Consider the following 57,671-nt stretch of genomic DNA (forward strand, 5'->3'; position numbering starts at 1 on the left):
CCTTGTCGAACACCAGCTTGATCGCCTCCTGGACACGCCGATCCGGGTCTTTCTCATAACGGTCGCCGGCCTTCACGAAGCCGACGGGCGCTGTCACAACCAACTCGCCCCGGCGCGCCTTCTCGTAGCGGGCCGAGAGCGAGCGCTGGCGCAACAGATCCAGCTCGTACTCGTTGAGGCTGCCCTTGAGCCCGAGCAGCAGGCGGTCGTTGCCGTGCCTTGGCGCATAGATGGTCTCTTGATCGACCAGAACGGTATCGACCACGCGGCACATCTCGATGAGTTGCTGCCAATCCCGGCTGTTGCGGGCGAAGCGCGAGACCTCGCGGGCGCAAACCGCACCAACCCTGCCGAGGCAAACCTCCGCCACCATTCGCTCGAATCCGGCGCGTTGTATGCCGCCGGCGGCTGAACGACCATCTAACGACGGACAATCACGGACAAGCTCCGTTCGTACGGCGCTGCGAGGGCGAAGATGGGCTTTCACGTCGAACATCGCCAGCACAAAGCTCTCAACAATTGGGCCGAGAATTCTCATCAGCCGACGCGGCGGCGCGAGCGGATCATGGAGCGTTTCAAATCGTCCCGTCAGGCTCAACGGTTTCTGTCAGTTCACGATCAGGTCGCGAACCTTTTCCACATCCCCTATTCTGGAGCCGTCACTGCCGACTTCCGTCGTGCTTCGCGCGGGCGAGCCTTTGCGACTTGGCGCGAGATCTCCGCGACAAGCGCTATCGCCGAATCTCGAACCTTTGAGAAGCGCCTCCTTCGGCTCGCGGTCGATTAAGTTGACGATGCCCCGCTGCCTCCAGCAGCACGCCAGGCGCGATGGAATTGCACCCCACGGTGATCCGGGTTTTCCTGTGAATCGGGGAGAAGCGCCCTACGTCAGCTACTCGTCAGCCAGCCAGTCTATGCAGACTGGCTGCGCACTCTCGACTTTATCGGAGGTGGAATATGACAGGCATTGGCCGAGCTGGTAAATCGCACGTTGGGCCCGCAGGAGCCGACAGCGCATGGGGATCGAGTAGTTCGAGCCCGGAGCTCGGTCCCGCCCCCGGGGAGGGCGGGCAATCTTTCGACTCTGTCGTGGAGCGGATGCGCTCCGGGCCTCGAGATGGAACGGCTCCGCTCGTGAGCCTGCCACCAGCTTCGGCGGTGGCAGTCCAGATTTCCTCAAGTGGCGACGGAATCAAGGCAGCGAAGCAAAAAATGCGCAGCCTGCTTGCGGGGCTTGATGCTTCTAAAAATGCAGCCACACGAGCCCGGAACCCGAACCCGTCGGAGGCGCAAGAGCTGATCGATCAAGTCGTCAAGGCAGGCTCGGAAGTTCTGGGCTATTACGCGAGCCTCCCCCCGGACATGGCGCGGGGGCTTCTTTCCGACGGTCGGGCTCGCCGACTCCGCGAGGAAACTATCGCTGCGGGAAACGAATGCGACATCGTGGCCACCTGGATTATCGGCGACCTGGAGAAGAGCAGGAAGAAAGCAACAGCCTTGCTCAAGAATATGCGAGTTGCCAACGCTCAGCCTGACCAGCTGAGCCGAGCGGTATCCAGCGTGGCGAAGCACTACGAGGCCTGCATGGAGGGGTGGGGAAAGAAGGCATTGCGCATGGAACGGATGCAGTCCGTCTGCGCGGCCACCGCCAACTTGCCGAGCACCACGCCCGAGATGCGGCAGGCCGAAGAGGCCGCACTACGCCTGCAGACCGGCTGGGCACTTTATACGAAGTGCGTGTATCTGCAATCGCAGGTTGCTCTTGCTCAGCTTCTAATTGAGTCGCGGGCGAGCACGTTCGAACCAGCTGTAAGCGACGCCCTCATGGGTGAGGATGGGCGGGTGCGTCTGCTCGGGACCTTTATCGAGGATGTTTTTCCGGCATTTAACTCGGCGTCCGAAGCCGTTCTGAGCAGCAACGGAGCGGCACTCGACGCAGACCACTGCACCGTTCTGGAAGGAGTCATGGAGCGGCTTTCGGAATTTGCCTCAGGGGTGCACGGAATCGTTACCAGGCTAAGGGACGCCGGAACGGATGCCGACCTTCCATTAAAACTGTTGGGCCAGATCGCGGATGGTGCATGGGTCACCGCGGACGACGTCACGCGTCTTTTGGACGTGCAGCCAAAGACGCCCGCCGTGATTGAGCCGACGGCCCGGACTGCCGTAGTGGTTGAGGGGGGCGCGGCCCGCAGGGAGGGGAAGGGCAAGCGCGCACCGGCCGCAGGCGAGCGAAGTTCGGCGGCCGGGCCGCGCGAGCCGCAGCTCGCCACGCCCGACGCTGCCACGGCCCCGACAGTCAAGGTGATCGTACTCTCGGATCTGGGTACGAAGAAACTCGCGAGCGCGGAGGAGGCGGCACTCGCGAGGGCGTCATCGTCGGCGACCGGGCACCTGGAGATATTGCAGGCTCCGCCCTCCAGGAACGCACTGACCGGATTACTCAAGCGATTGGACGAACTTTTGCAGTTCGATCTGCCGGCTCAGCAAAGCGCGGTCTCGCAAGCGCGCCACGGGAAGCCCGAGGACGCCGATCACGCCGTGGATCTCGTCGTTAAGCGCCTGCAGACACAGGCCTCCGAGATTGAGGCCAGTGTAGCCGCGCTGGAGGAGCCTCGCCGACGTGTCCTACTCACGCCTGCGCAAGTGCCGGAAGTGCACGACAAAATAGCCCGGCTCAAGGCGATGTTGTCCGAGGTGCAGGGACAGGCAAACTCTTTCACGGCGCAAAAGGCGGTGATCACGATCGATTGCATGAAGACCTACGCGTTTCCGTCCCAGAAGTATCTTGAACAGTTGCGAGCGGCCGGGGAGTTGGCGGCTGTGAATTCACCGCGCGCCTTGAAGGATGATCCGGGGACACTGTTCGAGATCAAGCTGCAGCCCAAGGCCCTGCGCAATGGCGCGACGCCAAGCCCGATGTGGGTGCACATCCATACCAAGCGGCCGGTACATGCCAGGCAGTTGGCAACGCTGAGCGATGCCGGGTTCGCCGCTTGCCACGTGAAGTCAAATGACCAGCGCGGCTACAATCAGGACTGGCAGAGCGCTCGAGCTGCGACGGGGCGCGAGAACGTCGTGATCCACCGCGGCAAGCTCACGCCGGCGTTCTGTAGGTCCTTGTTGCGCACCGCAGCTGGCGGCCAGCCGTGGCATCCCCTTCCCGAGGCGGAGCACGCGTCGATGCAGTTCGCGCGCCTCGGGATGTAGTTACCTGGGTGTCCCGCGCCAGAGCGTCGCTGTGGTGACACGATCAAGTGGACCGTTTCTCACCGAGAGGAAATCCTCGATGAGCTCGAAGCCGGCGCGGGCTTCCTCGAACAGATCGACAACAGGGTCCGATTGAAATTCGATCGGGAGCGTCGTGACCCCAACTTCCTTTCGCTTGGCAGCTGAACCGTCAAATGCCGGCGATGTGTCGTCTCAAGTCCAGGCGCATGCGATCAGCGCTCCAGGCTCTTCATCTTCGAAAGTGAGTACACATGAAATTCGTCTCAATGAATCGGGGGGGGGCAACAAACGGATAGCGTGGACGCGCAAGATGCCTCTCCAGCCGACTCGTCGGCAGAGGCGGCGGCCTTTCAGCGGCAGCTGAGCGAGGTCGCTGTCCTGTCCGCTCCCGTGCTCATGCAGGTCCGCGCCTATCAAGCGGATGCATCGCGATCTGAGGCGCGACCCATCGTGCGGGCGAGCGGGCAACCATATACGCCGGCTCCGCACGGTGAAGGCGGTGGAACGACGCTGAATGCGTCGGCGCTGCCGCTCGGCCATGCAAATTTGGTTTTCGCAGGAAGCGGCATGGATCCTGTTTATTCCGACGATGCGTCTCTTATTGAGGGGCTCGGGCCGGCACTCTTCAAGGCTGGGGCCTCCGAGCGCACCGTCAGGCGCAATGTACGTTGTCTTCTCGGATTGGGGCATTGGCTCGTAAAGAACGGAAAGCCGGGCATTGCTGCCCGGCTTTCCGAAGAGTCGCTGGTCGAGGATGCCCTGGAGTTCGGCAAGCAGGAGGGGCAGGCCATCGCTACGCCACTGGTTCATCTTCGAGCCTCCCAATCGCCGGGCGGCATCGCGCCGATTGCAAGCCGGGTTGAGCTGAATCCCTATTCCCAAGATGCGGATCTCATCAAAGGGTACAAGGAAGATGCAGCGTCAGGCACCGCCAACACCGTCAGGAAGTATGCAACTCTTCTTATCGATTTCAGTGATTACCTCCGTGAGAACGATAAGCCCGGCATTGCTGCTCGACTTGGCGACGGCTCGCTGGATAATGATGTCAGCCAGTATAAGGAGGCGGACCCCCGTGGCCGCAGAAAAGCCGGGGCCGCACTGGCTCATCTCCTGAGGTCGCCGGCGGGTGCTAGAGCGATCGAGCTCCGGCCTCATATTCGCCCCGTTCCTGATTTCGAAGGCGCGGTTCGCGCTGAGCCGAGCCGGACCCGGGCCGCGACTGCACAGCACAGCTCGAGCGGAGCTATCAGCTGGCCGGAGACTCTGCCTGCGAACCAGCAGGATCTGCTTTTGGAGACGATGGACGGACCCAGCTCCTCGCCGCCTATCGAGACAATTGCGCACCATCAACAAGCAGCGGATGCAGGAGGGTCTTTTCGTGACTTGAACTTGCCCCGCGCCGACCATGGGGTTTCACCGCCGCATGGCCTGGCATTGGATGCTGCAGGGTCCCTGAACTGGCGCCACCATGACGACGAACTGACGGATAAACGTCACAGGAACCCGCTCGGGCCAGGCGAGCAGGTTCTCGTCATCAATGAGCATGATATAGGGGAGTTGAGATCAGCGAAGAGGCAGAAGACGCTAAGCAATCCGCAGGGCGTCGCCGTTGAGCGGCAGCTGATGCAGACGCCATCCCATCAACTGGCGGCGTCCCCATCGCAGATGCAGGCTCCGATGCTGTCGCAAAACGAGCTGATCGGCGAGCCGCTCTCGGGGGAAGACGCGGAGCTCTTGGCGAGGTTTCGTGTAGACGCCAAGCGGCGCAAGCTCACCCCAGGCGCCATCAATAACAGTGTTTCCGGGCTTGGGAGATTTGTTCGCTGGGTCAACGCAGAGCATGGGGGGTCCGTAGCTTCTCGGCTACGAAAAGGTACACCGCTGGATGAGGAAATTGCGGCGTACCGGAGATTGGGCCGTGACCCCCAGCACCGCATTACATCGGCCCTGGATGTTCTCCGGCGGCTCTTGCGTGGGGGTGAAGAAGCCGAAGCTCCCGAACCCCGCGTCCTCGGTGCCCCACGTCGCCTGGTTCCTCATCCAGAAGATGCGCCCCTCATCGAGGGCGCGCTGAGCCAAGCTCTGAAACATGTTAAAACTGCGAAGGATAAGGGGTCTGCGCAAAAGCGGGCGACACGTCTTCGCGCGCTGAGTGCGTGGCTTAAAGGGAATCGCAAAGGGAGCATCATCGGGCGACTTAACGGCTCTAGCAAGGAGCAGTTAACGCTGGACAACGATGTGCTGGCGTTCCAACGGACCGGAGGCGCAAGATACCGTCCCGATTTGTCGCATCTTCGCAGCTACTTAAAACTCATCGAGGCGAACCGAGAGCTGGGGCTGCCAGGCCCTGAGCAGCCGAGCTCGCCGGCCGCGTGGGGCGATCGGCATCCCGGCTCGGCGCAGGATCTTCCCTCAACGCCGGCAAGCCCAAGCGCGGGAGCTTGGGTTTGGTTGGGTGAACAGCTGCACGAACCAGCATCACCATCCAGGCCCCCGTCACATGCTAAGGGCAGGCTTGAGCCATCTGTTGATCTGAATGCGCCGACGCCGTCCGAGTTGCGCGACGATGCTCATTTTGCGCCAGCGCATCCTGCCAGGGCCCGTTCAGACACCTACGCTGGTCTTGAGCCATTTGTTGATCTGAATGCGCCGACGCCGTCCGAGTTGCGCGACGATGCTCACTTTGCGCCGGCGCATCCTGCCAGGGCTCGTTCAGACACCTACGCTGGTCTTGAGCCATTTGTTGATTTGAATGCGCCGACGCCGTCCGAGTTGCGCGACGATGCTCACTTTGCGCCGGCGCATCCTGCCGGGGCTCGTTCAGACACCTACGCTGGTCTTGAGCCATTTGTTGATCTGAATGCGCCGACGCCGTCCGAGTTGCGCGACGATGCTCACTTTGCGCCGGCGCATCCTGCCAGGGCTCGTTCAGACACCTACGCTGGTCTTGAGCCATTTGTTGATCTGAATGCGCCGACGCCGTCCGAGTTGCGCGACGATGCTCACTTTGCGCCGGCGCATCCTGCCAGGGCTCGTTCAGACACCTACGCTGGTCTTGAGCCATTTGTTGATCTGAATGCGCCGACGCCGTCCGAGTTGCGCGACGATGCTCACTTTGCGCCGGCGCATCCTGCCAGGGCTCGTTCAGACACCTACGCTGGTCTTGAGCCATTTGTTGATCTGAATGCGCCGACGCCGTCCGAGTTGCGCGACGATGCTCATTTTGCGCCAGCGCATCCTGCCAGGGCTCGTTCAGACACCTACGCTGGTCTTGAGCCATTTGTTGATCTGAATGCGCCGACGCCGTCCGAGTTGCGCGACGATGCTCATTTTGCGCCAGCGCATCCTGCCAGGGCCCGTTCAGACACCTACGCTGGTCTTGAGCCATTTGTTGATCTGAATGCGCCGACGCCGTCCGAGTTGCGCGACGATGCTCATTTTGCGCCAGCGCATCCTGCCAGGGCTCGCTCAGACACCTACGCCGGTCTTGAGGCAGCGGTTAATCCGAATCCGCGCACACCATTCGAGTTGCGTGACAATGCTTGGGCCCCGGCGCCTGACTTTCGGCCGCTGTTTGCCGGGCCAGTACCGGGGCATCACCAGGGCGCTCGACAGCCCGGCTCGCCGCAGGGGCTTTCTCCGGCGCCAGCCTTCTCGGATGATGAAGCTTTGGCGTGGTTGCGCGAGGAGCTGGCGCGACGGCAGATGCAAGAACCGGCCTCACCATCAACCGGCAGGGCTCCCTCAGACATCTACGGCGGCCTTGAGTCATTGGTGCATCTGGATGCGCCCACGCCGTGGGAATTGCGCGACGATGCTCACTTTGCGCCGGCGCCCGCTGCCAGGGCGCGCTCGGACACCTACCGCGGTTTTCCATTGGTTGATCTGACTGCGCCCACGCCGTCCGAATCACGCGACGATGCTAATTCTGTACGGCCGTTTCCGATCACCTCCGCCAACGCTCAGATCGGGGCTTTAGATCCGACAGTCTCGTCTCACGGCCACGGGCTGGTGCTCGAGGACACGGAATGGCTGGGCGACGAGCATATCGACAGGGATTACCGGCTCCAGGAGCAGGATTTGCAGAGGAACGATCCGGATCTCGCCGCCCGGACGCGGTTCGTGAATCCCCTCATCGTCCTAAATTATCTGGGCTCTAACGACGATGGCGTCGTGCAAACCGAGTTCCAGCGCATCGTCCATGATGATGAATTTAATGATACAGCCGACTTCCTGTTCCTGCCCGTGATTAATGCCAACCCTGAAGATCCTAATAACCTCGGCAACCATTGGTCGCTGCTGTTCGTTGATCGCAGTGACCGGGGGCAGCCGGTCGCCTACCACTACGATTCCTACAGGGGACTCAACAAAAAGCATGCAGAGCATCTCGCAAGTAGGCTGCACCTCCGCCTGGAGCCAGCCGGCATGGCCCAGCAGCAGAACACTTATGATTGCGGCGTCTTTGTCGTGGACGGGACGCGGGCGCTGGTTAGGCAATTGGAGCAAGGAGGGCAGACAGTCCACCTGGACCAGCTCGTCGTCGATCGGCAGGCACTGCAAAAACCGACTCAGGGGCTGATGTCGCCGTGGGCGAGATAGAGTTGGCTGTGAATCGACGCTGAACATTGACCCCCGTACGCGCGAAGTCAATCAAGTACTTGGGACGCCGATCGGCGTCCGGACCCCACACGATGACATAATTGCGGTCGGCGCCCGCGGGACGAAAGGTCCGCTATCTTCAAGCCTGCACGCAATCACACGAATCGGAGGGGCTATGAAGCAATATGTTGGGCTTGACGTCTCACAAAAGGAGAGAATCAGGAACAGCAGAAGCCCGTTCCCGAAGATCATACGTCCGTCAGCAAGGACGAGGAATCGGGCGCACGAGGGTTGCAGCGCGATTTGCAGGATCGGTTGCAGCCGGCGCACGACGAGCCGGTGAGCGAGCCCGTCAGCGATAGTGCTTCCCATCCCGAAGTACCTGCAGGCTCGCGCCGGTTCGCCGCCTGCTCAAGGTCGGCATTGGCCTTGCGATTGTGGCCGTCTTCGGATGGTTGCCGCTGAAGGCCGTGCTGCAGACCTCGAGCGTTGCGGCCGTGGTCAATGCCAGGATCGTGACGTTGCGCTCGCCGATTGACGGCACCGTGAGCGCGAAGCCGCCGCAAGGCTCGACGCAACTCAGCGTGGTCCATGAGGGCGACGCGATCCTTCATGTCGTCAACGCGCGTGGCGATCGCGTGCGGCTCGACGATCTTCGGCGGCAGATGTCCCGGATGGAAAATGAGCGCCCGAGTTTCGCCGCCAAGCTTGCGGCCGCCGAGACGGCGCAACAGGACCTCGCCCGCCAGGCGGCCCAGTTCCGCGACGGTCGCATCCTCCAGCTCCAGGCGCGCATTGCCGAAATCCAGTCGGCGATCGAGGCCGCGGCCGCGCGACGGGAGAAGGCAGTGGCCGCCGTCGAGCGGGCCTCGTCACTGATCAAATCGGGCAGCGTCTCGACGGTCGAAATGGCCCGCCTGACGCGCGAGCAGGCGATCGCCCAGCAGACTGCGGATTTCACGGATCGTGAGCATCGATTTCGCGCGATCGTGAGCACTGAATTCAGACGATCGTGAGCAGCCCGCTACGGCCGATGGGAGATAGAGTCAGTGTTCTGGTTGGCCGTCAAGGGTGATGGTTTTGGCGCTGCGTTTTCGCATGCTTTCTCCGGTGAGCTGGAGGCGGTGGGCGTTGTGGACGAGGCGATCGAGAATGGCGTCGGCGACCGTGGGGTCCCCAATGGCTCCATGCCAGGTGTCCACGGGAGCTGACTTGTGACGATGGTGGATGCGCGGCCATGTCGGTCCTCGAGGATTTCGAGCAGATCGCGGCGTTCCGCGGCGGTGAGCACCGATAGTCCCCAATCATCCAAAATCAGAAGCTGAGCGCGGCCGAGGCTTTTGAGGAGCCGGGCGTAGCGTCCGTCTCCGCGCGCGAGCGCGAGCGCCTCGAACAGCCTTGGAACGCGATGATAGAGGACTGATCGGTTGTCGCGGCAGGCCTTGTGGCCGAGCGCGCAGGCTAACCAACTTTTGCCCAGGCCGGTTGCCCCGGTGACGAGCAAATTCTCGTGGCGATCGATCCAGCGACCTTCGACGAGTTTGGCGAAAACGGCGCGGTCGATGCCCCGCGGGGTGCGCAGATCGACGTCCTCGACGCAAGCAGTCTGGCGCAGTGCGGCGATCTTGAGGCGCGTGGTGAGCCGCCTGGTGTCGCGTTCGGCGGCTTCGCGGTCGACCAACAGGCCGATGCGATCTTCGAACGGCAGGGCTTCGAGATCGGGCGATCGGCGCTGCTCCTCGAAGGCCTTGGCCATTCCGGTCAGTCGGCGCCGTAGCTTTTGACGAGCGCCAGAATGCCAAGGCAGGTTCGAAAGCCTTGTTCTGGATGGGGCCGGGCGTCGATCGCGGCCTGGAAAAACGCTGCTGTCGAAGGACCGATCCGCTCGCCGGCGGCGATCACCGCGGCGGGGGTCCATTTGCCGTAGCGGCGATGGGCGCTGGGCATGTGGTCGGCGATGGTGGTGTGTCCGCGTCGGTTGGGCGCGCGGGCATGGCTGGCGATCCGCTGGCCCTTGTGGAAGATCTCGACCGTCCGATCGTCGATACGGGCATCGACCAGCTCGCCAATCAGACGATACGGCGCGGAGTACCAATGGCCGTCGACCTCGACATGATAATCGGGAGCGAGGCGGCAGCGCTTCCAGCGTGCGAAGGCATAAGGCTGATCTGGCAGCGGGGTTAGCTTGGGTTTGTCGAGTTCGGCAAACAGTTCGGCGCGGCTTGAGCCGAAGCCACGCATTTGACGAGCATTGAGTTCGTCGACGAGTGTCTTGATGGCGGCGTTGAGCTCGGCCCGGGAAAAGAAGCGCTGATTGCGCAGCCGGGCCAGAATCCAGCGCTGGGCGATTTGCACCGCGACCTCGACCTTCGCCTTGTCTTTTGGGCGCCGCGGCCGTGCGGCGAGAATGGCGGTGCCGTAATGGCTCGCCATCTCGGCATAAGTGCGATTGAGGCCGGGATCGTAGCGGTCGGGGTTGCTGACGGCGGCTTTGAGGTTGTCGCAGACCACGAACGTCGGCGTTCCGCTCAAAAACGTGAACAAGTTGACGTGGGCCCGGATCCAGTCGGCCAAGCTCTCGCTGGGGCAGGCCTCGGCGTAGGTGTAGTTCGAAGCGCCCATCGCCGCGACGAACAGCTTCATCGGCTGCACTTCCCCGGTCAGGGGATCGACGATGTCGATGGTGTCGCCGGCGAAATCCACGAACACCTTCTCGCCGCCCAGATGAATCTGCCGCATCGAAGGTCGGACCCGCCCCTTCCAGGCCTCGTAGGTAGTGCAGAACCACGTGTACCCGAAACCGTCGGGATTAACGGCGCGATACTCCTCCCAGAGCAGGCGACGGGTTACGTTGCGCCGGCGGAGCTCTTTATCGATGTAGCTCCAGTCGGGCACCGGCCGCTGCGGGCTCTGAGACGCTGGTCGTGGGGCCGGGAAAAGCAAAAGCTCCAGGTCTTCATCGGTCATTCCCTCCGGAAGCGGCCAGCTCAACCCAGCAGAGCGGGCGCGGCTCAGGTAGCTGTGCACAACGCCGTTGCTGACGCCCACGCTCCGCGCGATGGCCCGCTCTGGCAGGCCTTGAAAATGTTTTAACCGAAGGACTTCCTTGATCCGGCGCATCGACAATCTCTGGGTAGGCATTGGACTTCCTCGTTAACCACGAGGTCATCCCTAAGCCGGTTGAGTTGTCGGCCGAAGCGCTGCAAGGCTCCGAAAGCCTTGCTCACGATCCCGCGAAACGCGCAGTCCTCGGCCGAAACTGGCCGAGGTTCATAGTAGACCGTGCTGCGAGCCAGCTTCAGGACCTTCGCCTGGCGCACGATAGAAAGATCATGACCGCGGTCGATCATCGCTTTGCGCTCAGCAGGCCCGCCTTGGTGAGCGCGCCGGACAAAAAATCGTTTTCCAACGCCAGCTCGCCGATCTTGGCATGTAACGCCTTCAAATCGACCGGCGTCTCGGCCGATGTCTTGTCATGCCCAAACACGCCGGCGGCGCCTTCCAGGAGCTGGTTTTTCCAGATCGTGATCTGGTTCGGATGAACATCAAACAGTTGCGCCAGCTCCGCCAGTGTCTTGTCTCCTTTGACCGCAGCCAAAGCAACCTTCGCCTTGAATGCCGGAGAATGCGTCCGGCGGCTCTTATTCGTCATCTTCGCTCCTGATTCGCAGCAAGAATCCTCGCCGCTGTCAGGCAGAAAATCCACTCAAGCTACTGTCCGAATTTGCGGGGCCAGCTCTATAGTTTCCATTCATTCGCGCAGACCCCCGAGCCACAGCTGTAGCAGCGGCATTGGAGGCGGGCAATTGTGCATCATTCTCGTTGAGCTTCAGCGCCAACTCCACCAGACGGCGGAATCGCCAGTTTGCGGCCATCTCGAGGCACCCAGGCAGACTTGACTTACAATGCAGATGCATTACATTGGGATGTCGTGACGACGCAAGGAGCCGCTATGGCCAAGACCGCCGAAATCCTCGAGATCCCCGCGACCATCACAGACCGCGGCCAGACGACCGTGCCCGCCGCCATCCGCAAAATGCTGGCCCTGGGAAAGCGCGACCAGGTCGTGTTTCGGGGGCTCGCTGACGGCACCGTTGTGATCGCGAAGAAGCAGTTGAGCGCCGACCACGGCGATCCGGTGATCGGCACGTTCCTCGCGTTCCTGGCCCGCGACATGGGGAGCGAGCCAGCCCGGATCCGGCCGGTGCCGAAGTCGCTGGTCGCGCGCGGCAAGGGCTTGGTCAAGGGTGTTAAGGTCGATCTCGACGCGGCGCTGCCGGAAGACGATACGTGAGCGACGACACCTTCGGGGTTAACGGTTGGACGGTCTACGCCCATCCGCTATTTCTCGACCAGTTCGAGACTATGATCGCGGGGGTCGAGAAGGCGCGCAAGAAGGATCCGAAGGGATACAAGAAGAAGCGCGCCGCGAAGCTCCTGTCGGCTGTCTTGAAGGTGGCGTTCGACGACATTCCGAGTGACCCAACGCGTGACGTCTATCGGCAGGGCGGCACTCTCGGCGACGAGTACAAGCACTGGTTCCGCGCGAAATTGCTGCAGCAGTTCCGCCTGTTCTTCCGCTATCAGCAATCGGCGGACGCCAAGATCATCGTTCTCGCCTGGGTGAACGACGACTCGACGCTGCGCGCCTACGAGAGCGCGAACGACGCCTACGCCGTGTTCAGGAAGATGCTGGACCGCGGAAACCCGCCGGACTCGTGGAACGAACTCGTAGCCGCGGCCTCGACTGGCGAATCCAAGACGCGTCTATCGCGCTCGACGCGCGGGAGATGACCCCAGCTGGCCTCGTTCGGCCGCGACCGCCCGCTGATCCGGCCCGCGCCGCCGGCACCGGTCTGCAGCGAGAGACACGATTCGGCCAGGAAGAGTCCGTGAAATGCCCACCATCCAGCTGTCGGCTACGCCCAAAGGCAGCGGCGAATGCGCCGACTGTCCGGCGACATCATCATCAGCATTCCACCTGTTAAGCCGTGTAGACGGAGGCGACATTTCAGCCCTCCGATGCGGGTGAACCGGTTCGTGTTCCTCAACCTTCCAATACTTCAGCCTCGATCCCCTTTACCTGCGGGCATCAATGCACCTCCGACCTGCCCGCGGGTTCCCGTCACCAGTATCCGCCCGTACAATGGAAGTTTTGGATGTCGGCAAGCAGCGGCGCGGCCGCGTCCTTGGCCGAGAGCGACGGCTTTTTGATACCCCAGTTTATACCGATCACCGGGTCGTCCCAGCGGATCGAAACCTCGTTCTCCGGATTATAGAAATCATCGCATTTGTAGAAAAAGTCCGCGGTCTCTGAGAGCACACAACGAAACCGTGCGCGAATCCGCGCGGAACCCATAGTTGCCGCCGGTTATGCTCGCTTAATTCGACGGCAACGTAGCGTCCGAAATTCGGGCTCCGGACGCGGACGTCGACCGCGAGGTCGAGCACCTTGCCCCTCATTGATGGATGTCCAGACAATCGGACTCGCGGCGCACTAAGCGGAGTTGAGTGAACGCTAGTGAGGCTCGCGACAATTAACTACATCGCCTTAAGATCGTGGAGCATGCCCGTGATCCCGTCGATGAGCTCGTCGATTTGATCCTTGTTGACGATCAGAGGTGGGCATATCGACAATGCATCGTCTACATTCCGCACGATGATCCCTCGCTCGTGCAGCAACCGGCTCGCAATGCTGCCAACATCGCCCGGAGTAGTAGCGGCGACTTTCCGTTTCTTGTCCAGCACCAGCTCGATTGCCGCAATAAGGCCAACGCCACGGACCTCCCCAACGAGTGGATGGTCAACGAGCGTGCGCAGCCGTTCCTGCATGTAGGCCCCGATGCGGCCAACGTTCGCAATCAGACCCCGCTCCTCGATGAGTTTGAGGTTTTCGAGCGCTACGGCGGCTCCGACCGGGTGACCACCGCCCGTGAAGCCATGAGCCAGCAGTCCAACCTTATTGCTCTCGTCCGCGATTGGTTCGAACATGTAGTCATTCATTATGATCGCAGATAACGGAAAATAACTGGACGTGAGCTGCTTCGACACCACGATTACATCGGGCGCGATGTTGTAGGTTTCGCAACCGAACATTTTTCCTGTCCGGCCAAAGCCGCAAATCACCTCATCAGCGACCAAAAGGATGCTATGCTTTTTTAGCACACTTTGAATTTTGTCCCAGTAAGTCGGCGGCGGAACGATGACGCCGCCCGCGCCCATGACAGGCTCACCGAAGAATGCTGCAATGGTATCGGCACCTTCGCGCTGAATCAGCGACTCGAGCTCCTCGGCCCGACGCGTAGCAAAGGTCTCCTCCGATTCGCCCGCACGGCTGTCCTTGTAGAAATGGGGGGAGCCCGTGTGCATAATGTTGGGGAGCGGCAGATCGAAAGAGCGGTGGTTGTCTGGAAATCCGGTCAGGCTTGCCGCACCGATCGTGACGCCGTGATAGCCGCGCAACCGGCTGATGACCTTCTTGCGCTGAGGCTGGCCCGCTGCATTCGATCGATAGGCGATCAGCTTCAACACCGTATCGTTCGCTTCCGAGCCGGAATTTGTGAAGAACACCTTACTCATTGGCACCGGAGACATCTTCACCAGCTTCTCGGCAAGCGCGATGGAAGGCCCATTCGATCGTGATGCGAAGGTATGATAGAATGGCAGGATTTGCATCTGGCGATGCGCGGCTTCGATAAGCCGCTTTTCGCTGAAGCCAAGACCCGCACTCCAGAGACCGGCCATCGCATCGAGGTAGCGTTTTCCTGCCGTGTCGAAGACGTAGGGGCCCTCGCCGCGTTCAATTATGAGCGGCCCGGCCCGTTGGTGCGACCGCGCGTTGGTATAGGCGTGAAGCTGATAGGCCACATCTCGGGCCTGTTGAGAACTGGGCAGCATGGTCGGCGTCACATCATCGGTTCAGAATTGGATAGGGACCGGAGCATCATGTGGGGAAGCGCCGGTCCGTTTCCGGCTTCTCTGGGCCTTGCGATAGTCGTCGTTGACGATCGCTTTAAAGGGATTCGCTTTTGCCTATGCCTGACCACAGGCTTAACTGGCGGCGCGACGCACTGTCTGGAAGTGATCACAGAAAGGTGACGATGTTCAGCACGACAAAGCGTCGGATTTCCGGGACGCGTTAGTCGCCGACGGGAGCTTCCATCAAACTGCCGGCGGCGTTCAGGCCGTAGAGAGTCGGTGGTCGTAGCGCCGTGGACCGCGGTTACGTATTCGAGCCCACCACGTTCAGGCCGTCCGCTCCGCTAAAGGCCAGCGTGTCATGTGTGTTTAGCACGTTATCCCAGCTGCTGCCGCGCGTCGTCACGGACTGGTTGGGCTCCGAGCCAACACGCGTGATGAGTAACACTGTAAGCAACAACCCGCTCTGATTGACCAGTTTCTTGTGGGCCATCAGTGATCTCCTTGATCTGGTCGGTGTCCCGGCTTTGCGCGGTGATCTGCGACCGAGTTTGCCCCAGAATACCTTAACTCGTTGAGTTGGTCGCCTGCCAAAGCTTGTAGGCTCACTCCCAACCGGCACCGTCAAGTTAACGAATAGGGGTGGCCGATGGGGTAGACGACCGGCATGCCGACCGCCCGGGCCCCTCTTTATCGCCGCCATCGCTTCCCACCGGAAGTGATCAGCTATGCCGTTTGGTTGTATTTCCGGTTTCCCTTAAGCTTGCGCATGGTCGAGGAAATGCTGGCGGCGCGTGGCATTGGCGTGACCTATGAAACCGTGCGCCAGTGGGGACGGAAATTCGGCAAGCCGTTCTCCGATCGGATCCGCCAGCGCGCTCCCGCCCGCGGTGACAAATGGCATCTGGACGAGGTCGTTATCTCGATCGCGGGCGAACAACATTGGCTCTGGCGCGCTGTCGACCAGGATGGCTTCGTTCTCGACGTCTTGATCCAGCGCCGAAGAGACTCGCGCGCTGCGCAGCTTCTCATGAAGAAGCTCTTGAAATCCGCCGGCACGCCGCCGCGCGTGATGATCACGGATAAGCTGCGTTCGTACGGCGCTGCGAGGGCGAAGATGGGCTTTCACGTCGAACATCGCCAGCACAAAGCTCTCAACAATCGGGCCGAGAATTCTCATCAGCCGACGCGGCGACGCGAGCGGATCATGACGCGCTTCAAATCGTCCCGTCAGGCTCAACGGTTTCTGTCCGTTCACGATCAGGTCGCGAACCTTTTCCACATCCCCTATGCCGGAGCCGCCACCGCCGACTTCCGTCGTGCTTCGCGCGAGCGAGCCTTTGCGACTTGGCGCGAGATCTCCATGACAAGCGCTATCGCCGAATCTCGACCTCTGAGAATCGCCGCCTTCGGCTCGGCGGTCGATTAAGTTGACGATGCCGTTCCGGGATGCGTGGGGCGAACCGGCGCAGCGGTTCGACCTCGGGCAACCCAATCTTCCAGCCGAATTTGTTGCTCCCTATGCCGAGGCGTTCCGGGGGCATCATGCATCGTCGTCACCTAGCACGCGTCACCAATGCTGGAAAGCACTGAAGTTCTTTGCCCGCTTTCTCGCCGATAGCGGCAGGGTTCAGGCGCCGGCCGATTTGACGACCGAATTGTTCGGCCAATACTTCTTATGGCTGGACGCCTTGCCTTCCCGAACCGGCAAACCCTGTGCTCAGCTTTCGCGCTTACTGGCGGCAAGCTAACGGCAATCCATCGTTGCGTCCGTTTCTTGACCTGCGTCGTGAACGCTATGACCGAGGTGCGAGCTGAGTGTATTTCGCCGTGCTTTCGCGAAGGCGCGGTCGGTCGCCATGCGACGCTCGATCATCGGCGCAATCAGTTTAGCAGGCTCGGTCCGCGTCATCAGACCTACGCTATGCGTCAGGATCTCGGCGTAGCTTCTGAGATCCCTAAAGACCGCCGCCGGCAGCTCGGTCGTGAGCTTGACTGGCTTGTCGTCTTCAAGCGGCCCAAGCTTGAGCTTCGTCATGGCGCTCCTCCATTGCTGTAGGGCGCCAGCACCAAATCGCGCGTGCCGATCACGCGGACCGGAAACCTGGCCGGATGGTCAGCGTCGGCTGGATGTTGAGCTGACGCTGCACGACCAATTGGCCGGTCTGGCTGATGCTGATGGACGCACCGCTACGGATCGCTTGAACGAGGTTGTTCTCATTTGGCTCGTGCCGCCTCTGCTCCGACGCTGAGCATGGTCGAGAGAACGGCGGCCTTGAATAGCATGCCCCAGTGGTTGTCGACATCGTCCTCGAGTCCGGCATAACCACCACTGTCGGCGCCCGGCTGGCGCTCCAGCACGATCGAGTTGCCGTCCGGTATGATGATGCGAGTCCAGACCAAGAGGATTCGACTCTGGCCGTCCGCACGGCCGCTTTTTAGGCGATGATCTGACTGGCGTGGGCGCGCTCTCGGTGCAGTTTGGGCTTTGCTTGAACTAGGGTCCAGACTCAATTGAGCCAATATGCGACGAGAGCGGCGAGATGAACAGCGGCCAAAAAATTACGGGCGAGCTTGTCATATCGCGTGGCGATGCGCCGGAAGTCCTTGAGCCTGCAAAAGCAGCGTTCGATGACATTTCGTCCTTTGTAGGCGCGTTTTTTGAAGCGATGGATGACGACACGGTTAGATTTATTGGGGATTACGGGCTTGGCGCCACGACGAATGATTTCGCCGCGAAGCTTGTCGCCATCATACCCTTTGTCGGCGAGGAGCACGCTCATGGGTGGCGCGAGCGCCAGGACATCGGGAGCCGCAGCGATATCGGCATCCTGGCCTGGAGTCAGATGCAGGACGACCGGCCGGCAGAGCGGATCGCTCAGCGCATGGATTTTTGTCGTGCGGCCTCCGCGCGAGCGGCCGATTGCTTGATTGTGCTCCCCCCTTTTCCGCCGGAGGCACACCGGTGAGCTTTAATCGAGGTCGAGTCGAGCGACAGTACGACGCCGTCTTCGCCAGGCTTGGCCAGCGCTTCGAAGATTGCGCACCATCGTCCTCGCTTGGCCCAGCGATTGAAGCGATTGTAGATCGTCGTGTAAGGGCCGTATTCACGTGGACAATCACGCCATCGTGCACCCGATTGCAGCATGTGAATGATGCCGCTGACGATGCGTCGGTCGTCGTCCCGATCCGGCCCCGTCAGTCCCCTCGGCAGATGCGGTTCGATACGCGCCCATTGCCTGTCGTTCAGCCAAAACAAACCAGCGCGCATTCTCTCGCCCCCGAATCAACACGTAGGCAAGAGAATCACGTGGCGCTATTTAGGTACAGACCCTAGAACATGTCTCCGCGCAAAGCGCTCGATGGAGTCGAGCGGGTTCGCTCAAACGGCGCAATTGCCTTTCCCTAGAAGGTTTCGATCGACTAGGAATTGTTTTCAGACTCGAAGACAGCGTTCGATTATACTGGCCAGCCCGCTCAACGCGTAGCAGATCACAAAGAATATGCTCAGCACGCCCAGATAGATCTCGATGGCGTGTGAGTCTCCGGTTCCGACATACGCTAGTCTTTCTATCATTTGACGCGCCGATCCCAAGAGATCCGACACCCCAACAACGGACGTCAGTGCACTCGCCTGGACGAGAACGGTGAGCTGCCCGACGTAGGGCGGCAACGCACGCCGAAATGCTTGTGGCAAAATGACGAACACAAGCGCTTCCGTTGCGCTCAAGCCAAGCGCTCGGGCGCCCTGCTCTTGGCGATGTGGAATTGAATCCAAGGCGCCTCGAAAGACCTCACCGATGTTCGCCCCGCCCCAGAGCCCCAATCCGATTATTGCGGCCGTGAGTGGGCCCGTGCGGAGACCAATTTGCGGAAGGGCAAAGAACACGAAGAGGAGTATCATAAGCGACGGCACGCCGCGGAACAACTCAACGTAAAGCCGTCCGACAAAGCGCGCGAACGTGAGCGTGCTTTGCGACAGCGCCGCGATCAGGAGACCAAGGATTGTCGCCAAAATGACGGTGAGCAGCGAGATCCACAAAGTAACCAAAAGGCTCTTACCAAGGTAAAGGGTGACAGGCCAAACCCAGTTGGTCATTTAACTACTCCCAGCCCCGGAACCGCGAGCCTGCGCTCGAACGTACGAGACAAAGCGCTTAGGATGCTGCACCCCAGCAGGTACATGAGACAAGCGATTCCGAAGGTCTCAAACACTTTAAACGTATCTGACACGATCCGGTTGGCGACATAGGTCAATTCCTGATAGCCGACGACGATCATGAAGGAGGACGACCTGAACTGCGTGATCGCCGTGGTTGTTGTTCCGGTGATCGCGATGCGCAACGCGATCGGGAGTGTGATGTCAAGAAAGGTCTGGAACGCCGGCAAGCCGAGAGCGCGAGCTGCCGTCACTTCGCCTTTCGGCACAGCTTCGAATGCGGCCCTGAAGACCTCCGTTTGATAAGCACCGCCCCACAATGCGAGCGCTAGCCAGGAAGTCTCGAACGGCGTCAGACGGATGCCTATGTCGGGTAGCGCGTAGAACAGAAAGAGCTGGCTCCGGAAATCTGGACAGCGATGAGTGGAGTTTCTGCCTGACGGCGGGCAAGATTGTCCCGCGAATCAGGAGAGACGATGAGCAGACGAGCCCGCCGGCAGCACGCACTCGCATTCAAGGCCAAGGTGGCGTTAGCGGCGATCAAGGATCAAGGGCGAGATGACGCTGGCCGAGCTGGCTGAGCATTTCGACATGCATCCGAACCAGATCACGCAGTGGAAGTCCCAGCTTCAGGAAGCGGCGGCCGAGGTCTTTGGTCCTCGCGGTGGCAACAGAACGAGCGAGCCCGCGGGGGACGTGAAAACGCTGCACGCCAAGATCGGGGAGCTGACGCTTGAGAACGATTCCTAAGAAACGGCAGCATCTACTTTCGGCTCCAAGGGCAGGTGAACAAAGCCGAATGCCTTGGCACGCCGCTGCAAATTGTTGACCACTCGCGTCCGGTAGCGCGTCTCGTAGGACGAGGCCCCGGGATCGACATAGTCCATTCCGTATCGCACAGCATTGTAGAACAGAACTGCGATCTTCCGGGCCGTGGCGGTCACGGCCTTGGTCTTGCCAAAGCACTACTGCCGCTTCACAGCATAATGGCTGATCAGCCGTCGCAGTTCAGTTTCCGCCGCTGCGGTTGAACCAATACCTCGCTCAGGCAGTTGCTTGATCCTTCGATCTGGATGAAGGACCGCGTGGTCAAGCAGCAGACGCCGCTTCACAGACTGAGGCCGCGTTTGTTGAGCACCGTGTCCCTCAGAGCACCCTTGATCTCGCGAGCGATGTCCTTGCTGACCTGGGGTCCGAACTCCCGCTCGGCATCCGCAACGACATCGGCCTCAGCGCCGATCAGTCCCGCTTCAACGAGCTTTTGCTTCAGTCGGCCCGGGAACTCCTCCTCCAAGGCATCGGCGAGCTTTTCCTCCATCGTGGCATGGTGTTCCGGTTCAATGCGGAGCACCACATCGTCCCAAGGTTTCCAGTCCGTCGCCAAATAGTCGGCGAACCCCGTCGCCTCCTTGCTCCGCACAGACGTCTCAGCCCTGTCAATGTCTTCCTCGGTGAGGTGAGAGTCGTAGAAGTAGTTCATGTCCGGGGCGATGTGCTGCAGCCCCAGCCGCTCGCGCAGCGTGGCCTGATAGGCAAGGTAGACCTCGATTTCGTCGACGTTGTTGATGGTGCCGCCTGTGCGGAGCGATTGGACCTTCTCGCGCGCGATCCCCCCCAGTGCCTCCAAGCGGAACATGACACGGCCTAGATCAACGAGGGCCGCTACCCCCTCGTTATTGTCATAGAGCCCGTTCTCGACGTTGGCGATCAGGCGCGCGGTTTGCATGCCGTTCCAGGTCAAAGTTCTGCGATCCGCGCAGCTCTCGTTGGCGTCAAGAGCAAGCTGGAAGTACTGCGCGCGCAATTGCGGGTTGGCCGCTGCCTGCCGCAGATCATTGGCCACCCCCTGCTGGAATCCTTCGTTCCCAGAGTTCACGGTATTCCGCAGCCCGTTGAGGAAGTCTGCGTATTGCTGGGCACCGGGTTCTTCTGCAAAGCTCTGCCACTTGGCCACCACCTCGGGATCGCCCTCCTTCGGATCCCCGTTGAGCCAGTCCGCTACTGCCTCGGGAAGAGACTCCGCAGCTACTGTCTCGAGAGGAAACGGCGCAACGGCGGCGTCCTCCCACTGATCTTCGTGCGTCTCAGACAAATCAAAGACGACCCTCGGGCCGGCATACCCATCGGTACTTTGGATTGTGTCCAGGTTCATCAGCATCTCCTGGGGCAGCGGATTGCCAGACACAACCACCTCCGCAGCAGCCCCCAACTGCGTTAGCAAGCCCGTGGGTAGGCTGGTTAGCTGGTTATCGTTAAGGTAAAGTCTTCCGAGACTGGTCGGGAGAGTCTCGGGCAGGCTCGTCAATTGGTTTACACCAACGTCAAGGCTTCCGAGACTGGCCGGGAGAGTCTCGGGCAGGCTCGTCAATTGGTTTACACTAACGTCAAGGCTTTCGAGCCTGGCCGGGAGGGCCTCGGGCAGGCTCGTCAATTGGTTGTTGCCGACGTTGAGGCCCTCGAGCGCGGCCGGGAGGGTCTCAGGCAGGCTGGTGAGCCGATTGCTCCACACGTCCAGCAAGGCGAGCCCGGCCGGAAGCGCGGGCAAGCTGACCAACTGATTCCCATTAACATTGAGCGAATTGAGCGCGTCAGGGAGAGTCTCGGGCAGACTGGTCAGCCGGTTGAAGGACGCGTCGAGCGAGTGGAGCCCGGCTGGAAGTGGAGGCAGGCTGGTGAGGCGCAGCATTGCAAGATTCAGATCGCCCTGATTCCAAGCATTCACTCGCCTTACAGCCTCTTGTCGATCCTCGAGCGGGTTCTGCCCCTCTTCGGCAGCCCACTCCTCCAGCATCTGGTCGTGCCCCCCCTCCGCAGGAGCAGAATCCCCGAGATTTGCCGGATCGTCAGCGGCGAGCACCGCGTGGGTCAAGACTCCAACCCACTGCGCCTCCTCACCTTCCCGGTCCTCGCGGCCGGAAGATTCGGTGCTGCCATTACCGCGCTGAGCCTGCCCTGCATCAAAGGGATCCATTTCCTGCTCCTTGTCGGACTGAGCAAATTATGCGACCTCTCGGCCCACATCGAACGTTGCAGCCTCTAAGACATTTAGCTTACGTCGAGCTGACGAGCGTTGAACCATGTTGAGGAAGCGATCTGCGCAATTTGTGAAGGAGTTCGGCTTCGATTCGGTGCAGCCTTTCGGCTTGAGCCAGATGAGGTCAGAGGGTACCGTCAAGTTAACGAATTGGAGCGGCGGAGGGGGTAGACGAGCGGCATGCGGACTGCCAAGGACCCTCTTTATCGCCGCCATCGCTTCCCACCGGAAGTGATCAGCTATGCCGTTTGGTTGTATTTCCGGTTTCCCTTAAGCTTGCGCATGGTCGAGGAAATGCTGGCGGCGCGTGGCATTGGCGTGACCTATGAAACCGTGCGCCAGTGGGGACGGAAATTCGGCAAGCCGTTCTCCGATCGGATCCGCCAGCGCGCTCCCGCCCGCGGTGACAAATGGCATCTGGACGAGGTCGTTATCTCGATCGCGGGCGAACAACATTGGCTCTGGCGCGCTGTCGACCAGAATGGTTTCGTTCTCGACGTCTTGATCCAGCGTCGAAGAGACGCGCGCTGCGCAGCGGCTCATGAAGAAGCTCTTGAAATCCGCCGGCACGCCGCCGCGCGTGATGATCACGGATAAGCTGCGTTCGTACGGCGCTGCGAGGGCGAAGATGGGCTTACACGTCGAACATCGCCAGCACAAAGCTCTCAACAATCGGGCCGAGAATTCTCATCAGCCGACGCGGCGACGCGAGCGGATCATGACGCGCTTCAAATCGTCCCGTCAGGCTCAACGGTTTCTGTCCGTTCACGATCAGGTCGCGAACCTTTTCCACATCCCCTATCCCGGAGCCGCCACCGCCGACTTCCGTCGTGCTTCGCGCGAGCGAGCCTTTGCGACTTGGCGCGAGATCTCCATGACAAGCGCTATCGCCGACTCTCGACCTCTGAGAATCGCCTCCTTCGGCTCGGCGGTCGATTAAGTTGACGATGCCCTGCGTCGAGCCGGCGGCGGGCGCCGATCTCGGTCTGCTGGGCGATTGCCTGCTCACGCGTCAGGCGGGCCATCTCGACCGTCGAGACGCTGCCCGATTTGATCAGGGACGAGGCCCGCTCCACAGCGGCCGCCGCCTCTTCCCGTCGCGCGGCCGCGGCCTCGATCGCCGACTGGATTTCGGCGATGCGCGCCTCGAGCTGAAGGATGCGGCCATCGCGGAACTGGCCCGCCTGGCGGGCGAGGCCCTGTTGCGCGGTCTCGGCGGCTGCCAGCTTAGCGGCAAGGCTCGGGCGCTCGTTCTCCTGCCGCGACATCTGCCGCCGAAGATCGTCGAGCCGCACGCGATCGCCACGCGCGTTGACGACATGAAGGATCGCGTCGCCCTCATGGACCACGCTGAGTTGCGTCGAGTCTTGCGGCGGCTTCGCGCTCACGGGTGCCGTCGATCGGCGAGCGCAACGTCGCGATCCTGGCATTGACCACGGCCTCGACGCTCGAGGTCTGCAGCACGGCCTTCAGCGGCAACCATCCGAAGACGGCCACGATCGCAAGACCAATGCCGACCTTGAGCAGGCGGCGAACCCACCGGCCCGAGCCTGCAGGTGCTTCGGGATGGGGAGCACTATCGCTGACGGGCTCGCTCACCGGCTCGTCGTGCGCCGGCTGCAACCGATCCTGCAAATCGCGCTGCAATCCGCATGCGCCCGCGTCCTTATCCTTGGTGACGGAAACTTTGTCTTCAGGAGAGGGCTTCTGCTGCTGTGCCTGATTCATTGACCGGCCCCTGAATTGTCAGTGCGGGCGGGGTTCAGAAACCGTAATCCTGAACGGCCAATGTGCTTTTGGGGTGCCCCTTCGACATGGGAGCACCGTCCCACCGAACGGGGCCGTTATACGCTGGCCCATTGATGGCCACTGATACTATCTCGCTTGGATTTCTGAGGCCCAACCCTATGGTTCTGTACAATTGCGTCGTGCTCGCGATCGTGCGCTTCATCTGCATCGAGCAGCCGCGGCGCCGCAAGGCCGAGCGTTTCGAACGCGACGAGCCGATCCTAGTTCACGAAGGCGCCGAGCCGCGGCTGGTGCGGATGGCCGACATCTCGATTTCGGGCGCGCGCTTCATCGATCCCGCCCCGCCGCCAATCGGCGCCTCGATCAAGTGCAATGTCTATGGCCAGAACGTGAGCGCGACCGTTGTCCGCCGCACTCGCGACGGCTTCGGCGTCCGTTTCGAGGACGCGGTTGCGACGCGGATCAATGTCGTCCGCGCATTCTATGCCGGCGAATATGTCCGCGCCTTCCGCAGCGTGCGCGCGGCGCCGGTCGGCAAGGCGTTGCTGATGCGGCTGTTCGGCTAGTCCCCGGAATCAGAGCTGAGTGATACGGCGGCCTTTGAAACGGCGTTGACGGACCTTTTTCTTGGTCCAGACGAAGGGCTCGGCTCTGTCGTTGTATGCGTTGACGTAGGCATCGATGTGTTCCTGAAGCTGCTTGAGGCTCGTGAAGGAGGTGCCGCTGAGCGACTGCCCCTGCAAGATGGAAAACCATACTTCGACCTGATTGAGCCATGACGCACTTGTCGGCGTGAAATGAAATTGCACGTTGGGGTGGGCCTTGAGCCAGTCCTCGTTCTTTTTATGGGTGTTGAGGTTGTCGAGGATGACGTGAAGCTTGCGGTTCGGAAAAGTCGCGGTGACGCTGTTCATGAAATCGAGAAACTCGACGCGGCGCCGGCGTTTTGAATGGGTCGCGATGATCTTTCCGGTGGCGACTTCGAGCGCCGCAAACAATGTTGTGGTGCCATGCCGCTTGTAATCGTGGCTTTGGCCGGTTAAGGCGCGGCCATTGGGCAACTTCAGATAACCCTGCGCTCGCTCCAAAGCCTGGATCGAGGGCTTCTCGTCCACGCACAGCACAATGGCCTTCGCCGGCGGCGCGACATAGAGGCCGACAACATCGGCGGCTTTGGCCGTAAAGTTCGGGTCGTTGCTCTCGCACCAGGACTTGCGAGCCACCAGGTCAATCTTGTGGCTGCGCAGGAACCGCCAGACATATTGGACATCGACATCGCCCAGCGCCTCGGCCAGCAGGGGGCCGGTCCAGCGCGCAAACCCTTGCGGTGGCGGCTTATCCAGCAGCTTCAGAATCCGCTTGTCGGTCGTCTTCGTATAGATCGGCTGCTTGCCAGGCCGCGGCTTGTCTTGCAGCCCTTCAAGGCCATGGTCGGCATAGCGATGCCGCCAAAGGCTGACAATCCGCGGCTGGACCCCAACTTCCTTGGCGATCGACCGGGTGCTGCGCCCATCCGCCGCCAACAGAACTATCCGCGCCCGCTTCAAATCGCGCTGCAACGTCACCGGTGAGCGACAGCACGCCTCAAGCACCTTGCGATCTTTCCTCGAAAGGTGGACTTCTCTTGCTTCGGGTATCATCCCGACCTTGAATCACGACTCACGTTCCAAGAAAAGTGGGTACTAGAGCGGTATGAATGAGGTGGGCCTGGAGCAGTCCCATCCGTCGTCATTCGCAATTGCGCAGCTTAGTGCCGGTCGTGCTGACAGTACTCGCCTTGCTCGTGTGACCGCCCGAAACCACGGTGGGCGCGATGACGGTCCGAGAGTTGGTGACCATACTGCAAGCGCTTCCCGACCAAAACGCCCCTTCGAAAGCACCTTCGCTACCGTGCGCCACCGCACCATCCGATCCAAGGGTTGCCTGTCGAACATGACTGCGCTTGCGATGGTCTTCAAACTGATCGATTATTCCCGCTGAAAGCCGCCGCTGCTCCCTAGCTCCCCGACGAACCGTCGATGCTTCTCCAACCATTCAGGTGAACGAGCTGCGATAGCTTGAACGCACACTTGAACGCATTCATCACAAATAGCAGCTGCTCCGTCAGGAGCGGTGACGATCGCAAGAACATGCTGCGCCTCCATTCTACAGAAAGAACAGATTACGTCCGAGGTCATAGTCGCTTCTCATTCCTGTGATGGGGACACTGAATAGTACTACCTGCAGGACCGAGTCGCGAGCTATCGCCGAATTTTGGTGACCGCCGGGGCCGGTCAGGCGGCGGCGGTTGTGGGCTGACGGTCGGTCGGCTTGGCGATGACCTCGATCCCGTCTTGAATGTCATGAGGGAGTCTCAATATAGACTATATCTACTCCCGATCTGTCAAGACACTCCGCCTTACACACGGCTTCTCTTGCTCAACCTTGAACCGGAAAATACTTCCGGCTAAACCCCGTTCGATGACATCTAATCGTGTAGGCACAGATCTCACTCCGTTGAGAGCGACAGTATATCCCTGTTCCTGTAACAGTACGGCCGACCATTTTTGGTAGGTCCATCGGGCGCGTTTGCGTCATCACCGGGGTTATTGAGCGTCAGACCGACTTTCTAAAACAGAATTGTCAATCCTTTCCGGCGTGCAACACCAAGAACTGGTTATGGCCATCGAGACGGCGCCAGCTTTTCTGCGCGCCCTTGGCTGAGACTTTCTTGTTCGAAGCCGCTCTCCGTTTCAGTCAGCTTCCGGAGCGTGAAAAGCGGGCCCGGATAGTTCTGTTGGCAGCGGATGGGGAGGGTCGTCCTGCCCCGACAGACGCGACAGCACCGCCGCCCAGCCCGCCAGCACCGTCAGGAACAACGTCGTGCCATGCTGCCGGCTCAGCCGCTTCAAGTCCCGCGTCAGATCCGCATCGATGACAACAGGAACACTGGCCCCCGGCAAACGACTGCTGGGCCGGCCGCGCACGGTCCGTCGGCAAGACAAGACGGGCCGTGCCTGACAGGGCGTTGCGCCAATACTTCGCCTGCTTCTGCAGCCGTTCCCCGACAGCCACTGCCGTTGCCAGGCGGCATAATCCGGATACTGGATCGCCAACGGCGGCAAAGGATCGTCCTGTCCAGCCTCGAACGCCCGGTAAAGCCGACTGAGTTCATGCACCAGCACGCCCAATCGACCGCCGTCCGAGACGATGTGATGCTGGGTCAGCAGGAAGACGTGTTCCTCATCCGACATCCGCACTAGCCCGTCCTATTCGTGAGAGTGCGGCATTTGGGCCCGATTGATGCGGCCGCACATCTTGTCTGACGAGGCGCACAGGATTGCCTTCGGCTTTTCACCGCCTGACGACCCGTACTTTGCAACGCGCTTGAGGGATAGGTTGGGCGAACGGGGGGCGGACGCCCCGCCGGTCAAGGACTGAGCGGCAGCAGCGCGCCGGGCAAGCCGCGGATCAGGTCGGCTTCGGGACATGCCGCGGCGAACGCAAGGCGAATGCGGTTCGTGGTCTCGACCACACGGGCAGCGAGTTTCAAGAGACGAAGACGCAGCGTCGCGAACTCGGCAGCAGCCAATTCCCGGGCTTTGGGAATGGCGTCGCGCACGGTCAGCATCAGCCAATAAGCGGCCGTATGGAGCACGAGACGGACCTGGTTGGCGAGCGCCGAACGGCAGCTGGTGCGGTCGGAGGCGAGCTGTGTCTTATGCAGCTTGATCAGATTCTCGGCTTGGCCGCGCGCGCAATACAGGCTGTCGTAGATCCACTCGGCCGAGCCGACATCGAGGCTGGTGACGACGAAACGGATGTCGAGGCCGAGCATCGTCGCCTCAATACGGGCGACGGTGCGGCGTTCGCGATCCCAGGACTTTGCCTTATGGCGGGTCTCGGTATAGCCACGCAGAACCGGCAGGGGTACCGTCAAGTTAACGAATTGGAGCGGCGGAGGGGGTAGACGAGCGGCATGCGGACTGCCAAGGACCCTCTTTATCGCCGCCATCGCTTCCCACCGGAAGTGATCAGCTATGCCGTTTGGTTGTATTTCCGGTTTCCCTTAAGCTTGCGCATGGTCGAGGAAATGCTGGCGGCGCGTGGCATTGGCGTGACCTATGAAACCGTGCGCCAGTGGGGACGGAAATTCGGCAAGCCGTTCTCCGATCGGATCCGCCAGCGCGCTCCCGCCCGCGGTGACAAATGGCATCTGGACGAGGTCGTTATCTCGATCGCGGGCGAACAACATTGGCTCTGGCGCGCTGTCGACCAGAATGGTTTCGTTCTCGACGTCTTGATCCAGCGTCGAAGAGACGCGCGCTGCGCAGCGGCTCATGAAGAAGCTCTTGAAATCCGCCGGCACGCCGCCGCGCGTTATGATCACGGATAAGCTGCGTTCGTACGGCGCTGCGAGGGCGAAGATGGGCTTACACGTCGAACATCGCCAGCACAAAGCTCTCAACAATCGGGCCGAGAATTCTCATCAGCCGACGCGGCGACGCGAGCGGATCATGACGCGCTTCAAATCGTCCCGTCAGGCTCAACGGTTTCTGTCCGTTCACGATCAGGTCGCGAACCTTTTCCACATCCCCTATCCCGGAGCCGCCACCGCCGACTTCCGTCGTGCTTCGCGCGAGCGAGCCTTTGCGACTTGGCGCGAGATCTCCATGACAAGCGCTATCGCCGACTCTCGACCTCTGAGAATCGCCTCCTTCGGCTCGGCGGTCGATTAAGTTGACGATGCCGTGCCAGGACACACCGTGATCAAACAGACGTCAAGCGCCAATTAAAGCGCCGCAGAGCTGCGCTTACGATCAGCGTCGAACCGATGAGTTTGAATCACCAATGTCATCTGGTGGCGCCTGCATCGGCGCGATCGATGACCCAGGCCACCATGTAGCCCTTGGCCTGCTCAGCCTCCACGTGCATCGGCGATCTGTTCTTCTTGCCCGGCGGAATCCTGAATATCCGAGTGCTCGAGCATGGCCTTGCCCATGTCATGGATAGGCACGAAGGCCTCAGACTCCGCGTTGCCCGAACCGACGATGGTCTACGTCTGACAATCGGACCTTCCGTGGCCGAACGCCTCGTGGAGGAGATCGATCTTGTCGGAATGACCGGCCTAGAATGCCGGCCTTACCGCAAGAACGACCAGGCGTTTGTCGAACAGAAGAACGGAGCCGTGGTCCGAGAGATGGTCGGTTACATTCACGCGCGTATGGTAGTTTTCAATGCGCCGTTTTCTTACAACCTTACGACCTTAGATTTGAAGATCGCTCTCGCGAGTTTTGGTCTGCATCTCTTTGAGCCGTGTCAACTCCGTTTCGCAAGGCTGGGCTGTCTCGGTCAGCTCAGCGCTTCCATGCTTGACAGCCCGTACGTCTTAAGGGCCCCTCCAGCTTTGCTCCGATAAAGCGACGCGAGCGCCAAAGCGGGACCCAATCGCCTCTTTCAATTGGCATTGCCGGAATGCCGGCTATCCTGTAAACGGGCCGCGCACCGTTGCCGGCCGTCTTTGAGCGGTCGCCCGCAGCGGGGCCTGTAGCTCAATGGTTAGAGCCGGCCGCTCATAACGGTCTGGTTGCAGGTTCGAGTCCTGCCGGGCCCACCAGTGAGTTCAAATTGTGCTGTGAGGCCACTTTTAGAACGACTCGATTTGGGCCTTTAGAGCGACTCGATTTCGTTTTAAGAACGACTCGATTTCACATCCTTCTGACGGTGTTGACGAATTTGGCTCCGTTCTTCTCGCCGATCCTTGAGCGCAGAAAAACCGAGGGGGGTCCTTCCGCGCCCGTGTCGGTCCGCGGACTACGGAAGAGTGACTCGATTAGCGGCGACCTACGGCTTTGATGTTGACCGGTCATTCTCTGGAGCAAACTGCGTCGTCAGTCGCTTGAGGTTCGACATCAACTGGTCACGGACCTCGTCCTGGCCCATGCTCCACAGTTCAGCGAGCATCGGTTCGGTTTTCGCCACGTCCCAAGGAAAGAGCGAGCGCCCCTCTGCCTGCGCGAAAGGCCCATCTGACTCGGTCAACATTCGTTCGCGCGGCATTAGTGCAGCCAACCCGCGACCTCGTTCGCCGTTGAGCATGGCCGGACCGACGCTGAACCAGCAACCTTGGTCAATCGCCCGCTGCAGTTCGCGGCGCGATCCCGAAAACCAATGGAGCACGGAGATGCCGGAATCGGGCCGCGAGGCCAGTGCATCGAGGACGGGGCCTGCTGCGCGGCGGCTATGTACCGTCATGATGCGACCGCCGGCCGATCCGCACATTCGCAGGATATTGTCGAACACCCGACACTGCGTGTCCCACGTTGCCTTCAGTTCAGGGCCGCCGTCGAGGCCGATCTCGCCGACGTATCTTGTTCGCGGCAACAAATCTTCAAACAGCGCGAGTTCGCTCCGGCGTTCGTGAGCAAGCTGCGGATGCAGACCGAGCGCGGTGCGAATACGGGAGGCTCCCTCGGCGAGTGCGGCTGTCCCGGTCCAAGCCGACGGCGTAGTCGTCACGGACAGAACGAACAGATTGCGCTCGACGCACTCCTTCGTCGTCGCTTGAGGATCCGGATAGAGGTCGAGATGCGCATGTAGATCGATCACTTAACACCGTATTTCGCATGCAGATGCCCGAGTTCGGCGAGCCCCCGACGTAGCATATCCCGCAGTGCCTCGCGATTCTCGATTCGCGGCCATGACAGTGCGCTCCCAAGCCACTCTTCGAACCCCCCATTTTGTGCGGCGGCCAGAGCCATGCCGACAGAACGAACGTCGTCGAAGCCCGCGTGCTGCTCGTCGTCGCGACCGATATCTTCAAAGACGTACTGGGTCAGATCCGGTTGCCCCCAGGCGAGGAAGGCGGATCTTCGAACTTGGCAAGGTACGCATCGGCCGCAGTGGCTATATTTGAATTTCTGAAATCGACCGCAACTCGTCGAACGCACGGCCAATGTGCGCAGCAACGGCTGATTGTTGCATTCCTTCAGCATCTCTCCCTTCGTCTTGTTGGCGTAGGGAGTGCAGAGCGCCGCCCGGATGCCAGCGGCGTCGAGAAGATCCTGAAACAACGCCAGGAACTGGGGATGCGCCGTTCGTGTGCTCAGGCTTCCGATCCGGCTTCCGGTCAGCGGTGGATTTATCGCGATGAACCCGTTTTCGCAGACATATAGGGGAATGGCCGCTCCCTCCTGATAGGGCGCCAGGGCCGTCGCGACGAGAACTCCGAAGGCGAGAAATATGATCGAACGGGCGCGCTGCGAGGTATCCTTCGGTTTTGGTACGACCGCATTGTCGTTGAGCTGTATGTGTCTCAGACCGCCTGCGATCGCATGCGCGAACTCTTCCTGCTTCTCAGAGTCACCGCGCACGATCTTACTGATGAGGAGGGGCAGCGTGCCGGCAGCAGCGAGGTCAATCGTTCCGATCAGACTGTCGAGGCCGCCCGATAACAGCGCGACGCAATCCTGCGGCGGCCGGACCACACGCGCCGGCTGGGGAGCTGCCGCTCCGCCCGCGATGAAGCGCAAGCTCCATCTGTCGGTCGTCAAGAACGCCAGCGCATCGGCGATCAACGGCGCAACTCCATTCCAGAAGCCCGGTTCGGTCACCGCGATCTCCAGATCGAATTCGCGAGTCCATCCATCCGGACTTTGGGTTCGCAGCCCGGCGGCATCCGCCACCATGACCGAGTTGGAGATGGAAAGGAGATCCCATGCGCGCCTATCGGGAGCAAACCGTTCTTTCCGGACGTCGCCGCGTAAAGCGGCGCCTACGCTCGCTCGACCAGGGACGCCTGCCTGGCCGTACAGCACTACCCTGAGCGTGCCCGCCTCATCGAAGCGGCCGACGTCCGCCGGAGCGCACAACAGCCTCATTCTTCGTATCCTTCGAATACCTCGAACGTATCCCGAAGCGCCGCTTGCACAACGCTCGCAACGCGTCCCGTCGTAAGGGTTCGCCCCTGGTCCCTCAACCGCCGGAAAGCCGCCGCTACGGATTCCGCGATGTACGCCCGCATCTGCTTCAACCGGGACATTGCGACCGTTGCGGTCGGGGCCCGTTCGAGAAGGTGCTTGCCAACGTCGAGTTCGAAGCGCCGGGCGACATCGATGGCGGTGAATTTTTCGATGACGAACTCACGTTCGACGTCCGACAGATTGAGCAGGTCGGCTTCCGGAAACTCCTTCAGCAATTCCGACATTGCGTCGTGCATGGCGGCACGCTCCGCTTCGGCATCCTGAGTTCCGTCGACCGGCCTGACCGCCTCGATGATTGCGGTCGCTATCTCTTCCGTCGACCGCCCGGCCAGTACGGCCGCGTCGATCGGCGCGTCGGCGGCGCCTGAGGCGGTCGAGTAAAGCGTGTAGCCGAGCGAACCAGCGGTTTGTGCAGTGGCACCAAACCTCTGGGTCGCTGGATTCGAACCGCCGTACCCGTTGCGGATATAGTGCCCAAGCCCGCGTCTCAGATCACGCGCGTCACCAGAGCGCGCAAAGTCTCCCAGACTGGCACGGGTGCCGCCGAATCGCTTCTCGGGAGCGATGGGCGACGGCTGCAGCAGCGGCGGCACTGCGGGCGGTGCAGCAGAAACCGGGGGCACTTGGTCCGGAGGCGCGCCGTCGGGCGGTACATCCGGCTGTTCGTTGGGAAGCTCCGGAGGAGGTGGCACCGGATCCTGGGGCGCGGCCGGCGTCCAAGGCGGCACCAACGGGACGCCCGGGCCCGGGCCCCCGCTAGACTGCGACGTTCCCATTCGCCCTCGTCTTGTTGATGGCGTTCTTCACGGGTTTAGAAACGTCGCCCGACGAACCCCACACCTCAAGAAGCGACGCCGCCCAAGGGCGGTCGCTGATCTTCGGCACGATGCTAGGCTGAATCTGCTGGTGAGGGCGCGCCTCGAGGAACGCCGCCAAACGCGGTCCCTGGACCGGATCGGCATCGGCGAGCGCAATGCAGGCCGTAAGTATTTGCGGCGCGCCCCACTCCTGTTCCTTGCGGGCGCGCTCGAGAAGTCGATCCATAATCACTGTGGTTTCGATCCGGGGCACCCGGACCAGGCGGTCCCTCAACCGAGCTGACATTTCCGGATGTTCGAGCATCGCCGCGAGAAGTTCGGCGCCGTCGGAGGACAGGCGATCTTCAGGAGTGATCAGCGGCGCATGCTCGCGGCTGACGTAAAGAGCCCCGCGGAGATCGACGTCATGCAACGGCGGCGAAAGCGCCAGCCATTCGCGCACGAAGTCGCCGGTCCACGGATCCTTCGTCTCCAGGTCGCGACCGGCGGCCGCTGCCTCCTCCCAGTCCTTCAGGAACGCGGGCTTTCCTTCCGCGTCCGTCGTCACATTCTTGACGAGCTCGGCATAGGCTTTGGCGTCGCCGATGCGCTCGAACAGAAGGAGCTTAGCGAGGACCGCCTCATCCACGCCCACACCCTGCGCCTTGGAGATGGTCATGCGGATCGATAGCGCGTTCAGGAAGCGCTTGATCAGGCGGGGATTGCCGACAATTCCGGACGCCGTTGTCATGAGCGAAGACAGCCGCTCGGCAGTGTCGAGTTGTCCGACCAGCGATCCCGGTAAGCCGATGTCAAGCGAGTTGACGAACGCGCGGTCCACCTTCTTGCCCTGCCAAGTGCTCTTCAGTTGACGGATCACGGCGGCGCGAATCTTCTCCTTGTCGGGCTCGGGCAGGTCGCTGTTGTCCACGAATAGCAGCATCATGTATGCGCGGACCTCCTGCGTGCCGAGTTGCGGCACGCGGATCGGAACCTGGATCAGCTTGTCGAAGTAGTTCGTTACCATCAAGTCATTTTCGAAGCCCGCGAAGTGCTTGCGGACTGCGTGCTTGATCATGTCGTTGTCCGCAGCGATGACGAAGGCGGTGTTCTTGAGGAATAGGAAGAGGCGGATGGCTTCGAGCGTCGAGATCGTTGTCTCGGGCAGGCAGCGGTCGAGATCGTCGATCAACACGACAAGCGTGATACCGAGTTCTTCAAGGGTTTGCTCGAGCGTGTCGCGCAGAGCCTGAATTTCCTTCGGAGGAGACGTTTCCTCCTTCGGTTTTAGAAGCTCGCCGCCTTCCTTGACGGCATCGCCGACGGCCTTCTTCGCCGCATCGGCATCGCTCTTCCCGAAGCCCTCGCTCCACATCTTTCTGCCGAGTTCGAAGAACTCGCCGGCGGCCCCGACCGGCGGAACGCCGAAATAGATCGAAGCCGCCGACGTCGTTGCGAGCTTCGCCACCCGCAGCCACTTCACCCGCTTAGCAAGAGCGGCAACCTTTTCGAGCGCTGTCTCGCGGCTTTCGGCCTCGTTCGCAAGCTTGTCCGCAATGACGTCCATTAGGGCGGCGCGCGACGTGGGTCGGGGCCTCGAGCGCCTTGAACGAGTAGTAGTCGCGCCCGTGGAACTGGCGGTCCTTCAGGTGGCGGTTGAGCTCGTTCAGGGTGGACTTGATGCCGGTGAAGGCATCGTCGAGCCGATGGAGAAGGTCGTCCCGGAATGCCGAGGTCATCTCCGTCTCAGCGTTCCGACACTGCTCCGCGTACTGGACCAATTCATGCCCATCCAATCGGTCCTTTTCGGCGACCGCCCACTGCTCGACGGCCGACGGCGTCGCCTCCTCGGCGGTGAACGGCGGCACGAGATAGAAGTCCTGCCCGTGCTTGTTCACGGCGCCCGTCATTTCCCTCATCAGGGTGGAGCGCCGGTTGGTAGAACGGTTTTCACGGTCCGCCGTCAGCCCAGCGATGCGGTCCGACAAGGACTGAGCCGCCATTTCGGCCACCTTCGACCGGTAGTCGCTCATCTCCCTCGATTGCGGGAATCCGTCCAGCAGCTGGCGCGCGCGGGCGCGACGTGCCACCGCCAGGACTTCACGATTGTTCTTCATGTAGTCTTCATACGCGCCCTCGGCCCTGTCTTTCGCGCTGTGTGCCCGGGTCGACGCATCCTGTGTCTCGGTCTTGAGCCGGTTTGCCGTCTTGACCTCCGCGGCTAGGCGCTCCAGATCGGCAACGAGCTTGGGATCGCGATTCCGCTTGGCGTCTTCGATATTTTTGCCGATTTCCGCCAGCTTGCGATCGAAAGCAGCCAATTCCTCGCCGCATCCAAAGCAGGTCAGGCCAGAGTCGCGGATGGCCTGGAATTGCGCGAACATGGCTTCGAACAGCCGTGCCTCATCCTCCGCGCGCCGGACATCTCCCGCCGATCCAGCAAGTTGCTGGAGCAATTGCTGCCGTTCGGCCTGAAGCTGTTGGCGCATCTGCTCCTTCCGACCGTCGACTTGCGCGATTTCGAGCAATCTCTCGTCGAGATTCCCGACGAAGAAGCCTTCGACTTCGTGGTTGGTCTCGTTCACCCTGACCCTAGCCGTAAGCAGGCTGCGCGCAAGCTTCTCCCCGCGGAGTACCATGACCTCTCGAATTCCGCGCTGTTCGACGCCATCGTCGCAATGGCGTTCTGCCTTGCAGATCGCGACGCGCGGTTCAGGGTCAGCGTGAAGTACCTCGCAGGGCTAACACCGGACATGCTCAGCACGACAGGCAGGGCGATCATAGGCGGACAAGCCGGCTTCGATACACTGTGCGAACGGTTGAGACATGTAAACGGCACCCGAGCCGGCCATCACGGCCGCATCAAAGAGCTGGGACATTTGGCTGGGCTTTCGACGTCGGAGTCGCCCCTCGATCCTCAGATCAGGTCGATCTTGCTAGAGAAGATCGAAACGAACATCGCAAATGCCGTCGAGGCGGAGTCTCTTGAAACTCGCTGCCCGTGTGGTCGAGACCACGAGCCGCATTCGCCTTGCGTTCGCCGCGGCATGTCCCGAAGCCGACCTGATCCGCGGCTTGCCCGGCGCGCTGCTGCCGCTCAGTCCTTGACCGGCGGGGCGTCCGCCCCCCGTTCGCCCAACTTATCCCTCAAGCGCGTTGCAAAGTACGGGTCGTCAGGCGGTGAAAAGCCGAAGGCAATCCTGTGCGCCTCGTCAGAGCAGATGTGCGGCCACATCAATCGGACTAGAAAAACGCACTCTCACGAATAGGACGGGCTAAACTGTCACATGTTGTGTCACTCAGCACTCGATTCACGCCCCTTGCTTGACTCGGTTATGAGGGGCCTTCAGTCTGGTTATCGGTAGCGCCGAAAGGCGTATCAAGGGAATACGGTGCGTCCTCACGGACAAGGCCGAAGCTGCCCCCGCAACTGTAAGCGGCGAGCCGACGACAGTTGGGCCATTGGGTTCGTTCGTTCGAACCTGGGAAGGTGGTCGGAGGCGTCAACCCGCGAGCCAGGAAACCTTGCTGCCGGTCGTGGTCATGGACTGACGCAGGGGCGGGGTGCTCCAAGACGTTGCAAAGCCGATCGAGATCTGCCGCATTCGGGGCGAACGGCTGCCGCTCACGGCGAATGTGCGTGACGGCTTTTTGTTTCGCCCGTGGTCATCACCGTTTTCATTTCAAACGTAGTAGCCGTGCCGGCGCGAGTTTCGGCGTCAACTTCAATCCTGCTCAAACAGCGCTGGCTGTCCGGGTCAGCATTGACGCTAGGAATCGTGCTGGCCTCGATCGCCGCAGCGGGATCGGCGTCCGCACAGCCTCCGCAACTGCTCAATCCGTGATTGTCTCCTCGGCCAATCCGTGGGGCAACACCGTCACCGCGGCAGCAGCAGCGGCGCGAGCGCGTACGCCTCTGGTACGTGGCCGCGACCCGGGCGCGCGACCTGCTGATCCTGCCTAGGCACTCCGCCGACCTGTCGGACAAGTGCTGGGCAAAGCTCGTCGATTTGGGCCTGGCTGGTCTCCCGGCGATCAACCCGAACGACGTCGGCACCGCGAAGGAAAGGAACGTCACGCCGCTAGAGAACGGGCAGACCCGCGAGACCTTCGCCGCCGAGGCGACCGCTATCTTCGATGTGCGCAAGACCGTGATCTGGCGTCGCCCGAGCCGGAGCGAACTTGATCAGGTGGACGAGCCAGAAGCGAAGATCGAAAGCGGGGAAATTCCGGAAACCGGCGCTGCGGAGCCTGCTGCCGTTCTCAGAAGTTCGACGCGTGGCACCATCCTTCACAAGCTAATCGAGGAGGTGCTGACCGGAGAAGCCTGCGACGCCAGGGCGGACTTGAAACGCGGGCTGCGGAACTGATCCGGCAGATGGGGCACGAACCGGCGGAGGATCCGAAGATGGGCATCAGCGCCGTCGAACTGACCGCCACGGTGCTGCGGACGCTCGCTCTTCCGGACGTCGTGACGCCGCGACCGCGTCTCGCCCCCGAGCTCCCGTTGTTCGGAAGCCAGACTCACGAAGGCGGCAAGGTCCTGCTCTCCGGACAGGTTGACGCGATCGCGTTCGACGAGGCCGGCGCCATCGACGCGGTCGTCGATTGGAAGAGCGACGTGGCTCCGGATGCGCCGAGCATCGGCCACTACAGACAGCAGATCGCCGACTATCGGAAGCAGACGAACCTAAGCGGGACAGGTCGTCGATGTGACTTGAGCCCCCGCGGCTGCTGCTCAGGATCCAAGCGCCGTCTCTGCCGGCCTGGTCTACCTTGCCGAGCTGCGGTTGCTCACGCTTGGCTGAGATCGAATCTGAAAGTTCTCCGCAGTTTCACGGATTTCGAAATTGATCGGTCCAGGTCGCCCGTCCGGAGTTCGGGCCCACAGGTATGCGGAGCCTTCATCCAGCACGATCGACTCGACCGAGAAGCCTGCACGCTTAACCAATCCGGCGAGATCGTCCGGCGGGATGAGGCCGTAGAAGGAATGGCCCCTAAGCGAGTCCATGAGGAAGCCGTTGCCGTATGGTTGACAATTCGGGAGATTCTGCATCCTTGTAAAATCAGAATTGCGATAGAGCGTCACAAACAAGCAAGTGCCGTTTGGCTTTAGCTTAGCTCTCATCAGTTGAACGATGCCAAGTCTCACGCTTGCCGATGGGATCACAGAAAGAACGTTTATGCAGAAGCCGCGGTCGTATCTCCGGTCATGGGAGGCAAACTGACCCACGGTGAGGGCGTGGACGTGATTTGATTTGCCGACGTAATCGCGGATGGTGGTCGAACGACCGCGGATCATTTGACCCCTTGAAAGCTGCACTTCCGAATCCACCAACGCAAGTTCGCCGGTGGTTTTGGCTATTGCCCGTTCGTAACGCAGTTTGCCGCAGCCAAAGTCGAAGCTGGAATGAATTGGCTCGAGACGCGAGATCAGCTTCTTAAGATAGGCCCAACTCTGTGTTTCCGGCTTGGCTGCGTTTTCGCTCCGGACGATGATATCCTTCCCGATCTTGTACCACATCAGATGGCCGCCTCTGTGAATGCTTGGCGGTTGCCTGCACTTGCCTCGGCATTCCCGGCTATCTGTTGGATCTGGGGATCCGCCCTTCGTTCCAGCAATCCATACCGAAGATGCATAAATAGAAGCGCGGCCATCGAGGCGGTCCAAAAAATGATCAGAAACCAAGCTGCCCTGGCGAAGGCGGATAAGACCGCGAAGCCTGTGAGTATGAAGAGCCACTCCAAGGCAACCCAATATGTGCCAAGCCTCCAATGCGCTTTCGATGTCGTGCTTGTCGACGAGCGGATGTTCGCTTCGGCTGGACGCGTATTTGTAGAACGTCGCTCTCACGAGGGGATGGCGGTCGCGTTTGAGATTTGCCACCTGACGGGCCGACATCTGCGCACCCGACATGACAGCCAGAGGGAGAAGGATGTTAGCGCGGTCGAACCTCGCCCTGATCTTAAATATGTCCGAAATCCGATCATGGAATCGGGTGACCCTGCTGAAGATGAGCACCAGCAAAGCAAGCGCGAAGCCGCCCACGTTCACCTCAGGAGCTTTAATAGCCGTGGCGAATTCCTTGACGCCGGGCAGATGCTCAACTCGCAAGAAAAGACCGTTAATCCAAGGATCGTACCTCACCAGGAACGAGCAGGCTAAGGTCAGCCAGAAATCCGCCAAAGCGTTCTTCTAGAGCATCTCAGAATAGTTCTTCGGCCCGAAGAAGGGCATCAGAACGCGAAGGATCGAATCCATGCCGCCCCCGAGGTTGTTAAGACCGGTCCATAAACGGCTTGATTGAGTCAGAAAAGTAGCCGACGGTCAACGGATAAGGTGATGGCCGAAGGGAGGAAACACCCTCCCTCGGACGCTTCCCGAGTCGAGTAGCGATCCCATATTCAAGGCAAAAAGCGCGCATCTGATTTATGAGGCACGTCCGTTGCGAAATCATCCTATCGCGAACACGATGCAGCGCTTGCAGGTCAATGTGTTCGGGCGACCGTATTTCGACGAAGCGCATTGTTGGTCGCGTCACTGCTTCCGCGATCGCTGCGGCATCGATGATGTCACTTTTGTTGGACTTTACATAAGGCTTGACGAATTGAGCCGGAATAATGCGGACGGTATGCCCCATCGCGGCGATCTTGCGTGCCAACCATTGCGAGCTGGCCTTCCAATTGTAGATCGTCGCTTCGGAGACCCCGTGCTTGCGAGCTAGGTCGGCCGTCTTCGCCCCGGCCTCATGCGCCTTCGACACTGCGATAATCTGCTCTTCCGTGAACCTTGCTCGCTTCATCTGTCCGTCCTTCTTCGGGGCGGACTCTGAATCCTTCTGGAGGAAATGCTCAGTGGCAGGTCACGCCAACGAAAAGAAGCGTTGGTTGCGCAGCCGCGCCAAAATCCATCGCTGCGCGACTTGCACCGCAACTTCGACCTTTGCCTTATCTTTTGGGCGCCGCGGCCGGGCTGCGAGATGGCCGTGCCGTAATGGCTTGCCATCTCGGCATAGGTTCGGTTGAGGCCGGGATCGTGGCGGTCGGGATGTGAGCGGCAAGCCAAGGCCGTCAGTCAGCGTGGCTCATTGGCATAGCGCAGCTCACCTTACCGCCCGCGCGGACTTCACTTCGAAGTCACGGACCAGTTGTTGAAATTGAAGTTCTTTCCCCCCGGGGACGAGGTAATCTCGACGCCGTATTGGACGCTACCGACGTTTATGTCGCCAAAGTACCCCTTCGACTTGATCCACTGCAGGATACTCTTGATGTCCACTGTCCCGCTGTTGGTCTTCGAAGTGCGCAGCAATGAGATGACCTTGTGACCATCGGAGCCTTCGCCTTCAAACACGTTCCAAGTCGCCCCGCCTACATTGACATTGCTGTAGACCGGAATCGCCGCACCGGAAGGGGCATAATGATATGAAATGGGCTTAACGTTGCCGCTCCCGTCCGAGTTTCCGGTGTAGTTTGTCCAGAGCATTATCTCATGTCGGTCTGAGCTGTCCCAGATATCGTAGGCGACATCCCAGGCGCCGCCAGTGGGAACTTCCTGATTGAAGCTCGAGCTCAGAGTGTTGATTGAGCTGAGCGGTTTCCCGATATTGAAAGCCACGTGCGGATAGCTCTTGATGCCAGGAGTATTGGGCTGGTTCGACCACACGCTCCACCGGTTGGCTGCACTCACCGAAATCGTCTGAGGCCCAGGGTGCGGGCCCCATACGTCGTTGTTCCAAGAGTAGCCATCGCGTGAAAAGCTTCCGTATGGAGCGCTCGAACGCCAAATCGGCGTCTGTGCCGACACAGGCCCGGCAGATGATAATGACCGGGCTTCATTCGCGGCCTGCCTAAATAGATCATGATCCTCCTGTGTCCGGACGTAACCCGTTGGAGACCCTTGCGCGCCGGCACCGCTTATCCGATTGGAATCCATAAAGCTCTCCTTTCTGATAACAAAATCTCCTGCAGATCCACTAGCGGGCCCCCTAGTTCAGCATGGGCGGCATCGGCATCTAGAGACCGGGCTTGAATGCTAGGAAGGTTGGCTTTCGAGAAGCTGACGAGCTCGGGAAGAAGGGTGGACCCGCGCCCGGATTTGCCGTCTTTCGGATGACAGCAGCCTGGCTGAGACAGTGGCAACGATTGTCCGTCGTCAGACAATTTGAGACTGATCAGGCTTTTCGAGAAGGGAGGCTCTGGCTCATCAGGGGGCATCGTCAACTTAATCGACCGCCGAGCCGAAGGAGGCGATTCTCAGAGGTCGAGAGTCGGCGATAGCGCTTGTCATGGAGATCTCGCGCCAAGTCGCAAAGGCTCGCTCGCGCGAAGCACGACGGAAGTCGGCGGTGGCGGCGCCGGGATAGGGGATGTGGAAAAGGTTCGCGACCTGATCGTGAACGGACAGAAACCGTTGAGCCTGACGGGACGATTTGAAGCGCGTCATGATCCGCTCGCGTCGCCGCGTCGGCTGATGAGAATTCTCGGCCCGATTGTTGAGAGCTTTGTGCTGGCGATGTTCGACGTGTAAGCCCATCTTCGCCCTCGCAGCGCCGTACGAACGCAGCTTATCCGTGATCATAACGCGCGGCGGCGTGCCGGCGGATTTCAAGAGCTTCTTCATGAGCCGCTGCGCAACGCGCGAGTTTCTTCGGCGCTGGATCAAGACGTCAGGAACGAAGCCATTCTGGTCGACAGCGCGCCAGAGCCAATGTTGTTCGCCCGCGATCGAGATAACGACTTCGTCCAGATGCCATTTGTCACCGCGAGGGGGAGTGCGCTGGCGGATCCGATCGGAGAACGGCTTGCCGAATTTCCGTCCCCACTGGCGCACGGTTTCATAGGTCACGCCAATGCCACGCGCCGCCAGCATTTCCTCGACCATCCGCAAGCTTAAGGGAAGCCGGAAATATAACCAAACGGGATAACTGATCACTTCCGGTGCGATGGCGGCGATAAAGAGGGTCCCGGGCGGTCTGCCGGTCGTCTACCCCTCCGCCGCTCCAATTCGTTAATTTGACGGTACCATTCAATGGACTGTCCCTGTCGAAGGTTGCGGCCGATCTTGCGGCGCACGCCGTCAACGGCTGGCCGCCGGAGGTCATCAACGATTTCGGCAATCTCGGCTTTGTCCGACCTGCTGGCATCGTGTTTCTCAGCAACTTATTCGCATGGATGAGCGCTCATCAAACCAAAATCACGCTCACCAACCTCAGGGGCAAACGCCGTCAGGTTTCTGGACGACTCCCTGTTCTTCGAGCAGCATTGCGGCGCAAAGTTTCGCCCGGATGCCTCACCACGGTCGACAACGCGACCACTGATGAGGATCGCTCATCAGCGATTGCCATGGCTGGCTGGAACACAACCTTGCTCCTTGGCTGGCTGCGCGCCTGTCGATCTCTCCCGCGAGCGGCGTGTACAACCGGCCGGTAGCCGCCATGCCCATCTGATCGCGGGCATCTGGACCGGGTTCAAGGGCGACCGGGGCACCAAGTCCAAGCCGGCCCCCGGCCCTCACCTCGTTTATGGCTTCCTGACGACCGATGAGGAGCGCGACGTATGGATGCGCGCGCCGCGGGATGAAGCAAAGGCATTGCAGCGGCCGTTGCCGGATGATGCGCTGAAGATCGTGATGCGCGGCGCGGATAAGGAAGATCAGCCAACAGCAGGGTAGCGATGCTTTAGCGCCGCAATCGGTATGGTGTTATGGGGACAAGAGGTCTGATGTTGTTCAAATCGCCAACAACGGCCGTGCTCATCATCAGCGCACGCCGATGGCCGAAGCGTTGCATTTCTGCAGGGCGCGGCGTTCGGCATTGCTGCGAACTGCCCGAAACTTCATCTGTATACGAAAGCAATCGCTCAATCGAAAAACGGTATCCGAGGAGTTCGCCAAGGCAACGCAAAGGAATTTGCAGAGGGCGCGTTTCTGTTCCACGAATTGCTAACTGGCGGAAAAGGAGACGAATGTGATGGCGGCTCGTGCACCTGCGATAACGTATGCGGCCTTCGCCCCGGTACATGCTACTTCGTGATTGAACCGTCGGAGGTAAAGCCCTGAGTCCGCAATGCTTTAAGGCAGCACCTTGACGAGATTGGCCCGCTTGCGTGCAGCCAGCTCGACAGCAGCATCGCGCGCCGCTTTGAATGTCATCACTTCCGCTGGCGCGTGCTCATGATCCTTCTCGATCATGGATGAAGCCGCCAAGGAAGCTCGATCTTAGTCAGCTTTTCGCAAGCTGCTCCTGCTAGCATGAAGAGGATAGGTCATCTAGGCGACGCCGCTATCCGGGTGTTACGACATGAACGCAGACGCAGCCGATATCAATGCAACAGCGTCGCAGGTTGGCGCCCCCTCCGACACCGCCGAGAACGGCGGCGATGACACGCGTGCAGCGCTACTGCGCCGAGCATTCGAAAAGGCTCTCGTTTCCGTCGCGACGCAAGTCATAAGCGATTCGCAGTCGGATATGGATGAGGCCATGAGCGAGCTTGATGATGGATGAGCCGATGGTCGGCGCCAGATAGCGATACGGCCGCCTGGTGATTGAATCGAAGACGTGCCAAGTGAGACTTTGGCACACGCCAGCAGTTAGATGCGCATTCTATGATCTTTCAGGTCCGCTGCGAACTGCTCCGCGAATCCGAATGCACCTGGATCTTTTTGGCAGCGGGCTGCTGCGACGTCCCTTTGGCGTCCCCAACAGCAGACTTTGACGGAAATGGTGATGCTCAAAGCCATGGCGCCTCCGGCTTCGTGAGAGGATGATGGATGTTCTGGGAGCGCAAGGGTTCACGCCCGGCTTGGTAGGCTAAAGACAGGCAGGGCTCAACGCGAAACAGTGGCTTATGCTTTTGAGCCGAGGGTAGATCGCGCCGCCGAGGCCGTCCCCAATCCAATCTACGATCTTGGCCGGGATTTTCGCTGCGACGCCTGCATCTGCAGGACGTTGACGTGCAGACAGACCTGAGAGCACCGTTCCCGTGCAGCGCCTCCATCGCCGGCAACGCGCCGCAGCAATTCTAGCCGGGTAGCCGGGTCTGGAGGCCCTCCGCCCGTTTGTCGGCGCCAAGGCTGCGATTGCCAAGACAATCTGGCTGTTACCGTCGATCCTAAATCGATAGATCGCCAAGCTGCCCTTCTCGCGGCCGTTTGGCGAAAATGAAAGGCGGGCGCTAGCGCCCGCTTCCACGAGTTTCCGACATCCCCGGGATCAGGCCTCATGCCGGCTGTGCATCGCGACCGAAAATGCGCCGGAACATGGCCTCGCGCATCATCGTCTTGAAATCCGGCGGCGCATCCGGGTTCTCATTGTGGTTGATCACCGACTGCGTCACCTTGCGTCCGGAGTTGTCAACCCACCCCTGATTTGTCTCATGGATTGTCTGAGCTCCATCGGACGTCAGCTGATCAAGCGTTCGCCCAGCATTAGACTGCGTGACCTTCAGATTGTTTTTCCCATCCTTGTCGTCGCCGAGTCCCTCCACAACCATGGCATTGTCGCCGTTGGTGATGGTGAGCTTCGAGGAGATGGTTTTTCCCTTGCCATAATCGACCGTGTCCACCGTAATCTTCGTGCCGTCGTCGAGCTGGAAGGTCATACCTTTCTTGAAGTCGAAATCGTCCTTGCCGTCGCCATTAGCATCGACGTGAGGATCGCCGTGGATCCTCGAGACATGGCCGGTCTGGTTGTTCCTAACGGTCCAGGTGCCGTCCTTCTCATCGGCTGTGATCGTATACTTATCACCAAGGTTGATCGTCGCCTTGCCGTCCTTGACCTCGTGCGACCACACTGGCGCTGGCTGAGATGACGGCGCTGGCGTCTGAGCGACGGCAAACGGAACCATCGCAAGAGGCGGCGGTGGAGGAGGAACGAAGAACACGGGTGTTGCACTGGCAGGCGTTGCGCTTGCAGACTGGTAGTTGCCCGGCGCGCGACCCTGTTCGCCGGCATCGATACTCGCCTGATTCACCACGCCGCCGGCGCCATCGACCCAGCCTTGGCCGCTCTCATGGATCGTCTGGGCACCATCGGGTGTCAGCTCATCAAGAGTCATGCCAGCGTTGGACTGAGTCACCCTCAGATTGTTTTTGCCATCCTTGTCGTCGCCGAGCCCCTCCACAACCATCGCGTTGTGGCCGTTCGTAATGGTCAGCCTTGAGGAGATGGTCTCACCATTACCGTAGTCGACATTATTGACGGTAATCTTGGTCCCATCGTCGAGCTGGAAGGTCATATCTTTCTTGAAGTCGAAGTCATCCTTGCCGTCCCCGTTAGCGTCAACATGGGGATCGCCATGGATCTTCGTGACATGGCCGGTCTGGTTGTTGCGGACGGTCCAGGTGCCATCCTTCTCATTGGCTGTGATCGTATATTTGTCGCCGAGGTTGATCGTGGCCTTGCCATCCTTGACCTCATGCGTCCATACCGGATCGACGGAAGGCTCCGAACCCGAACTTTGCTGGCTCAACAGCATGAAAGGAGGAGGCGGAGCCATCATGTACACGGGAGCAGCCACGACTGAAGTGACGACCGCCGGAGCCACGACAGCGGTTGTGACGCCACCTGCAGGAACGACCACCGGAGCGACAACGACGGCAGCGCCTGCCGGCAGGTACTGGTAGGCACCCGGCGTGACATACTGTCCCAACAGTGTGCTGAAAGCTGGGCTGGCAACCACCCCCTCTGACCCCACCCCATTCACCGTCGAATCGAGTGCGCCGACCACGGGGAGACCGGCCACGGGAAGATACGCCATTTAGTTCACTCCTGATTGCATCGAAGAAAGCGGTAAAACTGCGAGCGTTATGCGCACATCAACAGGAAGCATTTCAGGCCGCACCCTTGGCCCGATGGTGAGCGAATGAATGCCTCTCGCCACCAGCCCCGGCAGCCTCGATGAGCCCCCTCTCTCATCACCTTCGCAGCGGCTCGGCGCGAGCATATCGCGCCCATCGAACTCGCAGGGACTCTACCTGCAGCACCTGTCGAAAAGCTGACGACAATGAACCACCGACTGAGCATCGCAACCCTCGTAGCATCCGAGGGGTGCGGATCGCATGGTTGCTCGCGGCGGCCGGCCGTCACGACGGACCATCTCAGGCAACTATCGACGCCCGCCGATCACATGTGATACGTCGCTTCGTTAACATCGATCGACTGTCCGATGTCGGCTGCGCCGATCGGTCCTGTTGCATGCGAGATTCACGCCGCTTGCTCTTGATGCAACAATCATCGGGACCGAGAGGCATATCATTCTGTCGATAAGTGACGCGGTCGCCGCAATTCCGCCAGTCACTCCAGCGGATCTGGGAAGCAGCATTCCAACCGCTCCGGCCACGCCGCTATTGCCGCCAGCGGCGATCCGAAGATTCCGGACGCGATCTGTGGGGATACCGGCGATCACACCAACAGCCTCTACAGCATCAGCGCGCGGCCCTAACCAGGCTACCGCCCCACGCCATGAGTCTCCAAAGACTTCAGATTGGATGACTCAGCGCTGATCGACAAACGCCACAGCCAACCTGTTGGCCGATCGATCCAAGTGCGCGCCTGACCGCGCACGTAGGTCAGAATTTCGCTGCTAGCCTCACTAGCTAGGGTCCAGACTCAATTGAGCCAATATGCGACGAGAGCGGCGAGATGAACAGCGGCCAAAAAATTACGGGCGAGCTTGTCATATCGCGTGGCGATGCGCCGGAAGTCCTTGAGCCTGCAAAAGCAGCGTTCGATGACATTTCGTCCTTTGTAGGCGCGTTTGTTGAAGCGATGGATGACGACACGGTTAGATTTATTGGGGATTACGGGCTTGGCGCCACGACGAATGATTTCGCCGCGAAGCTTGTCGCCATCATACCCTTTGTCGGCGAGGAGCACGCTCATGGGTGGCGCGAGCGCCAGGACATCGGGAGCCGCAGCGATATCGGCATCCTGGCCTGGAGTCAGATGCAGGACGACCGGCCGGCAGAGCGGATCGCTCAGCGCATGGATTTTTGTCGTGCGGCCTCCGCGCGAGCGGCCGATTGCTTGATTGTGCTCCCCCCTTTTCCGCCGGAGGCACACCGGTGAGCTTTAATCGAGGTCGAGTCGAGCGACAGTACGACGCCGTCTTCGCCAGGCTTGGCCAGCGCTTCGAAGATTGCGCACCATCGTCCTCGCTTGGCCCAGCGATTGAAGCGATTGTAGATCGTCGTGTAAGGGCCGTATTCACGTGGACAATCACGCCATCGTGCACCCGATTGCAGCATGTGAATGATGCCGCTGACGATGCGTCGGTCGTCGTCCCGATCCGGCCCCGTCAGTCCCCTCGGCAGATGCGGTTCGATACGCGCCCATTGCCTGTCGTTCAGCCAAAACAAACCAGCGCGCATTCTCTCGCCCCCGAATCAACACGTAGGCAAGAGAATCACGTGGCGCTATTTAGGTACAGACCCTAGGTGAGGTTGCAGCTGCCGGCAGGTGATGGGCTGCTGCAAAGGATCGACCTAATCACCCCGACCGAGACTCGTCAGCTTCTCGAAAGGTAGCCCGCCTAGCGTGAGGCTGCTGAACTCTAGGCGAGCACGTCTATTGAGACGTAACAAGACGAGCATAGGAGAAAGCGATGGCCGCCGAAAACAAGAACGCCGGCAAAACGGACAACGTACAGCCCAAGACCGTTGGTCTCGGCAAGAGCGCCGAACTGAGCCTGAGAAGTCTGGGGGGCGAGCACCGTCTTTCTTTCTATTCCTGCCCCTCGTATCGTCGGCCCGCCCGACGTAGCAGGCCACAACTAACGACTATCATAAAGAAAGGTGAATAGACATGGCGGTTAATAGTGTTGGCGGTAACGGCGCCGCTCCTGCTACCCAGCAGACCCAGGATGCCGGTTTCCAGAACCAGATGGCTGAGTTCGAGCGTGTTAGCCAAAAAGTTCAGGCCCAGGCCGTGGCAATGCGCAGAATTACGACCGAGCTCTCTTCTGAGAAGAAGGTCGCCGACGAGCGCGTCCAATAAGTCTGCCAAGACGGCGGCTCAGCGCGTCGCTACCGGATCCGCGCAGTGAATGACGAACTCCGGAAGAGCCGTGCGGCAACTGCCGTACGGCTTATCTCGTTATTCAGGACATTATCCTGAACGAATCGATCTCTCGAGTTTGAAGTGCATAGCAAAGCCGAGGGGAAGACGACCGCCGTCAGCATGTGAGTTGGCGCGGGGCCCGGCGCCGATCGGCACGTTAAGCCGTTGACATCATTAATCTGGGCAGGGTCATTCCATCCGCCGATTCACACAAAGCGCCTGATCGCCCGCGGCGAAGCGCTGCGCGCGATCGATGGCGACACTCGCGCCTGACTAGGCGCCATGCGTCAGGACGATCGGCTCTTTCTCCGAGAAGTGCGTGCGCGAGCGGGCGAACTTCTTGACGCCCATCGGCTTGCCGAACAGGTAACCCTGGACCTGATCGAAATCCATCTCATGTGCGGCAAGAAAGTCCGCGCGCGTCTCGCCCCCCTGCGCAATAACCTGCGCGCCGGAGTCGTGTGCGAGCTCGACGATACGCCGGCACACCGTCTGCTTGAGGCGCTGATCCGCGCAACCGGTGACGTATTGATGGTCGACCTTCAGCTGGACGAACGGAAAGTTCGGCAATCCCAGCAAGGATGGCCACTTCGCGCCGACATTGTCGATCGAGATGCCGATATTGTGCAGGCGAACGCGCCGGGCGACATCGATCGCCAGGTCGAGATTGTCGATCACCTCGGCGCTGTCGATCTCGATCAGCAGGCCGGCGAACGCCGCATGATCCGGAATCCGGTAGCAAAGCTCGCGCACCGCAGCATCGTCGGCCAGAAACGAGATCGGCAGGTTGATCGAGAGATCGACCGGTCCGATCTGCCCGAGCAGATAGCGCCAGTCCTCGATCGCGCGCGCGATCACGAACTCGGACAGCGCATGAAAATGCGGATCGCTTTCGTCGGGGATGAAGTAGGCAGGCGGCACGACGCCCCATGCGGGATGGCGCATCCGGATCAGCGCCTCGGCGCCGCTCGGAACCAATGTCCGGAGATGAAGTTTCTGCTGATACCACAGCTCGAGCGAGCTGGCTTTCAGCGCTTCGGGCACATCCACTGCCGGGCTCGGTGCGGGCTCGAGCGGCATCAATGACGCAAGAATCGTCGACAATTTGTGGAAGGGCTCGCAACCGGAGACGGTTGAGATGTATTTGGCGAGCGACTTTGAACACGGCGCCTTGCCGTCTCCTCAATCCCAGCGATGCCGCCCTTCACCTTCTCGAAGGCGGCCGTGAAACAATCACCCCACTGGTGACGAGCGCCTTCATCGCGGTCGATACTGCGGTGAGCGCGGTCCCCAGGAAGCCGCGGCTGCATCGACGGACAAGGCATCGAAGACTCAGAAGGATTTCAACTTTTCGGTGATGGGCGGAAAAAACGTGGTCGATCAGTTCATTGCATCGCAAAGCAAGTCGCCGGAGGGAATGAAGGCCGAGGTGGCAACCTATGGACTGCTTCCCGGCGCAATGGAGGCGATGAAGCTGCAATTGCAAACGGAGTCGATCGCGCGGGCGAACAACACCGCGATCACCGCCGCGCAGCAGGTGCAGCTCGACCTGCTGAAGCAGAAGACTTCGGAATACGCCATGACGCTGGCCGGGCTCCAGACGATCCAAGCGAACTTGACTCCCTCTGAGAGTTACCTACAGGAGCCTAAGATCCAAGCGCAATTCAACGCCAATACGATCAGTGCGCAGCAATTCCTGGATGCGCAACAAAGGCTAGCGGAGAACGCCCAATCGACGTGGAACACCGCCGGCGCCTCCATGGCGGGCGAATTTGCACAACTCTCGCAGGAATTCGGCAAGCACAGCATGGCTATGGCGACGGCGGCTAAAGCGTTCGGCATTGTCGAGGCAAGGATCAACACTTACACCGCCTTCACGAAGGCGTTGGCATCGGCCGTGCCGCCATTCAATGATGCGTTGGCTGCGGGCGTGCTCGCTGCCGGTATGGCCAAGGTCGCCGCGATCAGCTCTATGTCGACACCTAGCTTTAGCACCGGCGGCTTCGTCTCCGGCGCTGGGACAAGCGTCTCGGACAGCATTCCCGCAATGCTTTCCAATGGCGAATTCGTTGTGAATGCCGAAGCTACGCAACGCAACAGGCGGGAAATCGCCCAGCAAAGCGGTTCTCGTCAGTTTCATGCGCGTTTCGCGGGATCGTGAGCGCGGATTTCAGGGGATCGTGAGCAACGATTTCGCGGGATCGTGAGCAAGGCTTTCGGAGCCTTGCAGCGCTTCGGCCGACAACTCAACCGGCTTAGGGATGACCTCGTGGTTAACGAGGAAGTCCAATGCCTACCCAGAGATTGTCGATGCGCCGGATCAAGGAAGTCCTTCGGTTAAAACATTTTCAAGGCCTGCCAGAGCGGGCCATCGCGCGGAGCGTGGGCGTCAGCAACGGCGTTGTGCACAGCTACCTGAGCCGCGCCCGCTCTGCTGGGTTGAGCTGGCCGCTTCCGGAGGGAATGACCGATGAAGACCTGGAGCTTTTGCTTTTCCCGGCCCCACGACCAGCGTCTCAGAGCCCGCAGCGGCCGGTGCCCGACTGGAGCTACATCGATAAAGAGCTCCGCCGGCGCAACGTAACCCGTCGCCTGCTCTGGGAGGAGTATCGCGCCGTTAATCCCGACGGTTTCGGGTACACGTGGTTCTGCACTACCTACGAGGCCTGGAAGGGGCGGGTCCGACCTTCGATGCGGCAGATTCATCTGGGCGGCGAGAAGGTGTTCGTGGATTTCGCCGGCGACACCATCGACATCGTCGATCCCCTGACCGGGGAAGTGCAGCCGATGAAGCTGTTCGTCGCGGCGATGGGCGCTTCGAACTACACCTACGCCGAGGCCTGCCCCAGCGAGAGCTTGGCCGACTGGATCCGGGCCCACGTCAACTTGTTCACGTTTTTGAGCGGAACGCCGACGTTCGTGGTCTGCGACAACCTCAAAGCCGCCGTCAGCAACCCCGACCGCTACGATCCCGGCCTCAATCGCACTTATGCCGAGATGGCGAGCCATTACGGCACCGCCATTCTCGCCGCACGGCCGCGGCGCCCAAAAGACAAGGCGAAGGTCGAGGTCGCGGTGCAAATCGCCCAGCGCTGGATTCTGGCCCGGCTGCGCAATCAGCGCTTCTTTTCCCGGGCCGAGCTCAACGCCGGCATCAAGACACTCGTCGACGAACTCAATGCTCGTCAAATGCGTGGCTTCGGCTCAAGCCGCGCCGAACTGTTTGCCGAACTCGACAAACCCAAGCTAACCCCGCTGCCAGATCAGCCTTATGCCTTCGCACGCTGGAAGCGCTGCCGCCTCGCTCCCGATTATCATGTCGAGGTCGACGGCCATTGGTACTCCGCGCCGTATCGTCTGATTGGCGAGCTGGTCGATGCCCGTATCGACGATCGGACGGTCGAGATCTTCCACAAGGGCCAGCGGATCGCCAGCCATGCCCGCGCGCCCAACCGACGCGGACACACCACCATCGCCGACCACATGCCCAGCGCCCATCGCCGCTACGGCGAATGGACCCCCGCCGCGGTGATCGCCGCCGGCGAGCGGATCGGTCCTTCGACAGCAGCGTTTTTCCAGGCCGCGATCGACGCCCGGCCCCATCCAGAACAAGGCTTTCGAACCTGCCTTGGCATTCTGGCGCTCGTCAAAAGCTACGGCGCCGACTGACCGGAATGGCCAAGGCCTTCGAGGAGCAGCGCCGATCGCCCGATCTCGAAGCCCTGCCGTTCGAAGATCGCATCGGCCTGTTGGTCGACCGCGAAGCCGCCGAACGCGACACCAGGCGGCTCACCACGCGCCTCAAGATCGCCGCACTGCGCCAGACTGCTTGCGTCGAGGACGTCGATCTGCGCACCCCGCGGGGCATCGACCGCGCCGTTTTCGCCAAACTCGTCGAAGGTCGCTGGATCGATCGCCACGAGAATTTGCTCGTCACCGGGGCAACCGGCCTGGGCAAAAGTTGGTTAGCCTGCGCGCTCGGCCACAAGGCCTGCCGCGACAACCGATCAGTCCTCTATCATCGCGTTCCAAGGCTGTTCGAGGCGCTCGCGCTCGCGCGCGGAGACGGACGCTACGCCCGACTCCTCAAAAGCCTCGGCCGCGCTCAGCTTCTGATTTTGGATGATTGGGGACTATCGGTGCTCACCGCCGCGGAACGCCGCGATCTGCTCGAAATCCTCGAGGACCGACATGGCCGCGCATCCACCATCGTCACAAGTCAGCTCCCCGTGGACACCTGGCATGGAGCCATTGGGGACCCCACGGTCGCCGACGCCATTCTCGATCGCCTCGTCCACAACGCCCACCGCCTCCAGCTCACCGGAGAAAGCATGCGAAAACGCAGCGCCAAAACCATCACCCTTGACGGCAACCAGAACACTGACTCTATCTCCCATCGGCCGTAGCGGGCTGCTCACGATCGTCTGAATTCAGTGCTCACGATCGCGCGAAATCGATGCACACGATCCGTGAAATCCGCAGTCTGCAGCAGTGTTGCGATGGTCGCCCAGGTTCGTCCGCCGCCGTCGCTGCCCGCGAACAGGCTATTCTTTCTTGTAATTGTCTGCGGTCTGATGGCGCGCTCGACGATGTTGGAGTCGAGCTCGATGCGGCCGTCGAGCAGGAAGCGTTCGAAGATGGCACGGCGCGAGACAGCATAGCGGATCGCCTCGGCCAGTTTGATTTGCCGGAGATCCGCCGCAAGGTCTGCTGCCAGAGATCGAAGAGATCTGCGACGACAGCCGCGGAGGCTTGCTGGCGCGCGGCAACGCGGGCGTCGGGGCTTTGACCGCGCACGGTCTTCTCGACCTGCCAGAGCTTCGCCATCCGCTCGAGCGTCGCCGTTGCCACTTCCGAGCTCCCTGCAACATGCAGCTCATAGAACTTGCGCCGGCTGTGTGACCAGCAGCCGGCCAACGTGATGCCATCATCGCCGCGATCGGATCGCGCGAGCTTGTTATAGGCGGCGTAGCCATCCACTTGGAGGATGCCGCGATAGCCATTGAGATGCCGGACGGCGCATTCGCCGGCGCGGCTAGGTGAACTCGCCTTGCTGGTCCTAGGCGCTACAGCGAAATCTGGCCATCTTAGCGCTCCTGCTGCGGCGAGGGCGGCGGCACCTCGGTCAAAGTGTCGGCGTCGCGGTCGTAAGCGCGTAGTAAACGCTGGCCTGGCCTCGCCGGCGGCGCAGCCGGCGGACGTTGTCGAAGCCCTGCCCCAAGTGGGGCGGCACTGGATCGCCGGCCGCGTGCTCTGCGCAGCGGGTTTCGAGCCACCCTTTGTTGGCATGCAGCCGGCCTTCCGCGCCGCAAATCTCGCAGGTGCAGGCGGAGCGGGCGACGGCCAGGTCAACTGCATGGCCGATCGCGGACTCGGTGGACTTCGAGGCTTCGGTGTCCCATCGACGAGCAGGATGCCCATCTTCTGCTTGATGCGGACGAATTCGAAGGTCTCGCCGTCGCGGAGCGCGACTTCGATCCTGCGACAGAGCCGGACCAGGATATCCTGCCACCCTCGCTCGCAGTGCGGGTAGCCGAACGAGCGACTAGGCTCCTCGGCCGTCGTGAGGAACAGACGCGGGTGCCACAGCATGAGGTCGCGGCGCCAATCCATGTCATTACTTCCCCATCTCATTACTCCCGACCTCCAGGCTGGAGGGGCGATATCGACAAGAACATCGTTCGCGCGATCGTACCGCCTGCAGGTGACCTTATGACCGACGACGCGCTGCAGAATGCAGATGTTCTCCAGCCCCGGACACCTCTCGACGGCCGTGCCCTGGGCATGAGTCTCGCAGCGGATGCCATCCCCCTCCGAGCTCGATCTCGATGGTGAGGTCCGCAGCAGGTGAGCGCGCGCGGAGAATCGCGATGCACATGGCGCAGATGGGCGCGGGCCGCGCCGATACGCCGGTGGAGGGGGCGCCGCTCGATCGAGTTCGACCCGCGTGACCTCGGGATACTCGAGCCCATCACGGAGGCGGCCGCCAGCTACTAACTCGAGCTCTCGGCTCTGGAATAACATCGGCCTGCCCGCACTTCGTGCTCCCGGTGCCGCTGTCCCGATGGTCGCACCATACTCCACGATGTAGAACACCGCAGCGGGAACGTTGGCACCGAGACATCTCACCAATTTGCTCGATCGCCTCAACGAGGAGATCAGGCGGCGAACCTATGTCGTGCGAATCCTCCCCAATGCCGAGAGCTGTTTAAGGCTGGTACGGGCGCTGACCGTCGAGCGCCATGAGGCCTGGCTCGAGGACCATCGCCATCTAAACATGGATCTGCCGAAGGAGCACAAGGAGGCGCTACGCCGGCGGCCTGACGATGCTCAGGCCCACCAAGGGGATGCACGCCCCCCTCTCCGCCGCCGTCGCTCGCCAGGGCTACGCTTTTGCGCAAGCGAGCGACGGCGGCTCCGAGGGGATGGCTCGGCCGGATCCCATAATCGATTTTGCTGAACTTGACGCACAGAACTGCCGATCCGGGCCGTCGTCGTGGTGCGGCTGCCGCTGATCGTAAGCGAGCCGAACGCCTTTCGTCTGCGGCCTGAACGTCTTTATTGTCTCCACGGCAAGCGGCCCCGTGGGCCGCTTTTCGTTTTGTGAATGGGCGCGCAGTCTCGTCAGCTTTCAGTAAGCTAGTCCCAATAATTGGTTGTTGGGTTTAGCGGGGGTGGCACGGACATTGCTGTGGTTTCCAGAGCAGTGGGGTGGAGTGTCACCTTCCGCTAAACTCACCAGCAGTGCGGATGCGGCAGGTGCTTCAACTCAGCCCCCCTGGTCGGTCGGCACCGTGTCGCGCCCACTGCTTCTAAATCACGGGCCATTCCCGGTTCTGTAAGTTACGCTCGTTCTGCGAGCGATGACCTCCCGGTCAGCTTCTTCCGCTGCTTTGAGGCTGGCCGTGTGGGGGTTAGCGGCGCGTGGCAGGGACAGCGCTTCCCCTGTGTATGCGTGGGGGTTACTTGAGCGCCGAGTCACGTGACCGCTAACTATCGGCAGTGCGTATAGCGCGACGATCTGGGTCGGAAGAGCGCGGCGATCAGGATGGCGAGTCAGTGTCGCGGCGCGATGATGATCGCCGCGATGATTGTCGCGCGCAAGAGTTTTGTTTGCTTTGATTGTCGCGGAGCGTCAATCAAGCGAGCGTTTTTTGTGTCGCGTGCTCCGGTGGCCGCCCTGGACCACGCTTTCGCTCGAGGGCAGTCCGCCTGCGATAGCTCTCGACGTTCATCTCGACGATGGTGGCGTGGTGAACAAGGCGATCGATCGCCGCGAGGGTCATAGCTGGGTCCGGAAAGACCTTGTTCCATTCTCCAAAGGGCTGATTGGCGGTGATCAGCAAAGAGCGTCGCTCGTAGCGTGCGCTGATGAGCTCGAACAGCACACTGGTCTCGGCCTGGTCCTTGGTGACATAGGCAAGATCGTCCAAGATGACGAGATCGAAGCGATCGAGGCGGTTGATGGCGCCCTCGAGGTTGAGCTCGCGGCGAGCCACCTGGAGCTTCTGCACGAGATCGGTGGTGCGGGTGAACAGGACGCGCCATCCGTTCTCGATGAGGGCCAAGCCGATTGCTGCCGCCAAGTGGCTCTTGCCTCCACCGGGCGGACCAAACAGCAGCAGATTGGCGCCCTTGCCGAGCCAGCCGTCGCCGGCGGCGAGTGCGGTCATTTGCGCCTTGGAGATCATCGGCACGGCCTCGAAGTCGAAGCTGTCAAAGGTCTTTCCGGTAGGCAGCCGCGCCTCGACGAGATGGCGCTCGATGCGGCGGCGGCCGCGCTCAGCGATCTCGTGCTCGGCAATGGTGGCGAGGAAGCGCGCCGCCGGCCAGCCTTCTTTATCGGATTGCTCGGCAAATTGCGGCCACAGCGCCTTGATGGCGGGCAGCCGCAGCTCGTTGAGCAACAGATTGAGGCGCGCGGTGTCGACTACGTTGGTTGTGCTCATGCGGCGCCTCCGATCTCGGCGGTACCGATGAGGCATTCATAGGTGGCGAGCGGTGCGAGGCGTACCACGACGTTCGGCACCTGGGCGGGATCCGGGGCGAAGTGAGTACGTAGCCGGTTGAGGTCGGGCAGCCGGCCGTCGTTCAGGTCAGCCGTGAGCTGATTGGCGAGTTCGGCCTCGCAACCGCGCTCATGGGCGAGTGCGAGGAGATCGACCATGATCCGGCAGGCCTTCTTGTCCGGTAAGCGTTTGCGCAAGACGTCGAAGGCTCGGCGGTAAGCTTCCCGGGGGAACAGCTGGTCGCGGTAGACCAGGTTGAGGAGCGCCATCGGCTTGCGCCGCAAGGAATGGATCACGTGCCGATAATCGACGACCTGATCGTGCTTGCCATTGGGATGCGGCCGCCCGCGCGGCAAGGTGAGGAGATGCGTGCCGCCGACAAACACGTCGAGGTGATCGTCATACAGGCGCACCCGCAGCCGATGGCCGATCAAGCGCGACGGCACCGTGTAGAACACCTTGCGCAAGGTGAAGCCGCCGGACGACGTCACGTGGACGATCACCTCTTCATAGTCCGACGTGCGGCGGTCCGGCAGATCCTGAAGTGCGCTACGTTCACTGTCGATCCGCTTGGCGTTGCGGGCATTGCGGCGGCTGGCGATCTCATCGATGAAGCCACGATAGGCAGCTAGATCGTCGAAGTCGGCGGTGCCACGCAGCAACAGCGCGTCGCCGATCGCTCGCTTGAGATGACCATGCGAACTCTCGATCGCCCCGTTCTCGTGGGCGATGCCACGATTGTTGCGGGAAGGCCGCATGCCGTAATGGGCACAGAGGTCTTCGTATCGCCGCGTCAGATCGTCTTTGGCGTCGCGGTCGAGATTGCAAAAGGCGGCCGACAGGCTGTCGGTGCGATGCTCCCGTGGCGCCCCACCGAGTGACCACAAGGCATTCTGCAGGCCTTCGGCCAGAGCGACGAAGCTCTCACCGCCGAGCACGACATGGGCGTGCTCAAACCCGGAATAGGCCAGCCGGAAGTGATAGAGACGATGGTCGAGCGGTACGCCCGCGATCGTGACACCCAATTCGCCCATGTCGGTGAAGTCGGACAGGCCGCGCTGACCGGGTTCGTGGGTCTGGCGGAAGATGACCTCCTGCTCCTCGCCGTGGATCGCCCGCCAGGCCCGGATCCGGCGCTCCAGCGTGCGACGGATGCCGGCGCCGAGCTCGGGATGGCGTCGGAGCAACTCCTCGAAGATCGTGACCGGCCGCACACCGGGGGCGGCCTTCAGCATCGGCGCGATATCTGTCTCAAATACGCGGGCCAAGGGATCTGGCCGGCGACGGCCGCGGGGAGCCTTCTTCTGCGACGGAAGGCGTCGATCCTTCTCGATCCGGTAAGCGGTCGAGGTGCTGAACGAAGCCTTGGCGGCGGCCACGGGTGGGCTATCGGTCTGACGGTACTTCATGTAGAGCCTCATTTGGTGATCGGTAATGTGTCGGCCTGGCACGCGAGTGATTCCTCTTGGCGGAAGAACCACTTGCATAACCAGCCGGCCGCGATCACCAGTCGGCGCGGTCCGCTGTGGATCGCGCCGACGCCGGGCTCGTAACTCCGGTCGGGCTACGCCCTCCCTGCGTCACGAGCCCGGCGTAGCCCTCTCATCATGGTCGACGCTCCACTTCCATCCTGTTCGCCGCGCGGCAAGTGCGGGCGGGGCAGGGACAGCGTCCGCTCCGGCGCAACCGAACGGCGCCGAGTCTCACCCGCACTGCCTGCGATCTGAGGCTGATCCCCGAGCCCCGCGAGGCTGCAACCCCGGTTCTGGTAGTTGTGCCACGGCTTTTTGCGATGAATGTATCCCACCGTCAGCTTCTTCCGCTGTTTGAGGCTGGCGCGTGGTAGGGAGAGCGCTTTTTCTCCAAGCGGGCGCCGAGCCACGTGGCCGCTAACGTTCCCGCTGTTTAGGTCGCGGCTACCACCTTGAGCGGCCTGTCGACCCGGGACCGGTATGATCCTTTAGGCCATCGATCACCTTGAGCGCCACTTCGAGTTCATCTCGAAGATGCTTCGTAATCCGCAGTCCGCTCGCAAGCTCCTCGCGGCTGATTTCCGCGCCGTGGGCGACTTTTTGTTCTAGGTCGCGTATAGCGTGGTCGATCTTGTGCAGCGAGAACGTGCCAAGCATCATTTGGCTCCGTCCACGATTAAGGGTCG

42 protein-coding genes, 1 tRNA gene, 18 pseudogenes and 1 riboswitch (1 of these 62 cut by a window edge) are annotated in these 57,671 nt (G+C 61.0%); of the genes and pseudogenes, 22 read left to right on the forward strand and 39 right to left on the reverse strand.

Translation table 11 applies throughout. The features are described from left to right. Nucleotides 1-538 carry the beginning of a recombinase family protein gene (locus CIT37_RS35195; RefSeq protein ID WP_095427044.1) on the reverse strand. Its footprint begins 1,259 nt before the window's first position, so the window shows 538 of its 1,797 coding nt (coding positions 1-538); it begins with the start codon at nt 536-538; its stop codon lies off the left edge, out of view. On the opposite strand from CIT37_RS35195, the pseudogene CIT37_RS35200 reads away from it, so the two are divergent. The 4 genes and pseudogenes from CIT37_RS35200 to CIT37_RS35215 form a co-directional block, all read left to right on the forward strand. Continuing rightward, a pseudogene (locus CIT37_RS35200) lies at nt 425-776 on the forward strand (DDE-type integrase/transposase/recombinase); the annotation flags it as partial. The gene CIT37_RS35195 and the pseudogene CIT37_RS35200 overlap by 114 nt on opposite strands. Nucleotides 777-957: 181 nt before the next feature. After that, a complete protein-coding gene (locus CIT37_RS35205) occupies nt 958-3,210 on the forward strand; it encodes a T3SS effector XopP-like protein (RefSeq protein WP_028144443.1) in 2,253 nt (750 codons plus the stop codon). A gap of 318 nt (nt 3,211-3,528) precedes the next feature. Continuing rightward, complete coding sequence (locus tag CIT37_RS35210; RefSeq protein ID WP_244611327.1) at nt 3,529-7,830, forward strand: Ulp1 family isopeptidase; 4,302 nt, start codon at nt 3,529-3,531, stop codon at nt 7,828-7,830. A 437-nt stretch (nt 7,831-8,267) separates the two neighbouring features. After that, nucleotides 8,268-8,846 carry a hypothetical protein gene (locus tag CIT37_RS35215; protein WP_011084521.1) on the forward strand — a complete coding sequence of 193 codons (579 nt, stop codon included), beginning with the start codon at nt 8,268-8,270 and terminating at the stop codon, nt 8,844-8,846. Nucleotides 8,847-8,876: 30 nt separating this feature from the next. Here CIT37_RS35215 and istB (CIT37_RS35220) read toward each other — a convergent pair. From istB (CIT37_RS35220) to CIT37_RS35230, 3 pseudogenes are all read right to left on the reverse strand, one after another. Beyond that, nucleotides 8,877-9,586: pseudogene (gene istB / locus CIT37_RS35220) on the reverse strand (IS21-like element ISFK1 family helper ATPase IstB). Nucleotides 9,587-9,594: 8 nt separating this feature from the next. After that, nucleotides 9,595-10,971, reverse strand: a pseudogene (gene istA / locus CIT37_RS35225) (IS21-like element ISFK1 family transposase); the annotation flags it as partial. 98 nt (nt 10,972-11,069) lie between these two features. Continuing rightward, nucleotides 11,070-11,482, reverse strand: a pseudogene (locus CIT37_RS35230) (transposase); the annotation flags it as partial. 300 nt (nt 11,483-11,782) lie between these two features. On the opposite strand from CIT37_RS35230, the gene CIT37_RS35235 reads away from it, so the two are divergent. Together CIT37_RS35235 and CIT37_RS35240 are read left to right on the forward strand one after the other, a co-directional pair. Further along, a complete protein-coding gene (locus CIT37_RS35235) occupies nt 11,783-12,124 on the forward strand; it encodes a type II toxin-antitoxin system PrlF family antitoxin (RefSeq protein ID WP_014498004.1) in 342 nt (113 codons plus the stop codon). Next, a complete protein-coding gene (locus tag CIT37_RS35240; RefSeq protein ID WP_071916615.1) occupies nt 12,121-12,624 on the forward strand; it encodes a type II toxin-antitoxin system YhaV family toxin in 504 nt (167 codons plus the stop codon). The genes CIT37_RS35235 and CIT37_RS35240 overlap by 4 nt, the downstream gene beginning before the upstream one ends. Before the next feature lie 331 nt (nt 12,625-12,955). On the opposite strand, the gene CIT37_RS40245 is transcribed toward CIT37_RS35240, so the two are convergent. The 4 genes from CIT37_RS40245 to CIT37_RS35255 all read right to left on the reverse strand — a co-directional run bounded on the left by CIT37_RS40245 (nt 12,956) and on the right by CIT37_RS35255 (nt 15,241). Then, on the reverse strand, nt 12,956-13,153 hold the full coding sequence (locus tag CIT37_RS40245) for a dTDP-4-dehydrorhamnose 3,5-epimerase family protein (RefSeq protein ID WP_018648901.1): 198 nt from the start codon (nt 13,151-13,153) through the stop codon (nt 12,956-12,958). Beyond that, nucleotides 13,063-13,293: a dTDP-4-dehydrorhamnose 3,5-epimerase family protein gene (locus CIT37_RS35245; protein ID WP_244651854.1), complete on the reverse strand. Its 231-nt coding sequence runs from the start codon at nt 13,291-13,293 to the stop codon at nt 13,063-13,065. The genes CIT37_RS40245 and CIT37_RS35245 overlap by 91 nt, the downstream gene beginning before the upstream one ends. A gap of 78 nt (nt 13,294-13,371) precedes the next feature. Then, nucleotides 13,372-14,727: an aspartate aminotransferase family protein gene (locus tag CIT37_RS35250; protein ID WP_038937402.1), complete on the reverse strand. Its 1,356-nt coding sequence runs from the start codon at nt 14,725-14,727 to the stop codon at nt 13,372-13,374. Nucleotides 14,728-15,052: 325 nt separating this feature from the next. Next, on the reverse strand, nt 15,053-15,241 hold the full coding sequence (locus CIT37_RS35255) for a hypothetical protein (RefSeq protein ID WP_014498007.1): 189 nt from the start codon (nt 15,239-15,241) through the stop codon (nt 15,053-15,055). Between the two features lie 174 nt (nt 15,242-15,415). Here CIT37_RS35255 and CIT37_RS35260 point away from each other — a divergent pair, with 174 nt between their 5' ends. Together CIT37_RS35260 and CIT37_RS35265 are read left to right on the forward strand one after the other, a co-directional pair. Next, a complete protein-coding gene (locus CIT37_RS35260) occupies nt 15,416-16,177 on the forward strand; it encodes an IS6 family transposase (RefSeq protein WP_109866564.1) in 762 nt (253 codons plus the stop codon). Nucleotides 16,178-16,184: 7 nt separating this feature from the next. Continuing rightward, entirely contained in the window at nt 16,185-16,499 is a 315-nt protein-coding gene (locus CIT37_RS35265; protein WP_095426902.1) for a hypothetical protein, read from the forward strand. On the opposite strand, the gene CIT37_RS35270 is transcribed toward CIT37_RS35265, so the two are convergent. The 5 genes and pseudogenes from CIT37_RS35270 to CIT37_RS35290 form a co-directional block, all read right to left on the reverse strand. After that, nucleotides 16,496-16,786 carry a DUF2274 domain-containing protein gene (locus tag CIT37_RS35270; RefSeq protein ID WP_011084496.1) on the reverse strand — a complete coding sequence of 97 codons (291 nt, stop codon included), beginning with the start codon at nt 16,784-16,786 and terminating at the stop codon, nt 16,496-16,498. The genes CIT37_RS35265 and CIT37_RS35270 overlap by 4 nt on opposite strands. Further along, nucleotides 16,783-17,184: pseudogene (locus tag CIT37_RS35275) on the reverse strand (TraB/TrbI/VirB10 family type IV secretion system protein); the annotation flags it as partial. The pseudogene CIT37_RS35275 and the gene CIT37_RS35270, both read right to left, overlap by 4 nt. Before the next feature lie 74 nt (nt 17,185-17,258). Beyond that, nucleotides 17,259-18,019 (reverse strand): IS5 family transposase gene (locus CIT37_RS35280; RefSeq protein ID WP_244611264.1). Its coding sequence is split into 2 segments (ribosomal slippage): nt 17,259-17,680 and nt 17,680-18,019, totalling 762 coding nucleotides; the frame shifts between segments, so codons are not numbered across the junction. Nucleotides 18,020-18,184: 165 nt separating this feature from the next. Beyond that, the gene (locus CIT37_RS35285; RefSeq protein WP_014498011.1) at nt 18,185-18,847 is read right to left on the reverse strand and encodes an amino acid ABC transporter permease; all 663 of its coding nucleotides are present in this window, start codon (nt 18,845-18,847) and stop codon (nt 18,185-18,187) included. Beyond that, on the reverse strand, nt 18,844-19,227 hold the full coding sequence (locus tag CIT37_RS35290; RefSeq protein ID WP_231088543.1) for an ABC transporter permease subunit: 384 nt from the start codon (nt 19,225-19,227) through the stop codon (nt 18,844-18,846). Before CIT37_RS35290 ends, CIT37_RS35285 begins: the two co-directional genes overlap by 4 nt. Nucleotides 19,228-19,383: 156 nt before the next feature. Here CIT37_RS35290 and CIT37_RS35295 point away from each other — a divergent pair. After that, nucleotides 19,384-19,651: pseudogene (locus tag CIT37_RS35295) on the forward strand (transposase); the annotation flags it as partial. A gap of 2 nt (nt 19,652-19,653) precedes the next feature. Here the strand turns inward: CIT37_RS35295 and CIT37_RS35300 are convergent. Together CIT37_RS35300 and CIT37_RS35305 are read right to left on the reverse strand one after the other, a co-directional pair. Then, nucleotides 19,654-19,866, reverse strand: a pseudogene (locus tag CIT37_RS35300) (IS110 family transposase); the annotation flags it as partial. Between the two features lie 149 nt (nt 19,867-20,015). Further along, on the reverse strand, nt 20,016-21,878 hold the full coding sequence (locus CIT37_RS35305) for an NEL-type E3 ubiquitin ligase domain-containing protein (protein WP_095426901.1): 1,863 nt from the start codon (nt 21,876-21,878) through the stop codon (nt 20,016-20,018). 243 nt (nt 21,879-22,121) lie between these two features. On the opposite strand from CIT37_RS35305, the pseudogene CIT37_RS35310 reads away from it, so the two are divergent. Beyond that, nucleotides 22,122-22,881 (forward strand): annotated as a pseudogene (locus CIT37_RS35310) (IS6 family transposase). On the opposite strand, the gene CIT37_RS35315 reads toward CIT37_RS35310, so the two are convergent. Both CIT37_RS35315 and CIT37_RS35320 read right to left on the reverse strand, forming a co-directional pair. After that, nucleotides 22,826-23,329 carry a hypothetical protein gene (locus CIT37_RS35315; RefSeq protein WP_223153751.1) on the reverse strand — a complete coding sequence of 168 codons (504 nt, stop codon included), beginning with the start codon at nt 23,327-23,329 and terminating at the stop codon, nt 22,826-22,828. The pseudogene CIT37_RS35310 and the gene CIT37_RS35315 overlap by 56 nt on opposite strands. Continuing rightward, the gene (locus CIT37_RS35320) at nt 23,280-23,669 is read right to left on the reverse strand and encodes a hypothetical protein (protein ID WP_014498016.1); all 390 of its coding nucleotides are present in this window, start codon (nt 23,667-23,669) and stop codon (nt 23,280-23,282) included. Before CIT37_RS35320 ends, CIT37_RS35315 begins: the two co-directional genes overlap by 50 nt. A gap of 179 nt (nt 23,670-23,848) precedes the next feature. Between CIT37_RS35320 and CIT37_RS35325 the strand changes: the two genes are divergently transcribed. Beyond that, nucleotides 23,849-24,256, forward strand: coding sequence for a PilZ domain-containing protein (locus tag CIT37_RS35325; protein WP_014498017.1), 408 nt, complete (start codon nt 23,849-23,851; stop codon nt 24,254-24,256). A gap of 9 nt (nt 24,257-24,265) precedes the next feature. Here the strand turns inward: CIT37_RS35325 and CIT37_RS35330 are convergent, their stop codons facing one another. The 4 genes and pseudogenes from CIT37_RS35330 to CIT37_RS35340 form a co-directional block, all read right to left on the reverse strand. After that, nucleotides 24,266-25,330, reverse strand: a complete 1,065-nt coding sequence (locus CIT37_RS35330; RefSeq protein ID WP_011084514.1) for an IS630-like element ISRj1 family transposase — start codon at nt 25,328-25,330, stop codon at nt 24,266-24,268. Between the two features lie 327 nt (nt 25,331-25,657). Then, nucleotides 25,658-25,867: a ClpX C4-type zinc finger protein gene (locus tag CIT37_RS40250; protein WP_080586833.1), complete on the reverse strand. Its 210-nt coding sequence runs from the start codon at nt 25,865-25,867 to the stop codon at nt 25,658-25,660. A gap of 555 nt (nt 25,868-26,422) precedes the next feature. Continuing rightward, on the reverse strand, nt 26,423-26,923 hold the full coding sequence (locus CIT37_RS35335) for a condensation domain-containing protein (protein WP_028144459.1): 501 nt from the start codon (nt 26,921-26,923) through the stop codon (nt 26,423-26,425). Between the two features lie 176 nt (nt 26,924-27,099). Next, nucleotides 27,100-27,594, reverse strand: a pseudogene (locus CIT37_RS35340) (IS1380 family transposase); the annotation flags it as partial. A gap of 54 nt (nt 27,595-27,648) precedes the next feature. Here CIT37_RS35340 and CIT37_RS35345 point away from each other — a divergent pair. Together CIT37_RS35345 and CIT37_RS35350 are read left to right on the forward strand one after the other, a co-directional pair. Further along, nucleotides 27,649-28,408: pseudogene (locus CIT37_RS35345) on the forward strand (IS6 family transposase). A gap of 802 nt (nt 28,409-29,210) precedes the next feature. After that, nucleotides 29,211-29,286: transfer RNA gene (locus CIT37_RS35350), tRNA-Ile, on the forward strand. A gap of 227 nt (nt 29,287-29,513) precedes the next feature. On the opposite strand, the gene qatD is transcribed toward CIT37_RS35350, so the two are convergent. The 5 genes from qatD to CIT37_RS35375 form a co-directional block, all read right to left on the reverse strand. After that, complete coding sequence (gene qatD, locus CIT37_RS35355) at nt 29,514-30,278, reverse strand: Qat anti-phage system TatD family nuclease QatD (protein WP_014498022.1); 765 nt, start codon at nt 30,276-30,278, stop codon at nt 29,514-29,516. Next, the gene (gene qatC / locus CIT37_RS35360) at nt 30,275-31,549 is read right to left on the reverse strand and encodes a Qat anti-phage system QueC-like protein QatC (RefSeq protein ID WP_014498023.1); all 1,275 of its coding nucleotides are present in this window, start codon (nt 31,547-31,549) and stop codon (nt 30,275-30,277) included. Before qatC ends, qatD begins: the two co-directional genes overlap by 4 nt. Continuing rightward, nucleotides 31,546-32,244, reverse strand: a complete 699-nt coding sequence (gene qatB, locus CIT37_RS35365; RefSeq protein WP_224517554.1) for a Qat anti-phage system-associated protein QatB — start codon at nt 32,242-32,244, stop codon at nt 31,546-31,548. The genes qatC and qatB overlap by 4 nt, the downstream gene beginning before the upstream one ends. A gap of 163 nt (nt 32,245-32,407) precedes the next feature. After that, a complete protein-coding gene (locus CIT37_RS35370) occupies nt 32,408-34,015 on the reverse strand; it encodes a P-loop NTPase fold protein (protein ID WP_099421827.1) in 1,608 nt (535 codons plus the stop codon). Then, a complete protein-coding gene (locus CIT37_RS35375) occupies nt 33,936-35,033 on the reverse strand; it encodes a hypothetical protein (protein WP_231088544.1) in 1,098 nt (365 codons plus the stop codon). Before CIT37_RS35375 ends, CIT37_RS35370 begins: the two co-directional genes overlap by 80 nt. Before the next feature lie 400 nt (nt 35,034-35,433). On the opposite strand from CIT37_RS35375, the gene CIT37_RS35380 reads away from it, so the two are divergent. After that, complete coding sequence (locus CIT37_RS35380) at nt 35,434-35,556, forward strand: transposase (RefSeq protein ID WP_038937273.1); 123 nt, start codon at nt 35,434-35,436, stop codon at nt 35,554-35,556. Between the two features lie 237 nt (nt 35,557-35,793). Continuing rightward, nucleotides 35,794-35,995: riboswitch (cobalamin riboswitch) on the forward strand. 376 nt (nt 35,996-36,371) lie between these two features. Continuing rightward, nucleotides 36,372-36,818, forward strand: coding sequence for a hypothetical protein (locus tag CIT37_RS35385; RefSeq protein ID WP_014498031.1), 447 nt, complete (start codon nt 36,372-36,374; stop codon nt 36,816-36,818). Between the two features lie 401 nt (nt 36,819-37,219). Here the strand turns inward: CIT37_RS35385 and CIT37_RS35390 are convergent, their stop codons facing one another. The 6 genes and pseudogenes from CIT37_RS35390 to CIT37_RS35415 form a co-directional block, all read right to left on the reverse strand. Beyond that, nucleotides 37,220-38,635 (reverse strand): class I SAM-dependent methyltransferase, encoded by a 1,416-nt coding sequence (locus tag CIT37_RS35390; RefSeq protein ID WP_231088545.1) that lies wholly within the window; start codon nt 38,633-38,635, stop codon nt 37,220-37,222. Between the two features lie 193 nt (nt 38,636-38,828). Continuing rightward, nucleotides 38,829-39,119 (reverse strand): annotated as a pseudogene (locus CIT37_RS35395) (IS110 family transposase); the annotation flags it as partial. Nucleotides 39,120-39,179: 60 nt separating this feature from the next. Next, a pseudogene (locus tag CIT37_RS35400) lies at nt 39,180-39,251 on the reverse strand (hypothetical protein); the annotation flags it as partial. Nucleotides 39,252-39,314: 63 nt separating this feature from the next. Next, nucleotides 39,315-39,493, reverse strand: a pseudogene (locus CIT37_RS35405) (IS21 family transposase); the annotation flags it as partial. Nucleotides 39,494-39,574: 81 nt separating this feature from the next. Continuing rightward, nucleotides 39,575-40,381, reverse strand: a complete 807-nt coding sequence (locus tag CIT37_RS35410) for a glycoside hydrolase family 12 protein (RefSeq protein ID WP_011084471.1) — start codon at nt 40,379-40,381, stop codon at nt 39,575-39,577. Nucleotides 40,382-40,669: 288 nt separating this feature from the next. After that, a pseudogene (locus CIT37_RS35415) lies at nt 40,670-41,477 on the reverse strand (IS6 family transposase). A gap of 398 nt (nt 41,478-41,875) precedes the next feature. Here CIT37_RS35415 and CIT37_RS35420 point away from each other — a divergent pair. Next, nucleotides 41,876-42,118: pseudogene (locus CIT37_RS35420) on the forward strand (hypothetical protein); the annotation flags it as partial. Between the two features lie 628 nt (nt 42,119-42,746). Further along, nucleotides 42,747-42,950: a hypothetical protein gene (locus CIT37_RS35425; RefSeq protein WP_011084467.1), complete on the forward strand. Its 204-nt coding sequence runs from the start codon at nt 42,747-42,749 to the stop codon at nt 42,948-42,950. A gap of 715 nt (nt 42,951-43,665) precedes the next feature. On the opposite strand, the gene CIT37_RS35430 is transcribed toward CIT37_RS35425, so the two are convergent. Together CIT37_RS35430 and CIT37_RS35435 are read right to left on the reverse strand one after the other, a co-directional pair. Then, nucleotides 43,666-45,204, reverse strand: a complete 1,539-nt coding sequence (locus tag CIT37_RS35430) for a DUF1521 domain-containing protein (protein ID WP_095424725.1) — start codon at nt 45,202-45,204, stop codon at nt 43,666-43,668. Nucleotides 45,205-46,055: 851 nt separating this feature from the next. Next, a protein-coding gene (locus CIT37_RS35435) for an IS5 family transposase (RefSeq protein ID WP_110115998.1) occupies nt 46,056-46,816 on the reverse strand; the annotation gives its coding sequence in 2 pieces (ribosomal slippage) (nt 46,056-46,477 and nt 46,477-46,816; 762 coding nt in all). A gap of 433 nt (nt 46,817-47,249) precedes the next feature. Between CIT37_RS35435 and CIT37_RS35440 the strand changes: the two genes are divergently transcribed. Continuing rightward, nucleotides 47,250-47,441 carry a hypothetical protein gene (locus tag CIT37_RS35440; RefSeq protein ID WP_014498042.1) on the forward strand — a complete coding sequence of 64 codons (192 nt, stop codon included), beginning with the start codon at nt 47,250-47,252 and terminating at the stop codon, nt 47,439-47,441. A 336-nt stretch (nt 47,442-47,777) separates the two neighbouring features. On the opposite strand, the gene CIT37_RS35445 is transcribed toward CIT37_RS35440, so the two are convergent. Next, nucleotides 47,778-48,554, reverse strand: a complete 777-nt coding sequence (locus tag CIT37_RS35445; protein ID WP_014498043.1) for an EAL domain-containing protein — start codon at nt 48,552-48,554, stop codon at nt 47,778-47,780. Nucleotides 48,555-48,876: 322 nt separating this feature from the next. Here CIT37_RS35445 and CIT37_RS35450 point away from each other — a divergent pair, with 322 nt between their 5' ends. The 3 genes and pseudogenes from CIT37_RS35450 (at nt 48,877) to istB (CIT37_RS35460) (ending at nt 51,910) form a co-directional block, all read left to right on the forward strand. Next, nucleotides 48,877-49,665, forward strand: a complete 789-nt coding sequence (locus CIT37_RS35450) for a hypothetical protein (protein ID WP_223153754.1) — start codon at nt 48,877-48,879, stop codon at nt 49,663-49,665. 128 nt (nt 49,666-49,793) lie between these two features. After that, nucleotides 49,794-51,170 (forward strand): annotated as a pseudogene (gene istA, locus CIT37_RS35455) (IS21-like element ISFK1 family transposase); the annotation flags it as partial. Nucleotides 51,171-51,178: 8 nt separating this feature from the next. Then, nucleotides 51,179-51,910 carry an IS21-like element ISFK1 family helper ATPase IstB gene (gene istB / locus CIT37_RS35460; RefSeq protein ID WP_014497992.1) on the forward strand — a complete coding sequence of 244 codons (732 nt, stop codon included), beginning with the start codon at nt 51,179-51,181 and terminating at the stop codon, nt 51,908-51,910. A 71-nt stretch (nt 51,911-51,981) separates the two neighbouring features. Here istB (CIT37_RS35460) and tnpC read toward each other — a convergent pair. Then, nucleotides 51,982-52,544, reverse strand: a pseudogene (gene tnpC, locus CIT37_RS35465) (IS66 family transposase); the annotation flags it as partial. A gap of 1,078 nt (nt 52,545-53,622) precedes the next feature. Between tnpC and CIT37_RS35470 the strand changes: the two are divergent. After that, nucleotides 53,623-53,820, forward strand: a pseudogene (locus CIT37_RS35470) (transposase); the annotation flags it as partial. Nucleotides 53,821-54,643: 823 nt separating this feature from the next. Here the strand turns inward: CIT37_RS35470 and istB (CIT37_RS35475) are convergent. The 3 genes from istB (CIT37_RS35475) to CIT37_RS35485 form a co-directional block, all read right to left on the reverse strand. Continuing rightward, entirely contained in the window at nt 54,644-55,453 is an 810-nt protein-coding gene (gene istB, locus CIT37_RS35475; protein WP_018270204.1) for an IS21-like element ISBj11 family helper ATPase IstB, read from the reverse strand. Beyond that, nucleotides 55,450-56,964: an IS21-like element ISBj11 family transposase gene (gene istA, locus CIT37_RS35480; RefSeq protein ID WP_039228609.1), complete on the reverse strand. Its 1,515-nt coding sequence runs from the start codon at nt 56,962-56,964 to the stop codon at nt 55,450-55,452. Before istA (CIT37_RS35480) ends, istB (CIT37_RS35475) begins: the two co-directional genes overlap by 4 nt. Before the next feature lie 465 nt (nt 56,965-57,429). Next, complete coding sequence (locus CIT37_RS35485) at nt 57,430-57,642, reverse strand: hypothetical protein (protein ID WP_225005521.1); 213 nt, start codon at nt 57,640-57,642, stop codon at nt 57,430-57,432. Between the last annotated feature and the right edge of the window lie 29 nt (nt 57,643-57,671).

The organism is Bradyrhizobium ottawaense, assembly GCF_002278135.3.
Classification (GTDB): domain Bacteria; phylum Pseudomonadota; class Alphaproteobacteria; order Rhizobiales; family Xanthobacteraceae; genus Bradyrhizobium; species Bradyrhizobium ottawaense.

Bases quoted from the DNA above. Each gene is read 5' to 3' on its own strand.
- CIT37_RS35370 (WP_099421827.1), bottom strand. From the start codon at position 34,015: ATGGACGTCATTGCGGACAAGCTTGCGAACGAGGCCGAAAGCCGCGAG.
- CIT37_RS35440 (WP_014498042.1), top strand. From the start codon at position 47,250: ATGGCGGTTAATAGTGTTGGCGGTAACGGCGCCGCTCCTGCTACCCAG.
- CIT37_RS35250 (WP_038937402.1), bottom strand. From the start codon at position 14,727: ATGCTGCCCAGTTCTCAACAGGCCCGAGATGTGGCCTATCAGCTTCAC.
- qatC (WP_014498023.1), bottom strand. From the start codon at position 31,549: ATGAGGCTGTTGTGCGCTCCGGCGGACGTCGGCCGCTTCGATGAGGCG.
- CIT37_RS35245 (WP_244651854.1), bottom strand. From the start codon at position 13,293: ATGAGGGGCAAGGTGCTCGACCTCGCGGTCGACGTCCGCGTCCGGAGC.
- CIT37_RS35335 (WP_028144459.1), bottom strand. From the start codon at position 26,923: ATGTCGGATGAGGAACACGTCTTCCTGCTGACCCAGCATCACATCGTC.
- istB (WP_014497992.1), top strand. From the start codon at position 51,179: ATGGCCAAGGCCTTCGAGGAGCAGCGCCGATCGCCCGATCTCGAAGCC.
- CIT37_RS35320 (WP_014498016.1), bottom strand. From the start codon at position 23,669: ATGAATCAGGCACAGCAGCAGAAGCCCTCTCCTGAAGACAAAGTTTCC.
- CIT37_RS35485 (WP_225005521.1), bottom strand. From the start codon at position 57,642: ATGCTTGGCACGTTCTCGCTGCACAAGATCGACCACGCTATACGCGAC.
- CIT37_RS40250 (WP_080586833.1), bottom strand. From the start codon at position 25,867: ATGACCTCGGACGTAATCTGTTCTTTCTGTAGAATGGAGGCGCAGCAT.
- CIT37_RS35235 (WP_014498004.1), top strand. From the start codon at position 11,783: ATGGCCAAGACCGCCGAAATCCTCGAGATCCCCGCGACCATCACAGAC.
- CIT37_RS35330 (WP_011084514.1), bottom strand. From the start codon at position 25,330: ATGATACCCGAAGCAAGAGAAGTCCACCTTTCGAGGAAAGATCGCAAG.
- CIT37_RS35425 (WP_011084467.1), top strand. From the start codon at position 42,747: ATGAACGCAGACGCAGCCGATATCAATGCAACAGCGTCGCAGGTTGGC.
- CIT37_RS35325 (WP_014498017.1), top strand. From the start codon at position 23,849: ATGGTTCTGTACAATTGCGTCGTGCTCGCGATCGTGCGCTTCATCTGC.
- CIT37_RS35430 (WP_095424725.1), bottom strand. From the start codon at position 45,204: ATGGCGTATCTTCCCGTGGCCGGTCTCCCCGTGGTCGGCGCACTCGAT.
- CIT37_RS35410 (WP_011084471.1), bottom strand. From the start codon at position 40,381: ATGGATTCCAATCGGATAAGCGGTGCCGGCGCGCAAGGGTCTCCAACG.
- CIT37_RS35285 (WP_014498011.1), bottom strand. From the start codon at position 18,847: ATGACCAACTGGGTTTGGCCTGTCACCCTTTACCTTGGTAAGAGCCTT.
- CIT37_RS35205 (WP_028144443.1), top strand. From the start codon at position 958: ATGACAGGCATTGGCCGAGCTGGTAAATCGCACGTTGGGCCCGCAGGA.
- CIT37_RS35260 (WP_109866564.1), top strand. From the start codon at position 15,416: ATGCCGACCGCCCGGGCCCCTCTTTATCGCCGCCATCGCTTCCCACCG.
- CIT37_RS35255 (WP_014498007.1), bottom strand. From the start codon at position 15,241: ATGGCCCACAAGAAACTGGTCAATCAGAGCGGGTTGTTGCTTACAGTG.
- istB (WP_018270204.1), bottom strand. From the start codon at position 55,453: ATGAGCACAACCAACGTAGTCGACACCGCGCGCCTCAATCTGTTGCTC.
- CIT37_RS35265 (WP_095426902.1), top strand. From the start codon at position 16,185: ATGCCGTTCCGGGATGCGTGGGGCGAACCGGCGCAGCGGTTCGACCTC.
- CIT37_RS35305 (WP_095426901.1), bottom strand. From the start codon at position 21,878: ATGGATCCCTTTGATGCAGGGCAGGCTCAGCGCGGTAATGGCAGCACC.
- CIT37_RS35270 (WP_011084496.1), bottom strand. From the start codon at position 16,786: ATGACGAAGCTCAAGCTTGGGCCGCTTGAAGACGACAAGCCAGTCAAG.